The sequence below is a fragment of the Bordetella genomosp. 9 genome (genome assembly GCF_002119725.1).
Lineage (GTDB): Bacteria > Pseudomonadota > Gammaproteobacteria > Burkholderiales > Burkholderiaceae_B > Bordetella_C.
In genome coordinates, this window is record NZ_CP021109.1 from 112281 (window position 1) to 169951 (window position 57671).

Consider the following 57671-nt stretch of genomic DNA (forward strand, 5'->3'; position numbering starts at 1 on the left):
TGGGGCGCGCCTGCCAGCCTTCGTAGAGCGCGACCAGGGTGACGGCAATGCCGAACACGATGCTTTTCAGCACGCCGTTGGCCACATCGTCCCATACGTCCACGCCGCTCTGCATTTGCGACCAGAAGGCGCCGGCATCCACGCCGATCATGACCACGCCGACCAGCCAGCCGCCCATGATGCCGACCATCGAGAACACCGCCGCCAGGATAGGCATGGCAATGATGCCGCCCCACAACCGGGGCACCAGGACGCGCCGCATGGGATCCACCGCCATGACTTCCATGGCGGCGAGTTGCTCGCCGGCCTTCATCAGCCCGATTTCGGCGGTGAGCGAGGTGCCCGCGCGTCCGGCGAAAAGCAATGCCGTCACCACCGGCCCCAATTCGCGCACGAGGGACAGCGCCACCAGCAGGCCCAGGGATTCTTCGGAGCCGTACCGCCGCAACGTGTAGTAGCCCTGCAGGCCCAGCACGAAGCCGACGAACATGCCCGAGACGGCGACGATCACCAGGGAATAGTTCCCGATGAAATGCACCTGTTGGGAAACCAGCCGCGGGCGGCGCAGCGCGATCCCGCTCTTGCCCAGCAGGACGCCGAAGAAACGGGTGAAGTAGCCGATGCCGCCGATGGTGTCGATGATCCAGCCGCCCAGGCGGCTGATGGGGCCGGAGGCGGAAGCGCTCATGATTTGCGTCCTTCTTGTGCGGCCAGCCAGCGGTCGAAGGCCGGCGTGTCGGGGTAGTGGAAGGCGACCGGACCGTCCGGTTCTCCGCGCAGGAACTGTCGCACATAGGGGTCGGTGGACGCCGACAGCTCGTCGGGCGTGCCCGCCGCCACCAGCCTTCCCTGCCCGACCAGGTAGACCTGGTCGGCGATGGCGAAGGACTCCTGCACGTCGTGCGTGATCAGCACCGAAGCGCACTTCAGCCGGTCGGACAGGTCGCGGATCAGCCTGGCCGTAATGCCCATGGATATGGGGTCCAGGCCGGCGAACGGCTCGTCGTACAGAATGAGTTCGGGCTCCAGTACCACGGCGCGGGCCAGGGCGACGCGCCGCGCCATCCCGCCGGAAATTTCCGAGACTTTCAAGTGCGCCGCGGCACGCAGCCCGACCGCCTGCAGCTTGTCGAGCACCCGTTCCAGGATTTCGGCTTCACCGTACGACGTATGCTCGCGCAGGGGAAAGGCGACGTTTTCGAATACGTCCAGGTCGGTGAAAAGCGCGCCTTGCTGAAAGAGCACGCCCATGCGCTTGCGCAGGTTTTCCAACTGCGCCGGCGAGACGGAGGCCATGTCCTGGCCGAACACGCAGACCTGGCCGGAGCGCGCCCGCAGCTGCCCCGTGGCCGCGCGCAGCATCGTGGTCTTTCCGGACCCGGAACCGCCCATGACAGCCACCACCTGGCCCGGCGCCACCGACATGGAGATGCCCTGCAATACGGTGAACTCGCCGTATCCCAGGGATACGGCGGAAAATTGGAGGGCGAGGCGGGATGGTTGGCTTTGGACAGTTGGCATCACGGGCATGATCGGGCGGGGAGTCTGTCCCCGCAGCCCGGCATTGTAGCTTGGCAGGCGTGGAGGACTGCGTCAGCCCAAGGCGACGAGGAAAACCAGCGCTCCGCCCGCGAGCAGGATGAAGGGGCTGATGCGCGTGCGCACGAGCAGCAGCGTGGAAACGGCCGCCACCGCCCATGCCCAGGCGCCGCCTTCCGCGGCGCGCAGGATGGTGCAGGAGGCGGCCAGTATCATGCCGGCAGCCACCGGCGCCAGCCCGGCTTCGATTGCCCGGATCCAGCGCCGCCCGTCGTAGCGCTGCCAGACTCGCGCAAGGGTGTAGATGACCACCGTGCTTGGGACGAAGATCGCGAAGGAAGCCACCAGCGCGCCCAGGAAACCTCGCACCTGCCAGCCGACCAGGGTAACGAGCAGCGACCCCGGCCCCGGCGTGATGCGAGACAGTGCGAACAGATCGAGGAATTGCCCATCGTTCATCCAGCCGTAGGCCTGGACTGCCTGCCGGTGGATGTCCGCCACCACGCTCTGGCCGCCGCCCACGGTCAGGAAGGAAAGCGGCGCGAACACCGCGAACAGGTCCCACAGCTGCGAGGCTTGCATCATGGCGGATTGCTTCCTGCGCCGCGGTCGGTTCCGGCGGCCTTTTCGGTCCGCTGCAGGCGCAGATAGGCAAGCGCGATGGACAGGGGCGCCATCGCGCCAACCACCCAGATCAGCGGCAGGCCCGCGACGAAGATCGCGCCGAAGGTCGTCACGATGATAAGGACGGGGATGACTCCGGTGGCGGCGCGATGGGCGGCGCGCAGGCCCATTTGCAACGAAAGTCCGACGGCGGCCGCCGCAACGCCAACCAGCACGCGATGCACGGCGGATGAGTACGCCAGCTCCGAGAAAAGCGCGGCGAGCAGAATGGCCACGATCATGGGCGGGACGATCATGCCCAGCGCCGCCAAGGCGGCGCCGCGACCGCCGCGCAGGCGAAAGCCGATCCAGATGGACAGGTTCACCACATTGACGCCGGGAAACGCCTGGGCCAGGGCCAGTCCGCTCAGGAATTCGGCCTCGGAAAGCCATTTCCGCGACTGCACGAATTCACGCAGCATCCACCCGCTGAGTCCGCCGCCGAAGCTGGTCAGGCCGATCTTGGCGAAGGCCAGGAAAATCTGGGCCAGCGTCGGCGCGCGGGCCGGCCCGGCGGCGGTGGGGGATGCGGCGGATGGGCGCACGATGAGCGGGTCGATGGCCGAATGACAGGATGGCGGGATATTAGCCGCGGACAGTTGTCGGCTGACTTAATGCGCGGGACACGGGAAAGTTAATGCGGGGAACACGGCAAAGCCGCCATGGGCGGGCCGGCGCGCGCGGGGCGTCGAGGAATGACGCGCCCATGAAAAACGACCGCCTGGGCGGTCGTCGCGATCGCTGGCCGAAGCCCGGATCAGGCGGCGGGGCCGGGTCGGCGCGCCCGCAGCCGCGGGGCCTCAACGCGGCAGGTCGCTGTCGCCCATCAGATAGGCATCCACGGCCCGCGCGCACTGGCGGCCTTCCCGAATCGCCCACACCACCAGGGACTGGCCGCGCCGCATATCGCCGGCGGCGAAGACCTTCTCGACGCTGGTGCGGTAGTCATCCGTATTGGCGCGCACGTTGCCGCGCGTGTCGCGGTCCACGCCGAAGGCCTCGAGCACCCGCTGTTGCGGCGACACGAACCCCATGGCGAGCAGGACCAGGTCGGCCTTGACCTCAAACTCCGAGCCTTCGATTTCGCGCATCTTCATCTGGCCGGTGGCTTCGTCCTTGAACCATTCGACGCGGGCGGCGATCAGCTTGCGCACGACGCCCTTTTCGCCGACGAAGGACTTGGTGGTAACGGCCCAGTCGCGCTCGCAGCCTTCCTCGTGCGAGGACGAGGTGCGCAGCTTGGCGGGCCAGTAGGGCCACGTCAGCGCCTTGTTCTCCGACTCGGGCGGCTGCGGCATCAGTTCGAACTGGGTCACCGAAACGGCGCCCTGGCGGTTGCTGGTGCCCACGCAGTCAGACCCGGTATCGCCGCCGCCGATGACGACAACGTGCTTGCCCTTGGCCAGCGTCTGCCCGCTCAGGCGGTCACCGGCCACGGCCTTGTTCTGCTGGCGCAGGAAGTCCATGGCGAAATACACGCCTTGCAGTTCACGGCCCGGCACGGGCAGGTCGCGCGGCGTTTCCGCTCCACCGGCCATGACGACGGCGTCGAATTCCTCGCGCAAGGATTCGGGCGTGCGTGCGCTGAGCCCGTCGGCCGCCGGATCACCCGGGTTGCCGATATAGGTGGATGGGCAGAATTCCACCCCTTCGGCCTCCATCTGGGCGATGCGGCGGTCGATCTGCGACTTTTCCAGCTTGAAGTCGGGAATGCCGTAGCGCAGCAGCCCGCCGATGCGGTCGCTCTTTTCGAAAACCGTCACCGCGTGTCCGGCGCGGGCGAGTTGCTGCGCGCAGGCGAGTCCCGCCGGGCCGGATCCGACCACGGCCACCTTCTTGCCCGTCTTGCGCGAAGGCGGCTGGGGAAGCACCCAGCCCTCTTCCCAGCCCTTGTCGATGATGGCGTGCTCGATGGACTTGATGCCCACCGCATCGTTGTTGATGTTCAGGGTACAGGCGGCCTCGCAGGGCGCCGGGCAAATGCGGCCCGTGAACTCCGGGAAGTTGTTGGTGGAGTGCAGCACGTCCAGCGCGCGGCGCCACTCCTGCCTGTACACCAGGTCGTTCCAGTCCGGGATGATGTTGTTGACCGGGCATCCGTTATTGCAGAACGGGATGCCGCAGTCCATGCAGCGCGCCGCCTGGATCTTGGAAGCGTTGTCGTCCAGACGCAGGACGAATTCGCGCCAGTTCTTCAGGCGGGCGGCGGGCGCCTCCTGGGCCTCGTGCAGGCGCTGGTATTCGAGAAAGCCGGTAATTTTGCCCATGGTATTTCCTGTGATTCCTCAGGCGGCCATCTTCTGCGGATTGGCCGCACGCCACATTTCGCCCAATGCGCGGCGGTAGTCGGTCGGCATGACCTTTACGAACTTGCCCCGCGCGGCTTCCCAGTCGCCCAGGATTTCACGCGCCCGGAAGCTGCCGGTGTAGCGGAAGTGATCTTCGATCAGGCGGCGCAGGATGGTTTCGTCGGTCTCGCGCGGGCCGCCGCGCTGCGCGCTGTGCCACACGTCGATGTTGTTCTGGTTCTGCTGTTCGCTGTGCGGCAGCACGTTTTCCAGCTCGACCATGGCAAGGTTGCAGCGTTCGCGGAAGGTCCGGTCGGGATCCCAGACGTAGGCCACGCCCCCCGACATGCCGGCCGCGAAGTTGCGGCCCGTGGCGCCCAGAACGACGACGGTGCCCCCGGTCATGTATTCGCAGCCGTGATCGCCCGTGCCTTCCACCACCGCGGCCGCGCCCGAATTGCGCACGGCGAAGCGCTCCCCGGCCACGCCGTTGAAGAAGGCCTCGCCGGCCAGGGCTCCGTACATCACCGTGTTGCCGGCGATGATGTGCTCGGGGCCGAAACCGCGGAAGTCGTTGGGCGAACGCACCACGATGCGGCCGCCGGACAGGCCCTTGCCCACGTAGTCGTTGGCTTCGCCCACCAGGTCCAGCGTGATGCCATGCGCCAGGAAGGCGCCAAAGCTCTGGCCAGCCGTGCCATTGCACTGGATGTGGATGGTATCGTCCGGCAGCCCTTCGTGGCCGTAGCGCGAGGCCACCGCGCCGGACAGCATGGCGCCGATGGTGCGGTTGCGGTTGCGCACGGGAACGATGAACGAAACCTTCTCGCCGCGTTCCAGGGCCGGCTTGCAGCGTTCGATCAATTGATGGTCGAGCGCCGCGGCCAGGCCATGGTCCTGCGACTCGGTATGGCGCATGGGGCCGTCGATCTGAGGCTGGTAGAACACGCGGCCGAAGTCCAGGCCGCGCGCCTTCCAGTGTTCGATGCCGATGCGCGTATCCAGCAGATCGGAGCGCCCGATGAGCTCATCGAACTTGCGGATACCCAGCTGCGCCATGATTTCGCGCACTTCCTCGGCGACGAAGAAGAAATAATTGACGACGTGTTCGGGCTTGCCCTGGAATTTCTTGCGGAGGACGGGATCCTGCGTTGCCACGCCCACCGGGCAGGTGTTCAGGTGGCACTTGCGCATCATGATGCAGCCTTCCACGACCAGAGGCGCCGTGGCGAAGCCGAACTCGTCGGCGCCCAGCAGCGCGCCGATCACGACGTCGCGGCCGGTCTTCATCTGGCCGTCGGCCTGCACGCGGATGCGCGAACGCAGGCGGTTCAGCACCAGCGTCTGCTGTGTTTCGGCGAGCCCCAGCTCCCACGGCGTGCCCACCTGCTTGATCGACGACACCGGCGATGCGCCCGTGCCGCCGTCATGGCCGGCGATCACCACGTGATCGGCCTTGGCCTTGGCCACGCCCGCGGCCACCGTGCCGACGCCCACCTCCGACACCAGCTTGACCGAGATCGACGCGCGCGGGTTCACGTTCTTCAGGTCGTGGATCAGCTGCGCCAGGTCCTCGATGGAATAGATGTCATGGTGCGGCGGCGGCGAAATCAGGCCCACGCCAGGAACGGAATAGCGCAGCTTCGCGATGTACTCGGATACCTTGTGGCCCGGCAGCTGCCCGCCTTCGCCCGGCTTGGCGCCCTGCGCCATCTTGATCTGGATCTGGTCGGCGCTGCTCAGGTACTCGGCGCTGACGCCGAAGCGGCCCGACGCCACCTGCTTGATCTTCGACCGCAGCGAATCGCCGCGCAGCAGCGGAACGTCGGCCTCGACGCGGTCCTGGCCCAGCACCGATGCCAGCGTGTCGCCGTCCTTGACCGGGCTCTTGCCATCACGCATTTCCGCGCGATACCGCAGCTCGTCCTCGCCGCCTTCGCCGGTGTTGGACTTGCCGCCGATGCGGTTCATCGCCACGGCCAGCACCGAGTGGGCTTCGGTTGAGATCGAACCCAGCGACATGGCGCCCGTGGCGAAGCGCTTGACGATTTCCTTGGCCGGTTCCACTTCTTCCAGCGGAATCGCGCGCGCCGGGTCGAAGCGGAATTCGAACAGGCCGCGCAGCGTCATGTGACGGCGGCTCTGGTCGTTGATGATCTGCGCGTACTCTTTGTACGTGCGGTAATTGTTGGCGCGGGTGGCGTGCTGCAGCTTGGCGATGGAGTCGGGCGTCCACATATGCTCTTCGCCGCGCACGCGGAAGGCATATTCGCCGCCCGCGTCCAGGTCGTTCGACAGCACGGGATCGTTGCCGAAGGCCGCGCGATGCAGACGCAGCGCCTCTTCCGCCACCTCGAAGATGCCGATGCCTTCGACGGTGCTCGACGTGCCGGTGAAGTACTTCTGCACCAGTTCGCTTTGCAGACCGACGGCCTCGAAGATCTGGGCGCCGGTATAGGACATATAGGTCGAGATGCCCATCTTGGACATGACCTTGTTCAGCCCCTTGCCGATCGCCTTGATGTAGTTCTTCACCGCCTTGTCGGGGTCGGGCATGCGCTCCAGCGATTCCAGCGCCAGATAGGGATGGATCGCCTCGGCGCCGTAGCCGCCCAGCAGCGCGAAGTGGTGCACCTCGCGCGCGGAGCCGGTCTCGACGACCAGGCCGGTGTTGGTGCGCAGGCCGGCGCGGATCAGATGCTGATGAATGGCCGACGTCGCCAGCAGCGCCGGGATGGCGACACGTTCGGCATCGACCAGGCGATCAGACACGATCAGGATGTTGTAGCCGCTGCGCACCGCATCGACCGCGCGCGCGCACAGCGCTGCCACGCGCGCCTCGATACCCTCGCGGCCCCAGGCGGCGGGGTAGGTGATGTCGAGTTCCAGGCTGCGGAACTTGCTGCCCGTCACCTGCTCGATGTCGCGGATCTGCGCCATGGCGGCAAAGTCCAGCACCGGCTGCGACACTTCCAGGCGCAGCGGCGGATTGACGTTGTTGATATCCAGCAGGTTCGGCTTGGGGCCGATGAAGGACACCAGCGACATCACGAGCTGTTCGCGGATCGGGTCGATCGGCGGGTTGGTCACCTGCGCGAACAACTGGCGGAAATAGTTGTAGAACGGCTTGGGCCGGTTCGACAGCACCGCCAGCGGGGCGTCGTTGCCCATGGAGCCGACGGCTTCCTCGCCGGTGGCTGCCATCGGTTCCAGGATGAACTTGTAGTCTTCCTGCGTCCAGCCGAATGCCTGCTGGCGGTCCAGCAGCGATGCCGCCGGCGCAGCCGGCGCGGCGGCCTGCTTGGGCGCGGGCAGGGATTCCAGCTTCACGCGCAGGCGCTCGATCCATTGGCGGTACGGGCGCGCGTTCGCAAGCTGCGACTTGATTTCGGCGTCGTCGATGATGCGGCCCTGCTCCAGGTCGATCAGGAACATCTTGCCCGGCTGCAGCCGCCACTTCTTGACGATGCGGTTTTCCGGGATGGGCAGCGTGCCGGCTTCCGAGGCCATGATGACCATGTCGTCGTCCGTGACCAGGTAGCGGGCGGGGCGCAGACCGTTGCGGTCCAGCGTGGCGCCGATCTGGCGGCCGTCCGTAAACGCTACGGCGGCGGGTCCGTCCCAGGGCTCCATCATCGCCGCGTGGTATTCATAGAACGCGCGGCGGCTTTCGTCCATCTGGGTGTGCTGTTCCCACGCCTCGGGGATCATCATCATCATGGCGTGGGCAAGGGAATAGCCGGAGTTCACCAGCAGTTCCAGGCAATTGTCGAAGGTGGCCGTGTCGGACTGCCCTTCGTACACGATGGGATACAGCTTGGGCAGGTCCTCGCCCAGGACGGCCGACTGCATCATGCCTTCGCGCGCGCGCAGCCAGTTGAAGTTCCCCTTGACGGTATTGATTTCGCCGTTGTGGGCGATCATGCGGTAAGGGTGCGCCAGCGGCCAGGCGGGGAAGGTGTTGGTCGAGAAGCGCTGGTGCACAAGCGCCAGCGCGGAAATCGTCCGCGTATCGGCCAGGTCGCGATAGTAGCGCCCGACCTGGTCGGCCAGCAGCAGGCCCTTGTACACCACGGTGCGCACCGACGCGGACGGCACGAAGTACTCCTTGCCGTGGGCAAGCCGCATGTTCTGAATGGCGTGGCTGGCCGTTTTGCGGATCACGTACAGCTTGCGTTCCAGCGCATCGGGCACCATCACGTCGGCGCCGCGTCCGATGAACAATTGCCGGATCACCGGCTCGCAGTCGCGGACCGCGGGCGACATGGGCATGTCCACATCCACAGGGACATCGCGCCAGCCCAGGACGATCTGGCCTTCGGCGCGCACCGCGCGCTCGAGTTCCTGCTCACAGGCCTGGCGCGATGCGGTTTCCTTGGGCAGGAACACCATTGCGACGCCGTATTCGCCCGGGGGCGGCAGCACCACGCCGCGCTGAGCCATTTCCTCGCGGTAGAGGGCGTCGGGAATCTGGATCAGGATGCCGGCGCCGTCGCCCATCAGCTTGTCGGCGCCCACCGCGCCGCGGTGGTCCAGGTTCTCCAGGATCTTCAGGCCCTGCTGGATGATGGCGTGGCTCTTGCGGCCCTTGATATGCGCGACGAAGCCGACGCCACAGGCATCGTGTTCGTGGCGGGGATCGTAGAGGCCCTGCGCGGAAGGCAGGCCGATGCGGGTGGCGTCGATCGGTTGCGCCGGCGCGGTGCGACAGGCGTCGGAGGAAGGCGGTACGGTCATGGAGCGCTCCAGGCTTGGGGCTGCTGAAAAGAAAGAACTGCCACACTTTGTTGCGGCGCAAGAGGCCACGATACCGTGGACCGGTTTGGCCCGCAAGCGAAACAATGGGGGTGCGTCCCTCATTTACGAGACTCCCGCCCGACGCCGAATTTAACGGGGACGCATCTATAACGAGGCGATTTATTGCTGCAGAACAAGGACTTAGGAGCCGTCCACGTTGTCAGCCTGCAAGTCATGCGCAGTCCCTGCGGCCAAGGTCAGGGATATTGCCATTTATGCGTCCCCGATATTTCGTGGCGATAGGGACGCACCGCGCGCCCGGCCGGGCCACGCTGATAAGGCGCGCCGAACGCGCTTCAGGCAAATAGGCTCAAGGGGATTCGGTCTCGGCCGCGGGCGGAGCGGGCTTTTTGCGGGGCCGTCCGCGCTGTCCCGGTGTGACGCGCCGGCTTGCGGTATGCGCCAGCATGGCGATGAAGTCCGGACCGCCCAGCGCCCACTGGCCCTGCACCGCCTGATCGATGCGCTGGATCTGCTCGCGGGTCAGGCCTTCCTGCAGCCGTCTCCGATAGTTCGCCTGGCGGTCGAACGGCGTGTTGCCGCACGACCAGTAATCGGCATGATCCGACATCCACCCTGCCTGAGGCTGGCCCGAGCCGGTATGGCCGGCCGCCGAGGACCATGGCCACAGTTCCGCGTCGTGCGTTGCGCCGCTGCGTACCGGATAAGTCTCCAGCCAGACCAGCGACGGCAGCACCCACGCGCCGGGTTCGACCAGGGCGGAACGGTAGCGTCCGGCGAAGACGCGGCCGCCGCGCAGGCGGGCCGCCAGGTTCCGCCCCAGCGTCTGCATGAGGCGCGGCAGGCCTTCGCCATCCACGGGCGTGGCGAGCAGCAGAATCCGGTCCGTTGCGAGCACCCAGCCATGCAGCGCAACCCGATTGCGGGTGGCTGTTTCGCCCAGCCATGCGGCCACCTGGTTCAACGTATCCGCCGGTGCGGGCTGCGAGGGCGCCGCGAGTGGATTGATGAAGTTGGCTTGCACGAGTTGCGGCAGTCCGGGAGCGTACAGTCGGGGCAGGCGAGCCATAGGGTGTCAGGACCGGGACGGGCTGGAACGGGACGTTCGCGCGGGAATAAATGGTACCGCGTAAACGGCGCGGCGCAACACTAAGATTACCCCGGGGCAGGAGGTAAGATGCGTTGGTTGACATCCGCTGTACCGCGCCGGGCGCAGCGCCTATCGGAACCCGGCCGGCAGCCATTCATTAGGAGCACCCATGAAGACCAAAGCCGCCATCGCCTGGAAAGCCGGCGCCCCCTTGACCATCGAAGATGTGGAGCTGGAAGGCCCGAAGGCGGGCGAGGTGCTGGTGGAGGTCAAGGCGACCGGAATCTGTCACACCGATTATTACACCTTGTCGGGCGCCGATCCGGAAGGCATTTTCCCCGCCATCCTGGGGCATGAGGGCGCCGGCGTGGTGATGGAGGTCGGCCCGGGCGTGACGAGCCTGAAGCCGGGCGACCACGTCATTCCGCTGTACACGCCGGAATGCCGCCAATGCAAGTTCTGTCTGTCGCGCAAGACCAATCTGTGCCAGGCCATTCGCGCAACGCAAGGCAAAGGGTTGATGCCGGACGGTACCTCGCGTTTTTCCCTGGACGGCAAGCCCATCCATCACTATATGGGTACGTCCACCTTTGCCAACCACATCGTGGTGCCGGAGATTGCGCTTGCCAGGATCCGTGACGATGCGCCCTTCGACAAGGTCTGCTATATCGGCTGCGGCGTGACGACCGGTGTCGGGGCCGTGGTGTTCACCGCGAAGGTGGAGGCCGGCGCCAACGTCGTCGTGTTCGGTCTGGGGGGCATCGGGCTGAACGTCATCCAGGGCGCCAGGATGGTGGGCGCCGACAAGATCATCGGGGTGGACATCAACCCCCGGCGGGAGGCCTTGGCCCGCAAGTTCGGCATGACGCACTTTGTGAACCCTTCCGAAGTCGAAAACGTGGTCGATCACCTGATCCAGCTTACCGACGGCGGCGCCGACTATTCGTTCGAATGCGTGGGGAACACCAAGCTGATGCGCCAGGCCCTGGAATGCTGCCACAAGGGCTGGGGCCAATCCATCATCATCGGCGTGGCCGCGGCGGGCGAAGAGATCGCCACCCGGCCGTTCCAGCTCGTGACGGGCCGGGAATGGAAAGGGTCCGCCTTCGGCGGCGCTCGCGGCCGTACGGACGTGCCCAAAATCGTTGACTGGTACATGGACGGCAAGCTCAACATCGACGACCTGATCACGCATACCCTGCCGCTGGACCGCATCAATGAGGGCTTCGACCTGATGAAGCGCGGCGAATCGATCCGATCCGTGGTGCTCTACTGATGGCGACGCTGGAAATTGTGGCGCAGCACCGCTGCTTCGATGGCTGGCAGCGGATCTATCGGCACGATTCGGCGGTCATCGGGCTGCCGATGCGCTTTTCGGTGTACACCCCGCCGCAGGCGGAATCGGGGCCCGTGCCCGCCCTTTTCTATCTGGCTGGGCTGGAGTGCAACGAGGAAACGTTCATGATCAAGGCGGGCGCCCAGCGCTGGGCTGCCCGGCACGGGCTGATGCTGATTGCGCCTGACACCAGTCCGCGCGGCGCGGGCGTTCCGGGCGAGGACCAGGACTGGGATCTGGGCACCGGCGCGGGCTTCTATCTGGACGCGACGCAGCCGCCCTGGTCCCGCCATTACCGCATGGAATCGTATGTGGTGGGGGAGCTGGCCGCGCTGGCGACGTCGGAGTTGGGCGCGGCGCCCGGCCGCCTGGGCATCTGCGGTCACTCGATGGGCGGCCATGGCGCGCTGGTCCTGGCCTTGCGCCACCCCGGCCGATTCCGCTCGGTGTCCGCCTTCGCGCCGATCGCGGCCCCGATCCGGGCCGCGTGGGGCCAGAAGGCCTTCGCCAACTATCTGGGGCCGGACCAGGGCGCGTGGGCCGGGTACGACGCGAGCGCGCTGATGGCGTCGCGGCGCGCGCCCTATCCCGATGGCATTCTGGTTGACCAGGGCCTGTCGGACCGTTTCCTGGATCAGCAGCTTTATCCGGATGCCTTCGAAGCTGCGTGCGCCCAGGCCGGCCAGCCGCTGGAGCTGCGCCGTCACGCCGGCTACGACCATGGCTATTACTTCATCGCGACGTTCATGGAAGACCATATCCGCTTCCATGCCCAGCGCTTGTCGTCCACGCCGGAGTCCCCTGCCTGAGCCGGCCTGTCGGACGGCCGGGGCTTGACGGCCTCTATATACTGAAAAGATAGCGGCGGCCTGTTAACGCTAGAAGGAGACAGGGCATTGACCGAAGACGTGGCTCCGTCCATGTGGATCGCCGTGGCGACCATCGTCGTACTGCTTGCCGGCTTCGGGCTGTTCCTGGGCAAGGGCGGACCGCGCGACGCCAGGGGCCGCCGCCATTTCCGGCTGCGGCCGGTACGTCGCCTGGTCGGCCTGCTTCTTCTGGCGCTGGCCTGCGTGTCGGGGATGTTCGCCGCGACCCTGTACCAGTTTTTCCGCCTGACGGCGGACGCCCCGATCGCACGCGTCGTGCTAAGGCAGGAAGGGCCACGGCAATTCATGGCGACGGCCGAACTGCCGGGCAGGGCGCCGGAAGATTTCGCGCTGCGAGGCGACGAATGGCAGATCGACGCCAGGGTGGTGCGATGGCGGCTGCCCGCGCTGCTCGCAGGATTACCGCCGCTGTACCGCCTGGAACGGCTGGCGGGACGGTATTCCGACCCCGCAGCGGAACTCTCGGCCCCGCGCACGGTATATGCGTTGGGACCGGCGGGCACGCCAGACCTGGGACGGCTGAAGCAGCGGTTCCCGAATTGGCTGCCCTTCGTGGACGTTCAGTACGGCAGCGCGGCTTATATGCCGATGTTCGATGGCGCGCGCTACCGCGTCTTCCTGGATGCGCGCGGCGCGCTGTTCATCCGTCCCGACGATCCGGCGACGGCGGACGGGCTGAAGCAGCGGGGCTGGTAGCCGCCAGGACGTCCCGGGCAGCGGAAAGACGACGGCCGAAACCCGGCAACCGATTGTTTTTCCGCGAAAATTTTTGAACTTCCTACACATGTTAGGGTCGAATTAGCACTCCCTTCTTTAGAGTGCTAACATCCTTTCATGCGTTCTCAAATCAGCGGTTTCCTGGAGCACAACACCATGAAACGACCCAGTTCCTCGTTGACCGTTTCCGGCAACGCGCTCGCCCTGGCCATTTCCAATCCGGGCGCGCTGGGGACGATCGACGCATACATTTCCGCAGTCAACCGCCTGCCGGTTCTGTCGGCCGAACAGGAAATCGACCTGGGCCGCCGGCTGCGCGACCACGGCGACCTGGATGCGGCCCGTCAACTGGTGCTGTCGCACTTGCGCCTGGTTGTCTCCGTTGCCCGCCAGTACCTGGGCTATGGCCTGCCGCACGCCGACCTGATCCAGGAAGGCAACGTGGGCCTGATGAAGGCCGTCAAGCGTTTCGACCCCGAACGCGGGGTCCGTCTGGTGTCCTTCGCCGTTCACTGGATCAAGGCGGAAATTCATGAGTACATCGTGCGCAACTGGCGGCTGGTGAAGGTCGCCACCACCAAGGCGCAGCGCAAGCTGTTCTTCAATCTGCGCAGCATGCGGCCAGATGGCAAGACGCTCGACTCCGAGCAGGTGGACGAAATCGCGCGCGAGTTGAACGTGCGCCGCGAGGATGTCAGCGAAATGGAAGTCCGGCTGTCCGGCCGCGACATGTCGCTGGAATCCCAGGACGACGACGAAGACGCCTACGCACCCATCGCGTATTTGTCCGACGAAGGCCGTCAGGAGCCCACGCGCGTCCTTGAACGCAAGGCCAACGACGCCATGCAGAGTGAAGGGCTGAGCAGTGCGCTCGAAGCCCTGGACCCGCGCTCGCGCCACATCATCGAAGCGCGCTGGCTGCAGGACGATGGCGGCGCTACGTTGCACGAGCTGGCGCAGGAATATGGCATCTCCGCCGAACGCGTCCGTCAGATCGAAGCCGCCGCTCTGAAGAAGATGCGAGGATCGCTCAGCGCCTGAAATCGCGGCGCGCGGCCGGTCGCCGCGCCGTACTGCCCCCGGTCTTCGGGAAAATTACATTCAGTGACAAGTCTCGGCAAAAATTGCACAAGGCCGAGGAAACTAATCCACCGCGGCGCAGCCTAATCCATGACCACGCGACGCGGCGCAATGCCCGGCGCGCGGTTGGTCGCCTGTCTCGGCTTCTCCTCTTTCCCCTCCCCTATGAGACAGGTGTTTGACGGGGCACCGCCGGTGCCCCGTTTTTTTATGCCCGTCTGCCCCCAGGAACGGCGTGCGCCGAAGAGGCGTGCGGCCGCATCTAAACGATCCTGCTTTCCTCCGGCTGCGCCCATTCGGCGAGCATGCCCTGCCATAGCGCGGGTTCCAAGCGGCGGACGCCGGTGGCGACCGAGCCGTCGGGATACAGCTTCAGCCAGCGGTAGCCGGGCGGTTGCGGGTCCAGGCGATGCCGGCCGTCGCGGATGGCGAACTGGAAGCAGGTGGAGGGTGTCGCCAGCATGCGCATGCTTCCTCGCCGGCGATCGAATTCCTGGTGTACGTGCCCCCAGAGCAAAAGCTTGGCATTGCGCCAGCGGGCCAGGTGGCGGAACAGTTCCGCGGCATTGTCCAGCATCATGGGATCGCGCCAATCGGCGCTGACCTGTACTGCATTGTGGTGCATGGCCACCAGCGCCGGGCGGCCGTTCGCCCCCGCCAGCGCGTCGTCGAGCAGATCGAATTGCGCGCGCTCGAGGTGTCCGGCGTTGGACGCGTCGGCGCGCGAGTCGAGCAGGATGACGCGCCATGCACCCACATCGGTCACCGGTTGGGTCCACGGTCCCAGATTGCGGCGCAGAGCCGCGACCGAGTCGTGGTTGCCGGGCAGACAGCGCACGGCCATGCCGAGCGGGCGCACGATGTCCGCGAAGCGCTGGTATGAGTGATCCGTCCCGTCGTGGGACAGGTCGCCGGTGGCCAGGAGCAGTTCCGCGTCCCCGTGCTGGCGCCGGATCGCATCGACCACGGCACGAAGGCTCGCTTCGGTGTCGACGCCGAGCATGACGCCAGGCTCGGCGAACAGATGGGGGTCGGTCAATTGAATCAATAGCGCCGGATGCGCGTCTTCATCCAGGGGCGCCGTATCGCGGCCGGCCAACGCCGACGGCTTGTAAGGTTGCTGCGGAAGGATCTGCAACGGCGGCTCCATGAGATACGCAGGCGAAGACGCGAGCCGTCAGGCTCGCGCTTCCCGCATGGGTCGCGGGCGCGACCAGGGAAGCTGCCTACCTTAGCGAAAATCCGATTACCCCGGCATCCACCAAATCGTGCGGGCCGTAACGAAACGTGCGGCCGTGCGCCATATCCGTGTCGTCCGCACGAAGGGCGTCGTAGGGCGCATGCCGAACGGGCTGCGGAAACCCGCTATCCTTTCGCGTAGACGGATATGGCAGCGGATAGAACAACATGGATGTGGGAATAATCGTTTTCGGCCTGGCGGCATTGCTGACGCTGGTTTGCTTCATGCCGCCGCTGGCCGGCCGGCTCCAGCTGCCCTATTCGGTGCTGCTGGCCATCGTCGGCTGCCTGCTCGGCATCGTGATTCATGTGCATGGATGGGCGCCGCCGGTCCTGTCGGGCATGCTGGACACGCTCGAGAGATTCGAGATCTCGTCGGAAACTTTCCTTACCGTTTTCCTTCCCGTACTGCTTTTCGAAACCGCGCTGTCCATGAATGTCCGCCGGCTCATGGACGATATCGGCCCCATCCTGATGATGGCCATCGTTGCCGTCTTTCTGTCCACGGTGGTGGTCGGGTTCTTCCTGAACGCGCTGTCGTCCTATGGCATCGTTGTCTGCCTGCTGCTGGGCGCCATCGTCGCCACCACGGACCCGGCGGCCGTGGTCGGCATCTTCCGCGAGGTCGGCGCGCCCAAGCGCCTGACCACCCTGGTGGAAGGCGAAAGCCTGTTCAACGACGCCGCGTCGATCGCCCTGTATTCCGTGCTGGTGGGCGTGCTGGCGGGCAGCGGCAAGATGTCGGCCGGGCAGGTCATGGGCGACTTCCTGGTGAGCTTTCTGGGAGGCGGGCTTGCCGGCTACGCCATGGGGCGGCTGGCTTGCATGCTCTTCGGACTGCTGCGCGGCTTTCCCGCGGCGGAAATCACGCTGACGCTGACGCTCGCCTACCTGACGTTCTACGTCTGCGATCACTACCTGCACGTTTCCGGTGTGGTGGCCACGGTCATCGCCGGTCTGGTGGTGGGCTCGACCGGGCGCACCCGCATGGCGCCGACAACCTTCGAGCACTTGACCAGCGCCTGGAGCCAGTTCGGCTTCTGGGCCAATTCGCTGATCTTCCTGTTCGCCGCCATGCTGATTCCGCGGCTGATGGCCAATGCGACGCTGGCCGACATCGGGCTGCTGCTGGCGCTGTTCGCCGCGGCCCTGGTGGCTCGCGCCGTGGCGGTCTTTGGCCTGGTGCCCTTGCTGGGCATGACGAAATTCGGCACCCGGGTGAACCGCGCGTACAAAACGGTGATGCTGTGGGGCGGCCTGCGGGGCGCCGTCTCGCTGGCCCTTGCGCTGGCGGTCACGGAACGCGATGACGTCCCTTACGAGGCGCGCCAGTTCATCGCCGTCGCCACTACCGGCTTCGTACTGATGACCCTGTTCATCAACGGCATCAGCCTGCGTCCGCTGATCCGCATGCTGCGTCTGAACGAGCTGTCGCAGCGCGAAGCCACCATCCGCGACCAGGCGGTGGCGGTTGCACTCAGCGATCTGCAGGAAAGGACCGACGAAGTCGCCGCCGCCGACAACATCGGCCCCGAGGTGCGCGAGCGCATCCATGCGGTCTTCGATCGCAGCCTGACCCAGTTGGCCGGCAGCGAAGTCCGTCACATGAGCGTCGAGGAACGCGTGGACATCGGGCTGGCAACCTTGGCGCGGCGCGAAGAGGAGATGTTTTTCGACATCCTGAAGGCGCAGATCGTCGATTGGCGCATGGCGGAATCCCTGCTGGCGCGCGCCGAGCGCCTGGAGGACGCCGTACGCGCCGGCGGGCTGGCGGGCTTCGAGAACGCCATCGCCGCGGACGTGCGCTATTCGCGGGCCTTCCGCCTGGCGCTGCGGGTGCACTACCTGTTCGGTTTCCAGCGCTGGCTGGCCAGTGAGCTGGGGCAGCGCTTCGAGGCGCTGATGAGCAAACGCTCGGTCGCGCAGCGCATCATCCTGTTCGCCGGGCAGCAATTGAAGCCCATGCTCGGCGAGGAGGCGACGCAGCGGATAATCACGGCCCATCAGCGCCGGCTCGATGCGGTCGACAATGCCTTGCAGGCGCTCAACCTGCAATATCCGACGTACGCGCTGTGGCTGCAGGAAAGCTATCTGGGCCGCACCGCGCGCCAGCTCGAACGCATGCGCTATCGCGACATGCTCGATCAATTCCTGATCAGCGGCGAGGTCTACGCCGACCTGATGCGCAAGCTGGAACATCGTTGGGCCCACATCGACCGCCACCCGCCCCTGGACATCGAGCTGAGCGCGTCCGAACTGATCAAGCGTGTACCGCTTTTCGAAAACCTCAGCGCCGACTCCTTGCGGGCCATTTCGCGCCTGCTCAAGCCGAGGCTGGCGCTGCCCGACCAGCATGTGCTGAAGGACCGCGCCGGCGCGGAAATGTTTTTTGTCGCGTCCGGCGCCGTCGCCGTCCATCTGCCGGACAACACCACGGCTGAATTGGGCAGCGGCGAATTCTTCGGCGAACTGGCCCTGCTCGGTGAAGAGGTGACCATGCCCGCCGTCACCTCGCTGGGCTACAGCAAGCTGTTGATGATGTCCGCGCGCGACTTTCATGCCTTGCTCGCTTACGACGCCGAGCTGCGCGAACGCATCGAGAAGGTCGCTCGCCAACGCATGCGCGCCATCGAAGTGTGGAAGCAGTTTTCCGCCGCGGCCCCGCCTGCCACGTCCTGATGCGGGGATCCGGCTGGCGCCGGGATGGCGGCGTCCGCTCATGCCGCGCCGCCTATCGAGCGCCCGACGGGTCCTTGCCATAGATCCCATTTATGTCGATATAAGAGACACCTGTCGGCGAATTCCGAGAATCTCCATTAAAGTCGGACGCCGATATTGCGACATAACAACGACACAAGGGAGCTGGCATGGCGCTTTCCATGCTTCACGGACGTGCCGCTGCGACGGCCCTGCCCGGGGGCGGCATCGATGGCTGAACGCAGCGTCCAGACCTATCCGGTCCAGATCGTCAAGGGGCTGCGCGTGCCGATGCGCGACGGCGTCGAGCTGAATGTCAGGATCACGCGCCCCGCTGTCGAAGGCCGCTTCCCCGCGGTGCTCGAATACAACCCATACCGCCGCCTGGACCACGCCCAGCCAAGCTTTCCGCCGGCCGTGCAATACCTGGCGCAGCACGGCTATGCGGTCGTGCAGTTCGACGTGCGCGGCACGGGCAGTTCATCGGGCGCCAGCTTGGACGCCTATTCGGACGACGAACAGCAGGACGGCCACGACATGGTGGAGTGGGCCGCTCGGCAGGCCTGGTGCACCGGCGCGGTAGGCATGATCGGCAAATCGTATGGCGCGACGGTGCAATGGCAGGTGGCCGGCAAGGCGCCGCCGCACCTGAAGGCCATCATCGTGCGTTCCGGCAGCAATGACATGTACGAGGACACCGCCTATCCGGGCGGCTGCCGGCGGCCGTGGCGCTTCGAGTTCTTCGCGCCCAATATGAACGCCTACAACTTCGCGCCGCCCGATCCGGCGCTCGTCGGCGCGCATTGGTCCCGCATCTGGGATGAACGCCTGGAAGGCAGCGCGCCGTGGAGCCTGGAGATATTCCGCCACGACACGGACGGCGATTATTGGCGGGGCAAGAGCATCAAGGACAACTTCGGCAAGGTAGGCTGCGCGGTTTATCTCATCGAGGGCTGGGCCGACTGGTACGCCAACGCCGAACTGGAGGCTTTTCGGCAATTGAAGGGCCCGAAGAAGGTCGTGATCGGCCCCTGGGGGCACTACTACCCGGAAGAAAAATTCGCTTTACCCGGCCCTCGCATCGATACCCGCGTCGAGTATCTGAGATGGTTCGATTACTGGCTCAAGGGCATCGACAACGGCATCATGGACGAGCCGCCGGTCACCGTATTCGTCCGTCAATGGCAGCAGCCCGCCTTGCTGTCGCTGAACGAGCCCGGGCACTGGCATGCCGATTCACAATGGCCGCCGGCAGCGACCCGTACCGAAACACGGTACCTGGAGCCGGGCGGCGGCCTCGGGCGCCAGGCGCCGGCCGACGGCCAGGTCAGCTACGACTACCGGCCCACAGTGGGCATGGCAAGCGGGCGCGTCGGCCTGGGCAGCACGTCGCCCTGGGGCATGCCCATCGACCAGCGCGTCGACGACGCGTATTCCGCCTGTTTCACCACGCCGCCTCTGGACCGGACAATGTCCCTGCTGGGACGGCCCGAAGCCGTACTGCACGTCTCGTCCTCGGCCGAAGTCGCTTACTTCCACGTCAGGATCTGCGACGTCGCGCCCGATGGCACCTCGCGCCTGATCAGCCATGGCGGCTGCCTGGCGACCCACCGGGAAACGCACGACAGGCCCACGCCGCTGGAGCCCGGCACAGTCTATGAGCTTCGCCTGAAACTCCGGGACCTGGCCTACGAGATCGCACCGTCCCATCGCCTGCGCATCGCCGTATCCAGCGCGGACTTCCAGAATGCCTGGCCGACGGGAATGCGTGCGCGCAACACGATCCATTGCGGGGCCGCGCATCCGTCGCGAATCGAACTGCCCATCATGGCGCCGCATGCCGCCGGGCTGCCGCCGCCGGCTTTCCAGGCGTCACCGCATCCTGTGCCGTCCGTGGCGGAAGTGCCCCGGGCAACCTATACGCTGACGCATGACCTGGTGCGGGACGCGGTCGTCTGCACGCTGGGCGCGGCCGACGGCGGCACGACGCGGCGCTCTGAATACACGGTGTCGAACCAGGATCCGGCCGGCGCATCGATCATTGCCGAGGTCCGGTACCGCGCGCCGCATCCGCACATGAACATCGAGGTGCAATCGAGCTGCCAGACAAGCAGCACTGCCACGGAGTTCACCCACGCCGTGCAGGTCTGTATCCGCATCGAAGACCGGCTGCATTTTCACAAACGCTGGATGGAAAGCGCGCCGCGGAACTGCGCATAACCAGGGGAGCATCAATGACGATGAATCGGCGCGATTTTCTTCTCGGCAGCGCGGGGACGTTCGCGGCGCTGACCGGGTCCCGTACCGCGTTCGCCCAAACGCGTAAGGACACGTTGATCATAGGCACCCGTTCCGCGGCAACGTCGGCCGACCCGCATTACGCGAATACCCAGCCGAACATCGACTACGCGTCGCACATCTTCGAGAAGCTGGTAGAGCGCGACCGGAACTCCAAGCCCGCCGCGCGCGGGCTGGCGCAATCCTGGCAGCTTATCTCCGATACGGTATGGGAATTCAAGCTGCGGCCGAACGTACGCTGGCACGATGGCAAGCCTTTCACCGCCGATGACGTGGCCTACACCATCAATCGCGTGATCGGCCTGCGCGATGTGCCGGGCGGCTTCGCCAGCTACATCAACGTCATATCCCAAGTCGAAATCATCGACCCGCTCACCGTGCGGCTGCATACGTCCAAGCCGTACGCCAACCTGCCGCGCGGCGTCGGCACGGTTTACATCGTCTCCAAACACGTGGGCGAGAACGCCACCAGCGACGACTACAACACCGGCAAGGCCGCGATCGGCACCGGCCCTTATCGCTATGAGTACTTCAGGCAGAACGAGGAAGCCGGCTTTGTGCGCAACGACGATTATTGGGGCGCGAAGCCGGCATGGGCGCGGGCGCGCCTGCGCGCCATCGCCAATGACAGCACGCGCATCGCCGCCCTGCTGGCTGGCGATATCGATATGGCGGATCAGATACCCACCGCGGACATCGCGCATCTGAAGTCGGCGGCGAACGTGGCGGTGGACCAGATTGCCGGCATGCGCTCCATCTTCCTGTTCCCCAACGTGTCGCGCGATGACGATATGCCGTTCATCAAGGCCGAGGACGGCAGCCCGCTGGCGCACAACCCGCTGCGCGACCTGCGGGTGCGGCAGGCGCTATCCCTCGCCATCGACCGCAAACTGCTGGTCGATCGTCTGATGAACGGCGGCGCCGCGGCGAACGGGCAATGGGTGCCGCCGGGCGCCTATTCATACAACCCCGATATACCGGTTCCCCAGGTGAATGTGCAGGAAGCCCGGCGGCTGCTGGCCCAGGCCGGTTTTCCCAAGGGATTCCGCATCACGCTGCACAGCACGAACGACCGCTATCCGAACGACTCTCGCGTGGCCCAGGCGATCGGCCAGATGTGGTCGCGCGCCGGCCTGGGGGTCGAGGTGGCGACCATGCCCTATGCGGTGTTCGCGCAACGCGCGCGCAAGCAGGAATTCGCCATCCACCTGATCGGCTGGGGCAATTCCGCCGGCGATGCATCGACGGGGCTGATGAACGTAGTGGGAACCTACAACGCCACGACGGGCTGGGGCGTGGCCAACGAGGGGCGCTACAGCAATCCCAGGCTGGATGCCATGACGGCGCAGGCGCTGGCCACGATGGACGACGCGTCGCGCGAAAGACAGATGCAGGATGCGGTCAGAGTCGCCATCGACGACCTGGCGATCATTCCGCTGTACCAGGTCAATCCCGTATGGGCCGTGCGCAAAGGGATGCGCCACGATGCGCGCGCGGACGAACGGACGTCGGCCATCGATATCTCGATCTGAGCGGGCGCACACCTTTACGCCATCCAATCGTGGCGCAAAGCGCCCTCCGGCCTTGGAGGGTCTTCAGGTGCTTTCCCGCTGAACCAGCCGGAACCCCAGGTCCATATGGCGCTGCGGGTTCGGGCGGCCTTCCAGGTGGTTCATCAGCAGCGTGGCTGCCGAGCGGCCGATCTCATAGCGGGGCGTGGCGATGGTGGACAGCGGCGGCGTGGTCCAGGCTGTGCCGCTCAGGTCGTGAAAACCGATCAAGCCCATGCGGCCGGGCACGTCGATGCCCAGGCGGCCGCACTGGAACACGGCGCCCTGCGCCAGGTCGTCGTTGCAGAAGAACAGCGCGTCGCATTCAGGGTGGTCGCGCAGCATGGCTTCCAGCAGCTCGGCGCCCAGGCTCAGCGACGATTTGCTCGGCGTCATGATTTCCCGCGCTGCGTCATACATGCCGGCGTCGCGCAACGCCTGACGGCAGCCCTCGCAGCGCCGCAGCGAACGGGGATCGAGCTGGGCGCCGATGATGCCGATGTGGCGGTAGCCGCGATCGATCAGGTGGCGGCCCGCCGCATAGCCAGAGTCGAATTGCGAAAAGCCGACGCTCAAGCCTTGTTCGCCATCCAGCGTTTCGATGGTGTGGACGGTCGGAATGTCGCGCGCCTCCAGCAGCTTCCATACGCCCGGGTTGTGGTCGATTCCCGTCAGGATCAGGCCATCCGGCGAATGCTGCAGGTAGTTGCGCAGCAGGGTCTCTTCCTCTTCCAAGGAATAGCCGGTCAGCCCGATGTGCATGTGATGGGCGTGTGCGTCCAGCACTTCCTTGATGCCCGTCAGGATATCGACGAACACCGCGTTGCTGAGCGACGGGATCAGCACGACGATGGTGCGCGAGCGGGCCGAAGCGAGCGAGCTGGCAGCGTGGTTCGGCACATAGCCCAGACGTTCGCAGGCTTCCCGGATGCGCTGGCGCACGGCCTCCTGCACCTTCTCCGGCGTGCGAAGCGCGCGCGACACCGTGATGGCGCTGACGCCGGCGTGGCGCGCGACGTCGGCCATCGTGACGCCGGCGCGGCGCGTACTGCGGGACTTGCGAACCGTCATGTCTCGGCAGGAAAAAGTCCGTAGTGTGACCCAGCGCCCGGGTTGGGACAAACCCGGAAGGGGGCTTGGCAAGCTGGATATGATAGCGCTAACATCGCGCTTTGCATCGACCCGGCGCCAATCAAAGTGCGCCCAGAACCCAGAAGAGGAGACAACGATGCAGAATGCTCCCAATGGCGTGGCGCCGCGATCCGGCGCCCGCGCACTGGACCTGATATTCCGCGCCCAAAGCTGGCTCATGGTGGCCTGTCTGGTCGTCATGGTCGTGCTGCTGTTCGGCAATGTGGCGCTGCGCTACCTTTTCAATTCAGGCATCAACGTCTCCGACGAGCTGTCGCGCCTGGCCTTCGTCTGGCTGATCTTCATCGGCTCGGTGCTGGCCATGCGCACCGGCACGCACATGGGCGTGACGATGCTCGTGGAGCGCTTCGGGCCTGGCGCCCGGCGCGTGTCCCACTTGTTCTGCCAGGTCCTGATCCTGGCCGTGCTGTGCATGTGGATCAAGGGCAGCTGGCAGCAGGCCGTCATCAACATGGGAACGACGCTTCCCGTGACCGGCTTGCCCGCCGCCGTGTTCGATGCCGCGTGCGTCTACGCCGCCGTTGCCATGGCCCTGCTTGTCGTGGCCGATATCGTCCTCACCCTGTCCGGCGCCGAGCTGCGCCAGGATGCCGCCGCCATCGATCCCCTGAGCTGAGCATCATGATTCTTTCCGTTTTTCTGGTCGTGCTGCTGGGCCTGATGGCGCTGGGGATGCCGATCGCATTCGCCTTGATGATCAGCGCCGTGCCGATGATGTTCCAGCTGGACTTCGTCGATCCGCAGATCATCGGCCAGAACATGCTGTCCGGCGCCAACAGCTTCACGCTGATGGCCGTTCCCCTGTTCATGCTGGCGGGAGAGCTGATGAACGAAGGCGGCATCTCGCGCCGCATCGTGAATCTGGCCTCGACCTTCGTGGGCCACATCCGCGGCGGCCTGGGCTATGTGGCGATATTCGCCAGCGTCCTGCTAGCCGCGCTTTCGGGGTCGGCGGTGGCGGACGCCGCGGCGCTGGGATCGCTGCTTATCCCCATGCTGCGCGACAAGGGCTACGAGGCGGGCGATTCCGCAGGCCTGATCGCGGCGGGCGGCATCATTGCCCCCATCATTCCGCCATCCATCTCCTTCATCATCTTCGGGGTGGCGACCAATGTGTCCATCACGAAGCTCTTCTTCGCCGGTATCGCTCCGGGGCTGCTGATGGCGCTGACCCTGATCGCGGTCTGGTCCTGGACGGCGCGCCGCAGCACCAACGTGCAACCGTCGCCGCGCCAGCCCTGGAGCGCCAGGTTGCGCGCGCTGCGGGAATCGATCTGGGCGCTGTTCCTGCCTGTCATCATCATTGGCGGCTTGCGCGGCGGCATCTTCACGCCCACCGAAGCGGCCGTGGTCGCAGCGGTGTACGCGCTGCTGATCAGCCTGTTCGTCTACCGGGAGATCCGCTTCAAGGATCTGGGCGCGCTCTTCATGCGTGCCGCGAGCACCACGGCCATCGTCATGTTCCTGGTCGCCGCTGCGATGGTTTCCTCGTACATGATCACGCTGGCCGACCTGCCGCAGGCGCTTGCCGGTCTGCTCGGTCCGTTCATGGACCACCCCAAGTGGCTGATGTTCGCGCTGCTGGTGCTGCTCACGCTGGTGGGCACCGCCATGGATTTGACGCCGACCATTTTGATCCTGGCGCCCGTCCTGATGCCGGTGATCACCAAGGCTGGCATCGACCCGGTCTATTTCGGCGTCATGTTCGTGATGGTGGGCTGCGTGGGCTTGCTGACCCCGCCCGTCGGCACTGTGCTGAACGTCGTCGCCGGTGTGGCGCGGATCCGCATGGAGACCATCATCCGAGGCGCGTGGCGGTACGTCGTCGCCTATACGGTGCTGCTTCTGCTGATGGTCATCTTTCCGCAGCTGATTACGGTGCCGGCGAAGTGGATCCACTAGCCCCGGCGCCCGCCGAGCCATTGACCTGAATACCGACAACCGCAAGAGGAGACCATGATGCTTATTACATTGAAGAAACTGGCCGTCGCGCTGGCCGCCGTGTCGGCATGCGCGGCCGTTGCGCCCGCGCATGCGCAGGAAATCAAGTCCCGCATCATCCGTTTCGGCTATGGCCTGAACGAGGAAAGCGTGCAGGGGCGCGCCGCCCGCTACCTTGCCGAGCAGGTGGGCAAGCTCAGCGGCGGCAAGATGAAAATGCGCACCTTCGGATCCGCGAATCTGGGTTCGGACGAACAGATGCAATCCGCCCTGGTAGGCGGCTCTCAGGAAATGATGGTCGGTTCGACGGCGCCCCTGGCCACCATGGTCAAGGAGTTCGGCGTGTTCGATCTGCCCTTCCTTTTCAACGACGAAAAGGAAGCCGACGCCGTGCTGGACGGCCCCTTCGGCGAGAAGCTGCTGAAGATGCTGGAATCCAAGGGACTGGTGGGCCTGGTGTATTGGGAGAACGGTTTCCGCAACGTGACGAACTCCAAGCATCCCATCGCCAAGGCCGAGGACCTGCAGGGCGTGAAGTTGCGCGTCATGCAGAACCAGATTGCGCTCGGCGTCTTCGGCGCGCTCGGGGCCAACGCGGTGCCGATGCCGTTCTCCGAACTGTTCACGGCGCTGGAAACGCGCACGGTGGACGGGCAGGAGAATCCCGTCACGACCATCCAGAGCAGCAAGTTCTACGAGGTCCAGCCGTATCTCAGCCTGACTCGCCACGTCTATACGCCGTGGGTCGTGCTGGCCTCCAAGAAGTGGTGGGACACGCTGTCGCCGGATGAACAGAAGGTGATCCGCGAGGCGGCCGCATCGTCGCGCGATTTCGAACGCAAGGACAGCCGCGCCGATTCCACCAAGGCGATGGAAACGCTGAAAGAGGCCGGCATGAAAATCAACACCGTGTCGCCGGAAGAGCTGCAACGCCTGCGCGCCAAGGCTCAGCCGGTGGTGGACAAGTACACGCAGGACCTCGGCCCCGAACTGGTCAAGCAACTGCAGGAAGAAATCAACAAGGTCCGCAAAGGCTAGGAAAGCCCCATGTCCAACGCACCCCGCCGCCTGCGCAGCCAGAAATGGTTCGACGATCCGTCCCATGCCGACATGACGGCGCTTTACGTCGAGCGCTACCTCAACTACGGGCTGACGCGGGCCGAGCTGCAATCCGGCCGGCCCATCATCGGTATTGCGCAAACAGGCAGCGACCTGGCCCCCTGCAACCGCCATCACCTGGCGCTTGCGCAGCGTACGAAAGAGGCCATCCGCGACGCCGGCGGCATCCCCATGGAGTTTCCCGTGCATCCGCTCGCGGAACAGGGGCGCCGGCCCACCGCGGCGCTGGACCGCAACCTGGCCTACCTTGGCCTGGTCGAGATCCTGCACGGCTATCCCATCGACGGCGTCGTCCTGACCACCGGTTGCGACAAGACCACGCCGGCCTGCCTGATGGCGGCCGCCACGGTTGATATTCCGGCCATCGTGCTGTCGGGCGGGCCCATGCTCGATGGCTGGCACGAAGGCAAGCGCGTGGGCTCCGGCACGGTCATCTGGCATGCGCGCAATCTGATGGCGGCGGGGAAGATCGACTATGAGGGCTTCATGACGCTGGCGACGGCGTCGTCGCCCTCGGTGGGGCATTGCAATACCATGGGCACGGCGCTGTCCATGAACTCGCTGGCAGAAGCGTTGGGCATGTCGCTGCCGGGCTGCGCCAGCATCCCGGCGCCGTATCGCGAACGCGGCCAGATGGCGTACGCCACCGGACTGCGCATCGTCGAGATGGTTCGGGAGGACCTGCGGCCGTCGCGCATCCTGACGCGCAAAGCCTTTGAAAACGCCATTGCCGTGGCATCGGCACTGGGCGCGTCCAGCAATTGCCCGCCGCACCTCATCGCCATCGCGCGCCACATGGGGGTCGATCTGTCGCTGGAGGATTGGCAGCGTTTCGGCGAGGACGTCCCGCTGATCGTCAACTGCGTGCCGGCCGGCGAATATCTGGGTGAAAACTTCCATCGCGCCGGCGGTGTTCCGGCGGTCCAGCATGAACTGTTGAAGGCGGGCCGGCTGCATGGCGACTGCCTGACCGTATCGGGCAAGACGGTGGCGCAGATCGCCGAAGGGGCCGCCACGACGGATCCCGACGTCATCCGCACGTGCGACGCGCCGTTGAAGCAGCGCGCCGGTTTCATCGTGCTGTCCGGCAATTTCTTCGACAGCGCCATCATGAAGATGTCGGTGGTGGGCGAAGACTTCCGCAAGGCCTACCTGTCCGAGCCGGGCGATGAAAACGCCTTCGAGGCGCGCGCCATCGTTTTCGACGGGCCCGAGGACTATCATGCCCGCATCGACGATCCCTCCCTGGAGATCGACGAACGCTGTATTTTGGTGATCCGCGGCGCGGGACCGATCGCCTATCCCGGCGGCGCAGAAGTCGTCAACATGGCGCCGCCCGCCCGGCTCATCCAGCAGGGCATCGAGTCGCTGCCTTGCATGGGCGATGGCCGCCAGAGCGGAACATCGGCCAGTCCATCCATCCTGAACATGTCGCCGGAAGCGGCGGCAGGCGGCGGCCTCGCGCTATTGCGCACGGGCGACCGTATCCGCGTGGATCTGAACGCGCGTACGGTGACGCTGCAGGTCGATTCCGACGTGCTCGAAGCGCGGCGGAGCGAGCAGACCTTCGACATTCCGCCGCCGCAGACGCCGTGGCAGGAGATCTTCCGCGGCATGGTCGGCCAGTTGTCCACCGGCATGTGCCTGGAGCCCGCCACGCTCTATCTGAAAGTGGTGGAAACACGCGGCGACCCGCGGCATTCCCACTAGCCGCTGACATGCGCCTCGCCCGGCGTCGGGCGGGGCGGCCCTGGGCGGCCGGCCTCGCGTCGTGGCAGGCGTTAGCCTTTGCCGGTCAACGCATTCCGGGCAATGTCGTCCACCAGCACCAAGGACGCTTCCAGCGTGAATTCGCCCGCCGCCACCATGGCCAGCGCCTGTTCCGGCGTGACCGTGTCGAAAGCCATGACTTCGCCATCGCGGTTGCCGGGACGCGCGTCGGCATCCATCACACAGCGGCTGACCAGCAGGTCCTCGACCTGGTAGCCCTCGGGCAAGCGGCGGTGCATGCGCAGGATCGTCCGCATGGGTTCGCGCTGCCGTATGTCGTGCGGGCTGAGCCCTGCCTCTTCTTCGCATTCCCGCAGCAGCGCCAGCTCCAGCGATTCGCCCGTGGCCACCAGCCCGCCCACCAGCGTGTCCCACATGCCGGGGTCCGTGGCCTTGTTCAGGGCGCGCCGGGCGATCCACAGGCGCCCGTCGGGCGTCCAGGCGTTCAGGTGCACCGCCCGCGTCAGGATGCCGAGAGGCCGCACCGCCGCCCGCTCGATGGCGCCCAGCCGGTGGCCGTCTTCGTCGTGCACGTCCAACAGTTCGCCGCGCCATCCGCGCAGGCAATCGGCCTGGCGCAGGGTCTGCGCGACGCTGGCCAGCAGGCGATCCAGGTCCGCGCCTTGCGACAGCGGCTCGCCCAGGTGCAGGCCGCCTGGTTCGACGCGGACGCCGGGATGGCCGCGCAAGGCGTCGCAGGCGGCCAGCGTCGCCTGGCCGCAGCGGCGGCCGGCGATGGACAGCGGGCGGGAAAGCGAAGGCGGCGGCTCCTGCGCACGGTCGCGCAAGAGGGCGAACAGGTCCGCGGGCATGGGTGGCGTGGTGAAGGACGAAGGCGATGACGGCATGGCCGGAATTCTATTCCAGGGATGTGCCGGCGGCGGTTCGGTGGACGGCCGCTTTCCGCCGCCGTTACCCCGGGGGGCCGCCTCCGCTATAATCCGGCGGTTTCTTTGTGATTCGAGCAGAACCGACAGGCATGTGTGGTTTGATGCCCGTATCGAAATCTGCCGTCCAACAATTGCGCGTTTTCGTGTAGGTTCCGGCAGCTTCCCTGCCACACCGGCACGGCCCCAAGCGCGCCATGATAGAGGGTCAGCATGAAGAAGTGGAGAGGGATACTGGGGGCCTGTGCACTGCTGTCAAGCGGCATGGCCAGCGCTCAGGTGAAGGACATGCCCGGAGGCCCCAAGGTCGACCAGCTCAACCTGCACGAGGGCGTCACGCGCATCGCCCAGGACGTGATGTGGTTGCACTGGATGATGCTGAGCATCTGCCTGGTGATTTTCATCGGCGTCTTCGGCGTCATGTTCTATTCGATCTGGGCCCACCGGAAATCGCGCGGGCATCAGCCCGCCACCTTCCACGAGCACGTTGGCGTGGAAGTCGCCTGGACCGTCATCCCCTTCATCATCGTGATCGCCATGGCCCTGCCCGCCACCAAGGCGGTGGTCGCCATGAAGGACACCTCAAGCCCCGATCTGACCGTCAAGGTCACGGGTTATCAGTGGAAGTGGGGCTACGAGTACGTCGATGGCCCCGCCACCGGCGTGAAGTTTCTTTCCACGCTTTCCACGCCGCGGGCCCAGATCGAGGGCCGTGAGCCCAAGGGGGATTTCTACCTGATGGAGGTGGACAATCCGCTCGTCGTCCCGGTGGATCAAAAGGTGCGCATCGTGCTGACCGCCGGTGACGTCATTCACTCGTGGATGGTGCCTGACTTCGGCGTGAAGCAGGACGCGATTCCGGGTTTCCTGCGCGACACCTGGTTCCGCGCGGAGAAGGTCGGCACCTATCGCGGCCAGTGTGCGGAACTTTGCGGGAAGGACCACGCCTTCATGCCCATCGTCGTGGACGTCAAGTCCAAGGAAGACTTCGCGAAGTGGGCCGACGATCAGAAGAAGAAAATGGCCGCGGCGGGCGACGATCCCAACAAGCAGTGGACCGAAGCCGATCTGGTCGCGCGTGGCGAAAAAGTCTACGGGGCCAACTGCGTGGTCTGCCACCAGGCCAACGGCAAGGGCGTGCCGGGTTCCTTCCCGGCGCTGGACGGCGACAAGGTCGTTCTCGGCCCTCAGGACGAACAGATCAAGACCGTCCTGCATGGGCGTCCCGGCACGCCGATGCCGGCGTTCATGAACCAGCTCAACGACGTCGAGATCGCCGCGGTCATCACCTATACCCGTCATGCCTGGGGCAATGCGGGCAAGGGTCAGGATCCGACCGTCCAGCCGTCCGCCGTCAAGTCGTCGCCGCACTAGCGCATCGTCCGGACATGCGTCCGGACCCGATCGCGTCCGCCATATACCGAATACCTCAGCCTGGCCGTGGAACGGTCCAGGCAATCCGCAGGAAGGAGTCGAGACTATGAGCAGCGTCACTGTAGACCACGTCTCGCCGGGCCACGGGCACGGCCACGGTCACGATGACCATCACCACGCCATACCCACCGGCTGGCGGCGCTGGCTGTTCGCCACCAACCACAAAGACATCGGGACGATGTATCTCATCTTCTCGTTCGTCATGCTGCTGGAAGGCGGGACGCTCGCGCTGTTGCTTCGCACCGAACTGTTCGAGCCGGGTCTGCAGTTCTTTCGTCCCGAACTGTTCAACCAGTTCACCACGATGCACGGCCTGGTGATGGTGTTCGGCGCCATCATGCCTGCCTTCGTAGGTTTCGCGAACTGGATGATCCCGCTGCAGATCGGCGCGTCGGACATGGCTTTCGCGCGCATGAACAACTTCAGCTTCTGGCTGCTGCCGGCTGCCGGGATCCTGCTGACGGCGTCGTTCTTCGTGCCGGGTGGCGCGACCGCGGCGGGCTGGACGCTGTATGCGCCGCTGTCGCTGCAGATGGGTCCGGGCATGGACATGGCCATCTTCGCGATGCACATCATGGGCGCCTCGTCCATCATGGGCGCGATCAACGTGATCGTGACCATCCTGAATATGCGCGCGCCCGGCATGACGCTGATGAAGATGCCGCTGTTCTGCTGGACGTGGCTGATCACGGCCTTCCTTCTGATCGCCGTCATGCCGGTGCTGGCCGCCGCCATTACGATGGTGCTGACCGACCGCCACTTCGGCACCGGGTTCTTCAACGCGGCCGCGGGCGGCGACCCGGTGCTGTACCAGCACGTGTTCTGGTTCTTTGGCCACCCCGAGGTCTACATCATGATCCTGCCGGCCTTCGGCATCGTGTCCGCGGTGGTTCCAGCGTTCTCCCGCAAGCAACTGTTCGGCTACGCGTCCATGGTGTACGCCACGGCCGCCATCGCGGTGCTGTCCTTCATCGTATGGGCGCATCACATGTTCACCACCGGCATGCCGGTCACCGGCCAGCTGTATTTCATGTACGCCACCATGCTGATCTCCATTCCCACCGGGGTGAAGGTGTTCAACTGGGTGGCGACGATGTGGCGCGGCGCAATGACGTTCGAAACGCCCATGCTGTTCGCCATCGGCTTCATCTTCGTATTCACGATGGGCGGTTTCACCGGTCTTATCCTGTCGATGGCGCCCATCGACATCCAGGTGCACGACACGTACTACGTGGTGGCGCACTTCCATTACGTGCTGGTGGCCGGCTCCCTGTTCGGTTTGTTCGCGGGCGCCTACTACTGGGTGCCGAAGTGGACGGGCCGCATGTACAGCGAAAAGCTCGGCAAGCTGCACTTCTGGTTCTCGTTGATTTCGTTCAACGTGACCTTCTTCCCCATGCACTTCCTGGGGCTGGCGGGCATGCCGCGGCGCTACGCGGACTATGCCGCGCAGTTCACGACCTTCCACCAGGTTGCCACCATCGGCGCGTTCTGGTTCGGTCTGTCGCAGCTTATCTTCCTGTGGGCCATGCTGCGCTGCTTCGCCGGCAAGGGTGAGGTGGCGTCCGCCAAGCCGTGGGACGGCGCCGAAGGGCTGGAGTGGTCGGTGCCCTCGCCCGCGCCTTTCCACACCTTCGAAACCCCGCCGGAAGTGAAGTAAGGCGTGCGCCGGGCACGCAGCAGGGAGCGCAGATGACGCCGGAACAACGCCGCCGCAACCGTATCGCCGGTGTCGTGCTGCTCGTCATTGTCGTGGCGGTCTTTGCTTGGACGATATTCAAGGGAGCCAGCCTGTTCACCGGTTTCCGCCCAGGCTGAGAAAGAACACGATGAGCGACGATCGCGGCCAGGGCCCGCAATCCAGGCCCACGTTTCTGCACACCATGAGGGCGGTGGCGTGGGGCATGCTGGGAATCCGCAAGGGCGCCGCCTATCGCGAGGACGCCACGCGGTTGAACCCCGTGCACCTGGTGATCGCCGGCGTGCTGGCGGGCGCGATTTTCGTCGCGGTCCTGGTGCTCATCGTGCGCTGGGTCGTGGCGAACGTGAGCTGAAATCTATTCGACGTACAAGTGGGAGAAGACCATGAGTGCAGGACACTCGGTGCAAGCGAAACAGGCGCCGTACTACTACGTGCCGGCCGACTCCGGCCATCCCGTCCGCATGGCGGTCGCCTTGCTGGTCACGGCGGTGGGCGCGTCGGCCTGGGTCAACAGCGTGCCGGCCGGCAAATGGCTCGTGCTGGTTGGCCTGTTGGCCGTGATCGCCGTGCTGTTCCGCTGGTTCGGCGACGCCATCGGCGAATCCGAAGGGGGGCTGAACAGCAGGCGCGTTGACGTTTCCTACCGATGGGGGATGAGCTGGTTCATCTTCTCGGAGGTCATGTTCTTCGGTGGGTTTTTCTTCGCCCTCGGCTATGTGCGGCTGATCACGACCCCCTGGCTCGGCGATCTGGACCACAAGCTGCTGTTGTGGCCGGACTTCACCGCCTCCTGGCCCAACTTCGGTCCCGCCGGCGTGGTGGAACACTTCCAGACGGTCGGCCCTTTCCCGCTCCCCACGATCAACACGGCGCTGCTGCTGACTTCCGGCGTCACCTTGACGATCTCGCACCACGCCCTGCGTGCGGCGCATCGCGGCAAGGCGATCTTCTGGCTGGCGGTGACCGTACTGCTGGGCGCGGCCTTCGTTGGCTGCCAGGCTTTCGAGTACCACCACGCGTACACCGAGCTGAACCTGAAGTTCAGCTCCGGCGCCTACGGCTCGCTGTTCTTCATGCTGACCGGCTTCCACGGCTTTCACGTCATCATGGGCGCCACCATGTTGACGGTCATCCTGTTCCGCCTGATCCGCGGCCACTTCACGCCGGACCACCATTTCGGCTTCGAGGGCGCCGCCTGGTATTGGCACTTCGTTGACGTCGTCTGGCTGGGCCTGTACCTGTTCGTGTACTGGTTCTGAGCCCGGTCTTATCCAGGACGCCGCGGATCCGGCTCCGCCGGTCCGCTGGCGTCGCCCCCTTGAGGGGGAAGCGCGTTAGCGCTTCGGGGGTGGGCTCCCCCTCCGGTCCGCAGGCGTGCCCCCTTGAGGGGGAGCGCGCAGCGCTTCGGGGGTGGGCCCTCCTTCACTTTATTCCGGTAGACTCGATCCAGCCGAGGTGATGCGCCAGCAGCACAAACAGAAACAACGCGACGGAAAGGCCGATACGTACCGTCAGGGCATTGACGGTTCTGTTCGTGGTGCCTTTATCCTTCATCAGGTAGATCAGGGCGGATCCAAGGCTGGCGAGGATCCCAATAAAGGCCAGGACGACTAGAACGCGCATGGCGGCCTCCGGGTGCAAAACGGAATTATTGCAGACATGACTCGAGGGCATCGCACGCTCGCCGCATTGGTGCTGCTCGGACTGATGTTCGCATTGTTCGTGTCTCTGGGCCGCTGGCAATTGCGACGCGCCGACGAGCGGCGCGCGCTTCTGGCCGCCATCGAAAACGGCCGCCGCGAACCGCCGCTGGCGCTGAGCGCCGCCACGCCGCCGGACGACCTCCGACCCTGGCGGCCGGTATCGGTGCACGGCCGTTGGCGCGAAGACATGACCGTCCTGCTGGACAACCGCAACCAGAACGGCCGGCCGGGCTATTGGGTGGCCACGCCGCTGATCCTGGAAGGCGGCGAAGGCGTGGCGGTGCTGGTGCTGCGCGGCTGGATGCCGCGCGCAATGCAAGGCGTGCCGGCCGCCGCCATACCGCGCGCGCCGGATGGCGAACCGATTGCCGGCGAACTGGTCCAACGCGTGCCGCGGCTCTTCGAACTGTGGAACCCGGGCGGCGCCCCGGCGGACGGCTTGCCCGCCGCGTGGCCCCTTCCGGGCGGGCCGCCCACCGTGCAGAACCTCGATCTGGACGCCTATGCCAAGGCCACCGCGCTGCGGCTGCTCCCCGCGGTGGTCGAGCAGCACGCGCCCACTGGAGACGGCCTGGTGCGCGAGTGGCCGCAGCCGTCCGTGGATTACCACCAGAATGCGGGCTACGCCATGCAATGGTTCGGCTTTGCCTGCATCGCGGGCATTGCATTCATCGTGGTGGCGGTACGGGCCGCGCGCACGCGCCGTGCGCTGCGCCGTGGACGGGGCCCATAGCGCGGCCATGCTGCGGGGCCGATATCCGGCTCCGTGTACATTCTCACCGTCCAACCTTCATCGAACAGCAGGAACGACACGTGGTTCGCCCCGCCATGCCTTTTGCCGCCGCGGCGCCTCCCGGCCGCCGCCCACGCTCCGCCGCGATCCTCATCGCGATCTTCGCGATCACGCTCGCGCCCATCCTTGCCGCGGTCGTGCTTTACCTGAATCCTCAATGGTGGCCCGACGACAGCAGCAACTACGGAAAACTCATCGAGCCGCAGCGCGACCTGCCGTCCGCCGCGGCGCTTCCGTTGGCAACGCTGGATGGGCAGCCTTTCGACCTGACCACCCTGAGAGGAAAGTGGCTGCTGATGACGGCCGATGGCGGCGCCTGCCCGGAATCCTGCGCGCGCAAGCTCTTCATCATCCGCAATACGCATGCAAGCCAGGGCAAGAACGTGGATCGTCTGGTGCGGGTCTGGTTCATTACGGACGAAGCTCCGGTGCCGCAAAAAGTGCTCGAAGCCTATCGCGGGACGATCATGGTGCGCGCGCGCCCTGAGCAGCTTGCTCCCTTCCTGCTGGGCGACGCCGCCGGCGCGGCGGGCGGGCCTTCCGCGGCCCTGGCTGGGCCGATGTGGATGGCGGACCCGCTGGGTCATCTGATGCTGCAGTTTCCCGTGGACGCCGACCCGCTGAAGGTCCGCAAGGACGTGAGCAAGCTGATCTATAACTCCCGAATTGGTTGAGCGCATGGACCCCGTCATCCAACGCTATCGCAAGCTGGTTTTCTTCATATGGTTTTTGACGCTGGACCTGATCATGTTCGGCGCTTTCGTCCGCCTGACGGATTCCGGGTTGGGGTGCCCCGATTGGCCCGGGTGCTACGGCAGCGCGTCGCCGCTGGGCTCGCTATCGGACATCCATGCCGCCAATCAGGCCATGCCGTTCGGGCCGGTGTCGCTGTCCAAAGCCTGGATCGAGATGATCCATCGCTACGCCGGGTCGATCCTGGGGCTGCTCATCATTGTCATGGTCTACATGGCGTGGCGCCATCGCGACCGGTTGGGCCGGTCGCCCGCCTTGGCGACGGCCGCCCTGGTCGTGGTTTGCGTGCAAGGCGCCTTCGGCGCGTGGACGGTCACGCACCAGCTGATGCCTGTCGTGGTGACGGCGCACCTGCTGTTCGGCATGGTGACCCTGGCCGTCATGACGTGGCTGGCGGCCCGTGAAAGGCCGTATCGTCCCCTGAGCGCGCAGGCGGCGCGGTGGCGCGGCTGGACCATGGGCGGGCTGGCGCTCTTGACGGTACAGATCGCCCTGGGCGGATGGGTCAGCACGAATTACGCGGCGCTGGCCTGCATGGATTTTCCGACGTGCCACGGACAGTGGCTGCCGCCCATGGATTTTGCCGGGGGTTTCTCGATCATCCGGGCCCTGGGCGAATTGCCATCCGGCGAGATGATCTCGCAGTACGCCCTCACGGCGATTCATTGGGTGCATCGGAATTTCGCATTCGTGGTCTTCATCTACATGGGGATCCTGGCAGCTCGGCTGCGTAGCGAACGGGGGTTGCGGGCGCCGGCGAATCTGGTGCTGGGCCTGCTGCTGGCCCAGTTGTTGACGGGGCTGACGACGATCTTCTTCGAATGGCCGCTGCTGATCGCCGTTTTGCACAATGGCGGCGCGGCGGGACTGGTGCTGGCGACGGTTACATTGCTGGTGCGGCTGTTCACGGCGGGACAGCCCGCCCTGCGGGCCCTGGCGCCGCAGCCGGTTTAAAATGACGGTCATGACCAGTTTCGTTGCTTCGGATTCCGGATTGCTGCGCCAGTACGTGGTGCTCACCAAACCGCGTGTGACACAACTCGCGGTTTTTTGCGCTGTGATCGGGATGTTCCTGGCGGCGCCCGGGATGCCGGACCTGAAGCGGGTTGCCTTCGCCACCCTGGGGATCTGGCTGCTTGCCGCCGCCGCGTTCGCCATCAATTGTCTGATCGAGCAGGAAGTCGACGCCCGCATGCTGCGCACCGCCCGGCGTCCCACTGCCCGCGGCAGCATCATGCCGCAGCAGGTGATCGCGCTGTCGGGCCTGCTCGGCGGCGCCGGCATGCTGGTGCTGTACAACCTGGTCAACCCGCTGACGATGTGGCTGACCTTTGCGACCTTCGTCGGCTACGCCGTCATCTATACGATCATCCTGAAGCCTCGCACCCCGCAGAATATCGTGATCGGCGGGCTGTCGGGCGCGATGCCGCCCGCGTTGGGTTGGGCCGCCATTGCGGACGCCGCGCCGGCGCAGGCCTGGGTGCTGGTGCTCATCATCTTTATCTGGACGCCGCCCCATTTCTGGGCGCTGGCGCTCTACCGCACCAACGACTACGTGAAGGCCGGGCTGCCGATGCTGCCGGTGACACACGGCCAGAAGTTCACGCGACTGCATATCCTGCTTTACAGCATCGCGCTGCTTGCGACGACGTTGCTGCCCTATGCGATCCAGATGAGCGGGCTGCTTTATCTGGCATGTGCGCTGGTGCTCGGCGGCGTGTTCGTCAAGTACGCCTGGCAGCTGTACCGGTCCTATTCGGATGCGCTGGCCCGGAAGCTGTTCCGCTATTCCATCGTTTACCTGGCGCTGCTGTTCGGGGCGCTTCTGATCGATCACTGGGCCCAGCTGCTGGGCTGACCCCGTCGCGAGAGCTTTCCATGCCTGTTTCGCCCGATTCGCGCCGCGCGGTTCTGCGCGCCCTGGCCGCCGCCCCGATCGCGGGATTCCTGACCGCATGCGGGCAGGGGTCGCCGGCTTTCAAGGGCAGCGATATCAGCGGTACGCACCTGGGGAAGGCTTTGTCGATGGTGGACCAGGACGGGCGGCCCCGCACGCTGGCGGATTATGCCGGCAAGGTGCTGGTGGTGTTCTTCGGCTACACGCAGTGCCCGGATGTATGCCCGACGTCGCTCGCGGAGATGGCGCAGGTGATGCAGGCGCTCGGCGAGGACGCGGCGCGGGTGCAGGTGATCATGGTAACCGTGGATCCGGAGCGCGATACGCCGGAGGTCCTGAAGCAATATGTGCAGACATTCAACCCGACGTTCGTCGGGTTGACGGGGACGCCCGAGCAGGTGCGGCAGGCGGCGCAGTCGTTCAAGGTGTATTACGCGAAGGTGCCGGCGAAGAACGGCGTCGACTACAGCATGGATCACAGCGCGGCGTTTTATCTGCTGGATGCGAAGGGTGAGGCCCGCGTGCTGGCGGGTAATGGCACCGACGTGGATTCGCTCGTGCACGATATCAAGGCCTTGCTGGCCTGAGGGCACTCGAAAAAGCGGGCTTCGGACATCGCGCCGGAGCGAGGCGCTCCGGCGCTTGCGAGACGTCAAGTGCCCGCCGGCTCCAGGCCGCTAAGGCTGCGTCTGCGAACCCGCTGGCTGCGTCGTGTCGGCAGTGAGCCACCGGTCATTGCCCGCAGAGGGGTTCCAGGCTTCGGCGGGAGGACCCGTCATCGGAAACAGCTTGGAGAGATACTCGTCCTGAATCCTGACGTAGTGTTCAATCCTTCGGAGGTTCTCTTTGTCCGGTTTCTCACTCCAGCCCGCGTAAGTCAACCGGCGCGCCTGCGTAACGCCGCTTTCCTGCAGTACGCGTTGCGCCAGATATTCCACTACGCCACGATCCAACGAGGAACCGTCGGGATCCCTCATCCGCGTCAGGAAGTGCATCATCTCATGGACGATGGTTGCCGGACTCGCGATGGGACCGACTGTCCCGCCGTCGTAGACGGCTCCAAAAAGCTTCGTTTCCCCGTTTACTGCCATTGGAGTCCAACAGGGCGGCGCCTGCACGTCAGGCACGACGATCTTTTTTGCATCGGGGTGGCGTACTGTAACGTGGTAGCGATGGGACGTCTGGGCTGTGCCGTTTGTCAGCGTATCGGGCGCGACGATATGCATGACCCATGCAAGGTCTTTCCGGAGAATGCCATTGTCCCTTGCATAATTGGCCAGGCCGCGGAATGTCTCGGATCGCGCATAAAGATCCTTTAGAAACCGGCGCATGTTCTCCACTATCCGGTCCTCCATACGGTCGGCATTGGACGGATCGGCCAGGCTTGGGTCGACTTTGGCGTAGGCGGAGGTTCGCAGATTGGCGACGTAGAAGTCGAGGTACTGGTCGAGCTCGTTGTCCCACCATGGGTAATGGGTGAGATCCGTGGCTTCTCCCAGAATCGTCTTCGCAAGCCGCACCGTTTCCGTATCCGCGATGCGCGTCGGCTTTATCGTGGCCGGATTGATGACGATGCGGTCCGCCATATCTTTCACGGCGTCCGCGTCGATTCTGCGCGTTACCGCACTCCCGGCGCCCGCCGTGCCCGGCTTGCCTCCTCCGCCCTGTAGTCGAGGGACGGTTTCCGCCTTGCGCCATGCGGCCTGGCCCTTGTCCCAGACCAGGCGCGGCCCGCCATCGCGCGTTCCGGGCAAGGGCGCGCCGGCGATGCGCCAGATGGGCCGTTCCCGTGTGCTGGTCGCGCGATCAGGCAGCACTTCCAGAAAGTCGCCGCCGATTTCGGCGTAGCGTTTGCCGCCGAGCATGATGGTGCCGTCTCCGGACCTTGCCGCGCTGGCGAGGGTCTGCCGCAGCGTGGCTTCGGAAATCCGATAGCGCGCCACGATGCCGTCAGGCAGCATGGTCCCGTCCCGGTGCCCGATGCGGTCTGCCTGGAATGACGAATGATGGGCCTGGCTCACCCAACCGCCCTGGCGGGCGTCATAAACGAGCAGTGTCGATATTTCGGCGGTGGACGGCGCCTGCGGTCCCGACCCGGTGGGCCGGGCAGGCACGGTGCGCCAAGGGACCGGACCGCCGGCGGCGAATGGCGTGGCCTTCTCGACCTGGACATAGTCGCCAGCGATGAAGGCAAATGTTTTGCCGTCAACCGCGATGGTGCCGTCGGCGGACACGGGCGTCCGGCGCAGCAGGTCGAGCATGGCGCGGCCGGCGACCGCGTTGCGCGTCAGTTCCGATATTTCCAGCGATGGGCTGAGACGTCCGTCGGACGCGCGCAAAAGCACGGGCCCGGCAGGTTGAAGCCGATAGGGGTCCAGGCGCACATAGGCGGTGCCGAAGCGTTGTAGCCATTGCGTACCGCCATTGTCCAAAACTGCCCTGACGAAGGGCGCTTGGACGCCGCCGGGCGCGGGTACGGCCGGCGCCGCCATGCGCGGCTTTGCCCAGAGCGGCGCCTTCATGCCTGATGTATTCAATAAGCCGGCGCGCCCGCGAAGCCGGGCGGCAAGGCCGGGAAACTTGCCGCGCAGGCCCGCGGCGGCCTTGCGCAGCGTTTCGGGGCGCAGATACTTATACGACCGCCGAAGCAGCGACGATGCGCCGGGGGCAAGGGCATCGATCGCAGTGCTGGCGGTATGCATCGCGTGCGCGCCGATCGACAACGCCCGGGCGTAGGCCCCCGCGTACTGCACGCCCAGCATTGCTCCTTTCAACAACCCGCGGCGCGCGAATGAACCGATCGCGACCTGGATTCCCAGAAAAAGGGCCTTCTTGCCGACGGCCATGAGCTTGCCGGCGGCAACCGCCGGAGGAATCAATGTGACTACGCCGGAGATGAACGATAGGTACGCCGTTACGTAGTCGCCTCTTTTGATGCCGGTATAAACGCCGTAGAACGGGACGACCGTCTCCAGGACGCGATCCGCTCTGCTGACCCCGTCCTGGACAGGCGCGCCTTGATCCTTGAGCGCCAGCAGCTTGGGGCGAAACTCGGCGTCGATGGCGTCGTCGAAGCGGCGCGCCTGCCCGCGTACCAGCTGATCGAAGGAACATTTGAAGTTCACCTCCGAACCCGATGCCGCTTCGATCTTTTTCAGGTCTTCCGCGGCCAGGGCGAGATGGCGGTTGCTTCTAAGCCAGTCCTCGCGGCCCATCGTGTCTGGAATTTTTCGACGATGCCGCTGGGAGAGAAGAAGTACCGATAGAGCGACTTGCCGTCGCTGTATCGGATGAAAAAGCCGTACGCCTGGATATCGCTGGGCGAGGTGATGGCGATGCGGTCGATGCGAATCGACGCATCGGGGTCGCCTTCCCTGAAGCCGTCTTGCCGCGCGATGTCCGTCATGACGCGGACGAGGCCCTTGTGGGCGTCGATGTAGTTCGAAATATAGGCGTCGAATTTGCGGTTGTAGACGTCCTTGTACCGGGGCGCGTTGTCGCCGATCTCAGCGATCAGGTCGTTGTTGTAGGGGCCGGGTTCGATTTCGGACAGGTCGTTGAATCTGACGTAGAAGTCATGCAGCTTGAAGCTGAGCCGCTTGCCCTTGGAAGAAACCGGTTCTTCGATGACGATGGCCCTGGGGTCCAGGCCCAGCTCCTTCAGGGCCTCTTCGGCGATGCCTTGCGCCGTCGGCGGGTCTCCAAGCGCCAACAGACGTGCGGTGACTTCCCCCAGCGCGATTTCGGATTTGAACTCCTGGGCCGCGAATGCCTGGATTTTTTCCGTGATTTCAGCCTGGTTATCTTCCCGCAGCTGGGCCAGGTCCGCCTTGCCGGCGGCGTGCGCCATGAGCAGTACCGCGGTCTGCGCGAGCTCGTGCCCGCGTTCCGCGCTTGACGTTGGCGCCATACTCATCGCCTGACCGAAGGCCGTGACTTCGTCGAAAGACAGGGCTGCCGGATTCAGGCCAGCGTCTTTGCAGGCTTCGATGCCGGCCCAGAGATTCATCCAGTCGCGGCTGCCGTAGCGTACGGTTTGCGGCAGCGGATGAAAGGAAAGCGTGGGGTCCCCGATCAGCGCGGTTCTCAGCTGCGGGATCATCGCACCAAGCCCTTTGGTGCCGGCCGCGGCGTCCAAGGCCTGCCCGATGCGCGCATCCATCGCGGCGGCCGCATCGCGAAGGGATAGGCGGGTGGCATTGCGCAGGGTGATGCCGTCATAGAACACCGTTGCCCCATCGGCGCCATCGGCCCCCAGCGCCGCCTTCCAATCGATGGCGCGCGTCAACGAAAGGACCAGCGCGTTGGCCAGCAGCCGGCGATGGCCGGCCTCGAGGCTGGCAGCGTCGACGTCGCCTTCGAACAGACCGGAGGCCTTGGCAAGGCCCAGCAGCAGCGACGTGTCGTCTTCCAGCCACCTGCCTGCCGTATCGGCGTCCCCTTTCGCATGCGGAGCGAAATAGGCGGCGATGACGTGCGACGCATCCGCCTCGGCGGGAAGATTGCGCGCGGCGCGCGCATGGGCCACGAAAGCGGCGACGATGCGGCGAGCCGTTGCTTCATGGTCGACGGAGCCATTCGCGTCGCGGCCGCCGCCCTCGTCCGCGGCTCGCGTATCGCCGGTCCTGCTGTTTCCTATGTCTGCGATCCGCGCTGCGAAAAGGTCTGCGTCGTCGTTATTTGCGGCGTTCGGATATTTCGCGCTCGCGGCATCGACCGTGAAGGGGGGTGGCGGGGCTTCGAATGATCGCGCATCCGCCGGGGGCGGGGAAAGGCTGTCTTTCGCGACAGGAGAGGGGCTGATGACTGACATTTGCAACGACTCCAAAACTGCCGGTCCCCTCGGCAGGGACACGACGAGGCACTTTTGGCACCGGCGCCGCTGCTCCGTTCCTCTCTCACCAGTCCGAATTCAGCCGTTGGCGTTTCCCGGTTGTCCCATCGCGGCGCGCCAGGACTCGAAGGCCGCGCCGGCGGGGCCATCCAGGTCTTGCAGGGTGAATTCCCGCTGGCGGGCGAAGATCATCATCGCGTAGGGCACAGCCAGTGCCGCGGCCTCCGGGCAGAGGCGGGACTCGTCGCCCGTGGAGGGCGAGCGGTTGCGCCAGTAGTTGATCGCGTCTTCGAGGCGGGAGATGGGAATCGTGTCCATGATGGCATTGTCACAGAATCCGCAGCGAAGCCGTGCGGCATCGTCGCGGATGTTGGAGGCCGGTTCGACGGCGGGACGCCGTCGGCGGCCGGCATAAAAATAGCGTAGCTGGACGAGCGTGCCAGTGGCCGGCAGCAGCGCGCGCGCCTGGCCGCAGCGTTTTCAAACGGTCACTTTGGCAATACGCCGAAAAGGGTGCCCGATGCTATACATCGGGCCGTCTTTCAAAGGAGGCCAAGATGAATACTCCAGCGTCTTCCCCAGCCGTCACGGCCCGTCGCGGCTTGCATCCCCTGGTCGCGATCGCGTCGGTCTGCGTGATCGCGCTGTGCGCGGTCGCCATTGCCGCCATCCTGGGTTGGCTGCCGACGCCGAAGGCACAGCAGGAAGCGGCTCAAAGCGCGACCGCGGCGGCGCCGCAAGCGGGGGCCGTTCAGGGCGCGGCGCCCGTGGCGCAGCCCGCGCCCGCACCCATGCCGGCGCGAGCGGATCAGGTTGCAGCAGAACAGGCCGCGACAGGTCAAGCCGCGACGGGCCAGGTTGGAACCAACCAGGTTGGGACGAACCAGGTTGGCACGGGCCAGGTTGGGCCCGGCCAAGCGCCCGGTGCCGGGAGCCAGGCGGCATGCCCGCATTGCGGCGTAGTGGTGTCGGTGAATACGGTCCAAGTGCCGGTGCAGAACCGCAGCGAGCCCATCCTCGGGACGGTGGCTGGCGGGGTTGTCGGTGGGGTGGTGGGAAACCAGTTCGGTGGCGGCAATGGCAGGACCGCGATGACCGTGCTGGGGGCGGTGGGCGGCGCTTTGGCAGGCCGTGAAATCGAGCGTAATATGAAACAGCAACAGACGGTGACACAGTATCGGCTGGTGGCGCGGACGAACGACGGGCGCACGCATACGTTCCGCAGCTCGACGCCGTTCCAGTACGCGCCTGGGCAAGCGATACGGGTAGAGAACAATCAATTGCTCCCGCAATAAAGGCGCGAAGACAGGGGGACGGCGGCCCCTGCGTATGGCCGCCATCGGATGCGCCTTACCCGGTGTGGCCGTGGGCGCGGCCGCGCAGAAGGGGGGCGCGAGAGGACACGATGACAGACCAGAACACGAATCCCTTCGTCCTGCCCGGCATGGGCCAAGGCGGCAGCGAGTCCGGCGGTAATCCGCTGATCGCCAGCATGGAGATGATGCGGCAGGCCTGGACGAACCTGATGGGCCCGAACGGGCTGGCGCAGACGCTGCCGATGACGCCGCCGATGAACATACAGGATCTGGAGCGCCGCATCGCCGAGCTGCGCACGGTGGAAAGCTGGCTGCGCATGAATCTGTCGATGTTGTCCAGCACGATACAAGGGCTGGAAGTGCAGCGATCCACGATTGCGACGCTGCGTTCATTCGTCGATACCCTGGGTTCCCAAGGACAGGGCGCTGGCGGCTGGGGCGAAGCCTCGCCGCTCGAAGTGGCGCTCGGCTTGAAGCCGGCGCATCGCCGGGACCAGGCCGAAGCCGGTGACCGCCGCGCCGCGGGCGGAAGCGGGGCCGAGCGGCCGTCCGCATCGGGGAGCGGGTCGGGGGGCGCAGGCTCGCCGGAAGCCGGCTCGCCCCAGCCTGCCGGCGCATCCGAGCCGGCGGATGCGGGAATGTGGCCGCCGGGCATGGCCGCCGCCGGCGCGGCGTCCAGCCGCGCTTCGACGGCCGGCAAGGAAGGCCGCGCGCAGGCGGCGTCGGGCGAGGCGGACGCCCCCGGCTCGTCCGCCGGGTCGGCGCAGGCGATCAGCCAGGCAGCCCAATCGGCATCCGAGGCGTGGTGGGGCATGCTGCAACAGCAGTTCAACCAGTTGGCCGCCGCCACGGCCGCCACGATGCCGGCCGGCGCCACACCGGCGCCATCGCCGGGCATGCCCGACCCAACGCAGGCCTCCGGGCAGAAGGCAACGCCGCAGGACGCGTCAGAAGCGGCCCAGCCGCCCAGCCGTTCCGGTTCGGCGAGCGCAACGCGGCGCGACACGGGCCGGGCCGCGTCCAAGCGGTCCCCATCCGGCGGCGCACAGACTGCCGCAGGCAAGTCCGCGTCAGCACGCAAGACGACGCCGCGTAAATCGGCCGTCAGGAAAAACAAAATACAATCGGACTCGGATCAGTCGTAAATCCCTTCCACCATGCGCCGCCCCAGAGGCGGCGCATTCTTGTCGAAATTCCATGCTGAACGTCGTCATACTCGCTGCAGGGCTGGGCAAGCGCATGCAATCCGACCTGCCCAAGGTGCTTCACACGCTGGCGGGCCGCCCCATGCTGGCCCACGTACTGGATAGCGCCCGGGCGCTGCATCCCGCCCGCATCGTCGTTGTGGTCGGGCACGGAGCCGAGCGGGTCAAGGCGGCTTTCCAGGGCGCCGCGGACGTGGCTTTCGCGCTTCAGCAGCCTCAGCAGGGTACGGGGCACGCCGTGGCGCAGGCCGTGCCTTTGCTGGCGGAAGGCGACGCCGACGACGCCACGCTGGTGCTGTATGGAGACGTGCCGCTGGTGCAGCCGGGTACGCTGGCGCGTCTGCTGGAGGCGCGCCAGGACGGCATGGCGGTCCTGACGGAAACACTGGGCGACCCGACAGGCTATGGGCGCATCGTGCGCGACGAGGCCGGCCGCATCCGTCGCATCGTGGAACACAAGGACGCCTCGGATGCGGAGCGCGCCATCGCCGAAGTGAACACCGGCATCCTGGTCGCCCCGACCCGTAAGCTGAAGGACTGGCTGACCCGCATCGATAACCGCAACGCCCAGGGCGAGTACTACCTGACCGACGTCGTGGGCCTGGCCGTGGCCGATGGCGTGCCGGTGGGCAGCGCCCAGCCGGCCGCCGGGTGGGAAACGCTGGGTGTGAACAGCCGGCTTCAGCAGGCGGAACTGGAACGCGTGTGGCAGCGCGAGCAGGCGCGACGGCTGTTGGAAGCCGGTGCGTCGATTGCCGACCCGGCCCGCTTCGATGTGCGCGGAGATCTCACCGTCGGCCGCGATGTCTTTATTGACGTCGGTTGCGTGTTCGAAGGCACGGTGGCGCTCGCGGACGGCGTGCGCATCGGGCCGCACTGCGTGCTGCGCAACGTGCGGGTTGGCGCCGGCACCGTCGTGGAGGCCTTCAGCCATCTCGAGGACGCCACGGTCGGCGCGGACGCGCGCATTGGTCCTTTCGCGCGCCTGCGGCCCGGCGCCGCGCTGGGCGACCGCACACACATCGGCAATTTCGTCGAAGTGAAGAACAGCGTGCTGGGCGAAGACAGCAAGGCCAACCATCTGGCCTACATCGGCGACGCCGACATCGGCGCGCGCGTGAACGTAGGCGCCGGCGCCATCACGTGCAATTACGATGGCGCCAACAAGCATCGGACCATCATCGAGGACGATGTGTTTATCGGGTCCGATTCGCAGTTGGTCGCGCCGGTGCGCGTCCAGCGCGGCGCCACCCTGGGCGCCGGCACCACGCTGACGCGTGACGCGCCGGCGGACAAGCTGACCATATCGCGGGTGCGCCAGACCACCATCGACAACTGGCAACGCCCGGTCAAGAAGAAGCCGTGAAGGATCAACGCAGCACGTCTCCGCAATCTCCCTCCGGCGCAAAGCCGGGCCCGAACCCGCAGGGCGGCGCCAAACCGGCGTATGACGGCTTGCCCGCGCCGCGCCGCTACTGGGCGGCGGGCGTGGTGCTGCTGGGTATCGGCCTGGCGGTGCTGGACAGCACGATTGCCAACGTGGCGCTGCCGACGATCGCCGCCGACCTGAACACCGACCCGGCCAGCGCCGTCTGGATCGTGAACGCCTACAGCGTGTCGGTGGTCATCATGCTGCTGCCACTGTCCGCTTTGGCCGAACGCGTGGGTTTCCGCCGCATGTTCGGCCTGGGTTTGGCGCTGTTCACCCTGGCTTCGCTCGGCTGTTCGATGGCCAATTCGCTGACGACTCTGACGCTGGCGCGCATGTTCCAGGGGGTTGGCGCGGCATCGCTGATGTGCATGTTCGGCGGGCTGGTGCGCAATATCTATCCGCTATCCAAGCTGGGCCGTGGCATCAGCATCAATGCCACCATGGTGGCGGTCATGTCCGTACTCGGGCCGACATTGGGCTCGGCGATCCTGTCCGTGGCGGACTGGCCCTGGATCTTCGCGGTGAACGTGCCCTTCGGGATTTTCGGCCTATTCCTGGTGCGCTTCCTGCCCGACGTGCCGCGCAACAACACGCGTTTCGATGTGATCAGCGCCCTGCTCTGCATGGTGGTGCTGGGCGTGTTCATCACCGGCATCGACAACCTGCATGCGGACTTCATCAGGGGAGCGGGCATGGTCGCGATTTCGGTGCTGGCGGGCATTCTGCTGGTGCGCCGGGCATCGCGGCAGACCGCGCCTTTGGTGCCGGTGGATCTGCTGCGCATTCAGCCCATCGCGTACGCCGTCGCGGCCTCCGCCGCCACCTTTGCCGCGCAGATGACCGCCTACGTCGCGCTGCCCTTTTACTTCCAGTCCGTGCTGGGCCGGCCCCATCTGGAAGTGGGCGTGCTGATGGCGGCATGGCCGGTCGCTACGGGGGTGGTCGCCCCATTCGCGGGGCGCATGTCCGACCGGTTTTCCGCCGCGTCGCTGAGCGGCATCGGCGCGGCTTGCATGGCGCTGGGGCTGATCTGGCTGGCGCTTTTGCCGCACACCGCTTCCAACGCCACGATAATCGCCGCCATGTTCGTTTGCGGACTTGGCTTCGGCTTCTTCCAGACGCCGAACAACCGGGCGATGATTTCCTCGGCGCCCCGCAACCGCAGCGGCGCCATCGGCGGCGTACAGGCCACCACGCGGGTCTTCGGCCAAAGCTTCGGCACGGCCCTGGTGGCCACGGCGTTCGGCATGGGCGGGCATCATGGCGCCCTGCTGGCCCTCGTCATGGGCGTGGTCTGCGCCATCGTGGCGGTGCTGGTCAATACGGTGCGTTTCTCCCGCCAGAAAACGTCCGCGTGACATCACGGCTCCGGCGCTGGCCGGTGGCGCGCCCGGGCCGGCTGGCGCCCCTCCTATAATGCCGCGGTACGCCGCGCGAGCCGCGCGGCCGACGCGTTAGGAAGGCGAGCAGCAATGAAAATTACCGTGGTCGGTACCGGCTATGTCGGTTTGGTGTCCGGCGCATGCCTGGCCGAGATGGGCAACAACGTCATGTGCCTGGACGTCGACGCCGCCAAGGTCGCCAGGCTGAAGCAGGGCGACATTCCCATCTATGAGCCCGGCCTGGAAGAACTGGTGCGCCGCAATGCGCAGGCCGGCCGCCTGCAGTTCACGGACGACGTGGCGCAAAGCGTGGCGCACGGCGACGTGCAATTCATCGCGGTCGGCACGCCGCCCGGTGAAGACGGGTCCGCCGACCTGCGCTACGTACTGGAAGCGGCCCGCAACATCGGCCGCCACATGACGTCGCGCAAGATCATCGTCGATAAATCGACCGTGCCGGTCGGCACCGCCGACAAAGTGCGCCAGGCGGTTGCCGAAGTGCTGGCCCAGCGCGGGGTGGATTTGCCCTTCAGTGTGGCGTCGAATCCCGAGTTCCTGAAGGAAGGCGCCGCCATCCAGGATTTCATGAGCCCGGACCGCGTCATCGTGGGCGCCGACGACGACTACACCATCGGCGTGATGCGCCGTATCTACGAGCCCTTCCAGCGCACGCACGACCGCCTGATGGTGATGGACGTGCGATCCGCCGAACTGACCAAATACGCCGCCAACGCGATGCTCGCCACGCGTATTTCCTTCATGAACGAGATGGCGAATCTGGCCGAAGTGCTGGGGGCGGACATCGAACAGGTGCGGCGCGGCATCGGCGCGGACCCTCGCATCGGTTATCAATTCCTGTATCCCGGCGCGGGGTATGGCGGGTCCTGCTTTCCCAAGGACGTGCAGGCGCTGATCCGCACCGCGGACGAACACGGACTGCCCATGCGCGTCATTCAAGCCGTCGAAAGCGCCAACGAGGCGCAGAAGTTCCGGCTGTCGGACAAGGTGGTCCGCCGCTTCGGCGAGGACCTGAGCGGACGCGTGTTCGCCTTGTGGGGCCTGGCCTTCAAGCCCAACACCGACGATATGCGCGAAGCGCCCAGCCTGACGCTGATCGCGGAATTGACGCGCCGCGGCGCGCGCGTGCGCGCCTATGATCCCGTTGCCATGCAGGAAGCGAAAAAAGTGCTGGCGGGCAATGCGCAGGTCGAGTTCGTGCCGGACATGTACAAGGCCGCCGAAGGCGCGGACGGACTGCTGCTGGTCACGGAATGGAAAGCCTTCCGTGCGCCGGACTTCGAACGGATCCGGGATCTGCTCAAGGCGCCCGTCATCCTGGACGGCCGCAACCAGTACAACGCGGGCGACCTGAAGGCGATGGGCTTCGATTACGAGGGCATCGGGCGCGCATGAGGATTCTGCAGCTCAACTTCGAAAAGGGCTGGCGCGGCGGCGAAAGGCAGACGCTGTACTGCATGCTGGCCTTTCGCGACGCCGGCCACGAGGTGGAACTCCTGGCGCGCGCCGGCGGCCCCCTGGCCCGGCGTGCTGCCGAGCAAGGATTCAAGGTTCACGCCGTCAGGCACGTGCCGGCGCAGATCGCCTTTCTGGCCGCCAGCGGGCGCCGCTACGACGTCATTCACGCGCAGACGGCAAACACGGTCACGTGGGCCGTACTGACCAAGGCGCTGCACGGGCGGCCGGTGGCCTTTTCGCGCCGCACGTCTTTCGTGGTGAAGCCGGACGAGGAATGGAAGACCGGCGGCAAGTGGCGCCGTGTGGACCTGTTCGTCGCCATCAGCGAGATGGCGGCGCGCGAGCCGCGCCGGCTGGGCATCGAGCCGGTGATCATCCGCAGCGCGGTGCTGCCCGCGCCCGTCGATACGGCGAATCTGGCCCGGCTGTCGTCGGAATTCAAGCGGCCCGGCAAGAAAATCATCGCTACCTCGGCGGCGCTGATCCATGACAAGGATCCGCTGACCATGATCCGGGCGGTGGCCGAGCTGGCGAAGACGCGCGTGGATTTCATCTTCGTGCATTTCGGCGCGGGCGGGAACAACGAAGCCCAGGCCCGCGCGCTGGTGACGGAACTCGGCCTGGAATCCATCTACCTGTTCGCGGGGTTTCGGCAGGGCGTCGAAGATTTCTACGCGGCGATGGACGTGTTCGCCATGAGTTCGCGCGAAGAAGCGCTGGGCAGCAGCGTGTTCGACGCCTTCCTGCATCGCGTGCCGGTGGTTTCCACGGACGCGGGCGGATTGAAGGAAAGCCTGGCCGATGGCCGCGGCATCCTGTGCCCCGTGGAAGATCACCACGCCCTGGCGCAGGGCATGGCGCGCCTGCTCGACGATGCGCCGCTGCGCGAAGCCGTAACGCAACGCGCCTACGACTACGTGCGGGCAGAGCACGACGTGCGCGCCATGGGCGACCGGTATCTCGCACAATTCGAGCGCTTGCTGCGCGAACGCGGCGAGATGCGCGGCCTCGGGGCCTGAGCCTGGGATGCGAGCGGCGGCCGCTCGCATGGGCCGGTCAATCGATGCGGATCCGCGTCTCGAACTTCGCCCGGTGTACCGAGAAGAACGTGCGCACGTTGCGTACGTTGGCCTGCGCTGTGAACGCGCGGTGCACCAAGGCGTGATAGGCCGGCATGTCCCTGACCTGCGCCACCAGCAGGAAATCGGGGCCGGGCGATACCCGGTAGCACTGCAGGATGGCGGGTTCTGCCTGCATCCGCGCCTCGAATTCGTCCAGCCGCTCGGCCGCCTGTACATCCAGCGTGATTTCGATCAGCGCCGTCAAGGCGCTGCCCAGCTTCGCCGCGTTCAGGATCGCCACCTGTTTCTCGATGACGCCCATTTCCGTGAGACGCCGCACGCGCCGCAGGCAGGTGGGCGGGGAGGCATGTACGCGCTGGGCAAGCTCCTGGTTCGTCAGCGCGGCGTCGGACTGGAGCTGGTCCAGGATGCGGCGGTCCAGGTCATCCAGCTCGGCCAATACGTCGGGCTCGGTTCGCATCGCAATATCCGTTCATTACAGTAGTCGTAGAGAAATATTACTTCAACAGGTCTTCTTGGTGGACTTTTGATTCACCAGCGGCCATAAAAAGAAATCCGATTTCTTTCCAGCCGCCGCACAATCCCCTCGTTCCCAGTCCATTTTGGAGCTTTCCCATGTGCGGCATTGTTGGCGCCGTCGCTCAGCGCGACATCACCCCCATCCTGGTCGAGGGCCTGCGGCGGCTGGAATACCGGGGCTACGACTCCTGCGGCGTGGCGGTTTACGCGGACGGCGAGCTGCGGCGCACCCGCAGCACCGAACGCGTGGCCGAGCTGTGCGAGCAAATCCAGCGCGACAAGCTGGCGGGCTTTACCGGCATTTCTCACACGCGCTGGGCGACCCATGGCGCGCCGGCCACGCATAACGCGCACCCCCATTTTTCCAGCTTCGGCAAGGACGCTCCGCGCATCGCGCTCGTCCACAACGGCATCATCGAAAACCATGATGAGCTGCGCGCCGAGCTGCAGGCCGCCGGCTACGTTTTCGAAAGCCAGACCGATACGGAAGTCATCGCGCATCTGGTCAATCACCTGTACGCCGGCGACCTCTTCGACGCCGTGCAACAGGCCGTGCGCCGGCTGACGGGCGCGTACGCCATCGCCGTTTTCTGCCGCGATGAACCGCATCGCGTCGTCGGCGCGCGGCAAGGTTCGCCGCTGGTCGTGGGCCTGGGGGAGAACGAAAACTTCCTGGCCTCGGACGCGCTCGCCCTGGCCGGGACCACCGATCGCATCATCTATCTGGAAGACGGCGACGTGGTCGACCTGCAATTGACGCGGGTGTGGATCGTGGATGAACAGGGCCGTGCCGTCGATCGCAAGGTCAATACCGTGCAGGTTCACACCGGCGCGGCCGAGCTGGGCCCGTACCGGCACTTCATGCAGAAGGAGATTTTCGAGCAGCCGCGCGCGGTGGGCGATACCTTGCAGGACATCGAGACGATCACGCCGGAACTGTTTGGCGATGGCGCGTATCGCGTCTTCAAGGATACGGAATCGGTGCTGATCCTGGCCTGCGGCACGAGCTACTACGCCGGCCTGACGGCGAAATACTGGATCGAGTCCCTGGCCAAGATACCGGTGGCCGTGGAGATCGCCAGCGAGTACCGGTATCGCGACAGCGTGCCGAATCCGCGCACGCTGGTGGTAACCATCTCGCAGTCGGGTGAAACCGCCGACACGCTTGCCGCGCTCAAGCATGCGCGCAGCCTGGGCATGGAAAACACGCTGACGATCTGCAACGTAGCGACCAGCGCGATGGTGCGCGAATGCAAGCTGGCCTTCATCACGCGCGCCGGCGTCGAAATCGGCGTGGCATCGACCAAGGCGTTCACGACGCAGCTCACGGCGCTGTTCATGCTGACGCTGGCGCTGGCGCAGACGCATGGCCGTCTGACGGACGAACAAGAGGCCGACCACATCAAGGCCTTGCGTCACCTGCCGGTGGCCATCGGCTCCGTGCTGGCGCTCGAACCGCAGATCATCGGCTGGGCGGAACGCTTCGCGAACAAGGAAAACGCGCTGTTCCTGGGGCGCGGTCTGCATTACCCGATTGCCCTGGAAGGCGCGTTGAAGCTGAAGGAGATCAGCTACATCCACGCCGAGGCGTACCCGGCCGGCGAGTTGAAGCACGGCCCGCTGGCCCTGGTGACCGAGCAGATGCCGGTGGTCACGATCGCGCCCAACGATACGCTGCTGGAGAAGCTGAAGTCCAACATGCAGGAAGTGCGCGCGCGCGGCGGCGAGCTGTATGTCTTCGCGGACGCCGACAGCCGCATCGCCAGCGGCAACGGCACGCACGTGATCCGGATGCCGGAACACTACGGGAAGCTGTCGCCCATCCTGCATACGGTGCCGCTGCAGCTGCTGGCCTATCACACGGCATGCGCACGCGGAACGGACGTGGACAAGCCGCGCAATCTGGCAAAGAGCGTGACGGTGGAATGACCGGTGTCAGGACGTCTGCTTGCGCCAGACGTCCAGCTGGAACAGTTCGTCTTGATGGCTGACCACCTTGGCGAGCCCGGGGATACGATCCACGTCGGCATGGATGTCCCGCGTGGATCGCGTCCGTTCCGGGAAGTCTTTGACGAAATGGCACATGACCCATTCCCCGCCCTGGTTCAGCGAAGCCGCGCATTGCGCCAGCAGCTGCGCGAGATCGTGCGGAGCCAGGTAGTAGGCCAGTTCCGATACGACGATCAGGTCCAGGCCGGCATCCTCTTGCGCCGGCCATTGCGCCGGCACTCGCGCCACGGCGACGCGCACGTTGGCCAAGCCTTCTTCCCGCACGGCCTGCTCCGTCAACAGCACGGCCGTGGGCGCCGCGTCGGCCGCTATCAGGTCGTCGCACCGCTGAGCCAGAACGCACGTCATGGCGCCGTTGCCGCATGCCAGCTCCAGGGCGCGGCCATAACGGGGTTGCGTCAGAGAACCGATGAGCAGGCCGCGCTTGCGCCGCTCGTACCAGTCCGTGCGCACCCGCCAGGGATCGGGACACTTGCGGTATATCGCTTCGCAATCGAGCATGGGGCGTCCCCTGGAAGTCGGCCGCCCGCATCGCAAGCGCTGTGCCCTTGCGCGCGGCTGCATGCATGGCGCAGCCTCATCGGCGTCTTGCGGCTTCCGGCATAATGTTCTGTCGTCCCTGGCGTGCATGCGGCCGGCCCGCGGCGCCGGGCCTGGCCTGTTTACCTGACGTTGGCGAAGCACTGATGGCACGTATGTCTTTTCACAAACGCGATGCGCAAATGCCGTCGTCGCAGCGGCGGCGCGAATCCGCCGACGGCCGTCCCGAGCGGCGTGCCGGTCCTGGCCGGCTTTCGGAAGGCCGGTGGCTGGCCGCTGTCCTGGCCGTTGCCGTGCTGGCGGGATGCTCGGGTTCGCGCAAGCCCGCCTATCCGGAATCGTTCAAGGAAACGGACACCTATTCCCGCAGCTTTCCGGCATCCGACGCCGCAACGTGCGAAGCGGCGCGGCGCGCGCTGCTGAGCCAGGGCTATACCATCGACAAGGCGCGCACGGATAGCGTCGATGGACAGAAGAACTTCCAGGACGAAGACGACAAGCACCAGGTCATTTCCTTTCACATCGTGTGCGCGTCCGACGGGCAGGAGGCGCCCACCACGACCGTGTTCGTCAATGCGGTGCAGGACCGCTATACGGTGAAGAAGGTCAGCAGTTCGGCTGGCGTGGGTCTGACTGTGCTGGGCTCGGTCTCGATGCCTTTCGGATCCTCGGACGATTCGCTGGCCAAGATCAGCAGCCAGACGATTGCCGACTCGGCGTTCTACGCCGGGTTTTTCGACCTGCTGCAGCGTTACCTGCCCAAGAGCGCGGAGGCGGCGCGCGAGGGCAAGACGCCGGCGCAGCAAGCCAAGGCTGACGGCAGATCACCGGCGGCCGGCGCCGCGCCGGAAAAGCCCGGCGCAGGCCCGGCACAGTCGGGCGCCGCACCGGCAGCGGAGGCGGCGACAGGCGCCAGCCCCGGCAGCAGCGCGAATGCTGGCGGCGGCGCGAATGCCGGCAGTGGGGCGAATCCTGGCAGTGGCGCCAGTCGCGGCACTGGCGCCGGCGCCGCCGCACCCGCTGCCGAGAGCACTGCGCCGGCGCCCAACGCCCCCGCCGCTGCGGCGCCCGATGGCGGAACGAACAATCCCCCGGCGCAAGACAGCCCAGGCGCCGTTCCCGTTTCGCAGTAACCGGCGCCGTCCCTGCCGCCGCTGCGCTTTTCCACAGATTCCGTCCCTGGCGACACCGGGGACTGGACGACACGACAGGAGGACCCGGCATGGCGACCCAGATCACCCCATTTCTGATGTTCCAGAACGGCGAGGCGGAAGCGGCGATGAACTTCTATGTCTCGCTGTTTCCCGATGGCGAGGTCGAGCAGATCAAGCACTACGAAGCCGGACAGGCCGGCCCGGAAGGTTCCGTGATGACCGCGGTGCTGCGCATCGCGGGACAGCGGATCGTCTGCTTCAACAGCCCGGTGCGCCACGACTTCGATTTCACGCCGGCCATTTCGCTTTTCGTGGAGTGCGCGTCGGAAAGCGAATTCGAGCGGCTGGCCGCTGCGCTGAGCGAAGACGGCCACATCCTGATGGCGCCCGACAATTACGGCTTCAGCCGCCGCTTCACCTGGGTGAACGACCGCTACAAGGTGTCGTGGCAGCTGAACCTGCCCTGACGGCGGCCGGCGGTTTTCAGGCCGCGGCGTGATCGAACGGCCGCGGGCCGCCGCGCCGGGCCTGGATGCCCATCGCCAGCAGCAGCACGCCGGTGACGATGGCGTAAAAGCTGATCAGCCAGACCAGCGCCATTGCGCCCGCGCCGGGGACCGCGATGGCGACCACGCCGAACAGGATGGAGACGATGCCGGCGAGCACCATGAGCCAGGTGTTGCGCACGACCGTACGGTGCCGGACCGCCAGCGCGATGTCCAGGACGCCTGCGACGATGGCATTCACGCCCATGATGAGGATCAAGGCCAACGCAGTAATCGCCGGCCAGACAATCGCGATCACGCCCGACGCGATGGCGACAAGGCCCAGCAGCACGATCAGCCACCCGTCGCGCATGGGTTGTCCGCCCCTTCGGGCGCGCCACGCGCCGGCGATTGCGGCGATACCGCTGAGCAGCGCATACGCGGCGAACAGCGAGACCAGAAGCAGAAGCGTCAGGGCCGGCCACATCAGGGCCAGCACGCCGAACAGAATGCCCACGATTCCGCGGATGACCAATACCCACCATGCTTGGCCCATCAGGTGGGGGTGGTCCGTTGGATGCGACATGGCTGTCTCCCAGGAGAAGTGGCGCCCGCGGGATCTCCGCTGGCGCGTTGGACGCGATCGCGCGGTTCCGGCATGCGCATCTTCCGCATGCTGAGCGCGCGAAGCCCCGCTTCCGCCTAATGGTATAGCCGTGGCCGGATGGGGAACAGCAGGCCGGATGGCACCCTATGGCTTGGCCGATACCTGCCCCGCCTGCTCGGAAGTGCCACGCGGTGTCGTGAATCGGGGCGGCGGCTTGCCGCCGCGCGCGTCACATCAATCGCCGCCGGCTTCCTGCGCGTCCATGCGCCGCAGCTCCTGCAGGGATGCGCGCGTGCCTGGAATTTTCGAACCGCGCAGCGAATGCCCGGCCGTTTCCACTACGTGCCGCAGGGCCCACGCGCCCACCAGGCACGCCGCCATCATGTAGTACGCCGGCACCATGCTGCTGCCGGTGCGCGCGATCAGCCATTCGTTGACGGCCGGCGCCGTGCCGCCGAAAAGCGACGTGGAAACGTTGTACGCGATGGCGAAACCGGCAAACCGCACGTGCGTGGGGAACATGGCGGGGAACGTGGCCGAGATCGTCGCCAGCTGCGGCACGTAGAGCAATCCCAGCACGGCGTAGCCCACGATGGCCCCGGCCAGGCCGGTCGCCATCAGGTGGAACATGGGGATGGCAAGCACGAAAAGCCCGATCAGCGATGCCCACCATACGGGCTTGCGGCCCACGCGGTCAGACAGACGCCCGATGAAGGGCAGGAAAACCATCATGAACAGCATGCCGATGATGGGAACGATCAGCGCCTCCTGCGTGCTCAGGCCCAGCTGGTTGGCGAAGTACGTCGGCGCGAAACTGAGCAGCGTGTAGTTCACCACGTTCAGCGCCACCACCAATCCGCCCAGCGACAGGACCTGGCGCTTGTAATCGGTGACCACGTCTTTGACGCTGCCCTTGTGCTCCTGTTCTTCGGCGTCGTTCAGGGCCGCCTCCGCTTCCTGGAAGACGGGCGTCTCTTTCAAGCGCGAGCGCAGGTAAAGGCCGATCATGCCCATGGGCAGGGCAAGAAAGAACGGGATGCGCCACCCCCACGCATGCATGGCGGCATCGTCCAGGCCGATGGAGAATCCAAGCATCAGCAGCGCGCCCAGCGAGAAGCCGCCCAAGGTCCCCAGTTCAAGGAAGCTGCCGCAGAAACCGCGCTGCTTGTCCGGCGCGTACTCCGCCATGAATGTGGCCGCACCGCCGTATTCGCCGCCGGTGGAGAAGCCCTGGACCATGCGCAGCAGGACCAGCAGCAGCGGCGCCCAGAATCCGATGTGCTCGTAGGGTGGAATCAAGCCGATCGCGACGGTGGCGCCCGACATGAGCAGGATGGTCAGCGCAAGAATCGTCTTGCGGCCCAGCTTGTCGCCCAGAGGACCCCAGAACAGGCCGCCGAAAGGCCGCACCAGGAACGAGATGGCGAACGTGGCCAGTGCGAACAACGTGGCCTGTTGCGTATCGCCGGGAAAGAAGGCCGCGGAAATATAGGACACGCCGTAAGCGTAGATGCCGTAGTCGAACCATTCCGTGGCGTTGCCGATCGCGGAGGCGGCGATGGCGCGGTTCAGTACGTGCTTGGGGGGCTGAGGTGTGGCTTTTGATATTGCCATCGAATCTCCTGTTGTTGTCATGGAATTCGCCGCAGGAGGCGCCGGCCGGCCGTACGATGCACGCAGAACGCGCGTATAGGTCCGGCCTGGGAAGGACAGGGTATCCACATGAAACAGGCGGTACAACTGCATTGCGCTTAAATTGCAAGGCAATGTTTCGGCCCTGTGCCGCTCGTCCACCCCCGTACCGGCCGCGCCATCGCGCGCGCCTTCTCCGGCACGCTAAGATTTTTTTACGCTTAATCCGGGCGGGCAGTCGTCAAACTTCATGCAAACGACGCCGGCCTTCCATGCGTCCGCAACGGACCTCACCTTGCGCCAGGCGCCGCGATATCGCGGTCTGGCGACCGATGGGAGCGTTTATGAAACCGATCAAAGTCCCCGGCCCCGATCATCCCATTTCGATACAGGGCAACCCGAATCGCGTCGTCGTATCGATCGCGGGGCAGGTGATCGCGGATACGCGAGGCGCATTGACGTTGCGCGAGGCGAACTACCCGCCCGTGCAATACATTCCGCGCGAGGATGTCGATATGTCGCGATTGCAGCGCACCGGCCACGCGACCTATTGTCCCTACAAGGGCGATTGCGCCTACTACAGCATTCCGGAGGGCGGAGAGCGGTCCGTCAACGCGGCGTGGAGCTATGAGCAGCCGCACCCCGCGATGGCGCGAATCGCGGGTTATCTCGCTTTTTATCCGGACCGCGTCGACCTGATC

At 65.8% G+C, this 57671-nt stretch carries 49 protein-coding genes and 1 pseudogene (2 of these 50 cut by a window edge); 32 read left to right on the forward strand and 18 right to left on the reverse strand.

Going from position 1 to position 57671, the window contains the following annotated elements:
• From mlaE to CAL13_RS00580, 7 genes are all read right to left on the reverse strand, one after another.
• On the reverse strand, window positions 1-688 hold the 5' portion of the coding sequence (gene mlaE / locus CAL13_RS00550) for a lipid asymmetry maintenance ABC transporter permease subunit MlaE (RefSeq protein ID WP_086055766.1). It extends 101 nt beyond the left edge of the window; the window shows 688 of its 789 coding nt (coding positions 1-688); its start codon is at window positions 686-688; the stop codon falls past the left edge of the window.
• A complete protein-coding gene (locus CAL13_RS00555) occupies window positions 685-1521 on the reverse strand; it encodes an ABC transporter ATP-binding protein (protein ID WP_086073445.1) in 837 nt (278 codons plus the stop codon). Before CAL13_RS00555 ends, mlaE begins: the two co-directional genes overlap by 4 nt.
• A 72-nt stretch (window positions 1522-1593) precedes the next feature.
• The gene (locus CAL13_RS00560) at window positions 1594-2124 is read right to left on the reverse strand and encodes a chromate transporter (RefSeq protein ID WP_198297694.1); all 531 of its coding nucleotides are present in this window, start codon (window positions 2122-2124) and stop codon (window positions 1594-1596) included.
• The gene (locus CAL13_RS00565) at window positions 2121-2747 is read right to left on the reverse strand and encodes a chromate transporter (protein ID WP_086071192.1); all 627 of its coding nucleotides are present in this window, start codon (window positions 2745-2747) and stop codon (window positions 2121-2123) included. The genes CAL13_RS00560 and CAL13_RS00565 overlap by 4 nt, the downstream gene beginning before the upstream one ends.
• 255 nt (window positions 2748-3002) lie before the next feature.
• Window positions 3003-4469 (reverse strand): glutamate synthase subunit beta, encoded by a 1467-nt coding sequence (locus CAL13_RS00570; protein WP_086055768.1) that lies wholly within the window; start codon window positions 4467-4469, stop codon window positions 3003-3005.
• Between the two features lie 18 nt (window positions 4470-4487).
• Complete coding sequence (locus tag CAL13_RS00575) at window positions 4488-9227, reverse strand: glutamate synthase-related protein (protein ID WP_086055769.1); 4740 nt, start codon at window positions 9225-9227, stop codon at window positions 4488-4490.
• Window positions 9228-9597: 370 nt separating this feature from the next.
• On the reverse strand, window positions 9598-10317 hold the full coding sequence (locus CAL13_RS00580) for a hypothetical protein (RefSeq protein ID WP_086055770.1): 720 nt from the start codon (window positions 10315-10317) through the stop codon (window positions 9598-9600).
• A 190-nt stretch (window positions 10318-10507) separates the two neighbouring features.
• Here CAL13_RS00580 and CAL13_RS00585 point away from each other — a divergent pair, with 190 nt between their 5' ends.
• The 4 genes from CAL13_RS00585 (at window position 10508) to rpoH (ending at window position 14322) form a co-directional block, all read left to right on the forward strand.
• The gene (locus tag CAL13_RS00585; RefSeq protein WP_086055771.1) at window positions 10508-11614 is read left to right on the forward strand and encodes an S-(hydroxymethyl)glutathione dehydrogenase/class III alcohol dehydrogenase; all 1107 of its coding nucleotides are present in this window, start codon (window positions 10508-10510) and stop codon (window positions 11612-11614) included.
• The gene (fghA, locus tag CAL13_RS00590; RefSeq protein WP_086071193.1) at window positions 11614-12483 is read left to right on the forward strand and encodes an S-formylglutathione hydrolase; all 870 of its coding nucleotides are present in this window, start codon (window positions 11614-11616) and stop codon (window positions 12481-12483) included. Before CAL13_RS00585 ends, fghA begins: the two co-directional genes overlap by 1 nt.
• Before the next feature lie 87 nt (window positions 12484-12570).
• A complete protein-coding gene (locus CAL13_RS00595) occupies window positions 12571-13260 on the forward strand; it encodes a hypothetical protein (RefSeq protein ID WP_086071194.1) in 690 nt (229 codons plus the stop codon).
• Window positions 13261-13437: 177 nt separating this feature from the next.
• Window positions 13438-14322: an RNA polymerase sigma factor RpoH gene (rpoH, locus tag CAL13_RS00600; protein ID WP_086059142.1), complete on the forward strand. Its 885-nt coding sequence runs from the start codon at window positions 13438-13440 to the stop codon at window positions 14320-14322.
• Window positions 14323-14623: 301 nt separating this feature from the next.
• On the opposite strand, the gene CAL13_RS00605 is transcribed toward rpoH, so the two are convergent.
• Window positions 14624-15499, reverse strand: a complete 876-nt coding sequence (locus CAL13_RS00605; protein WP_232462466.1) for a phosphodiesterase — start codon at window positions 15497-15499, stop codon at window positions 14624-14626.
• A gap of 269 nt (window positions 15500-15768) precedes the next feature.
• On the opposite strand from CAL13_RS00605, the gene CAL13_RS00610 reads away from it, so the two are divergent.
• The 3 genes from CAL13_RS00610 (at window position 15769) to CAL13_RS00620 (ending at window position 22127) form a co-directional block, all read left to right on the forward strand.
• Window positions 15769-18279 (forward strand): cation:proton antiporter, encoded by a 2511-nt coding sequence (locus CAL13_RS00610; RefSeq protein WP_086071195.1) that lies wholly within the window; start codon window positions 15769-15771, stop codon window positions 18277-18279.
• Between the two features lie 249 nt (window positions 18280-18528).
• Window positions 18529-20517, forward strand: coding sequence for a CocE/NonD family hydrolase (locus CAL13_RS00615; RefSeq protein WP_086071196.1), 1989 nt, complete (start codon window positions 18529-18531; stop codon window positions 20515-20517).
• A 14-nt stretch (window positions 20518-20531) separates the two neighbouring features.
• Window positions 20532-22127 carry an ABC transporter substrate-binding protein gene (locus CAL13_RS00620; protein ID WP_198297881.1) on the forward strand — a complete coding sequence of 532 codons (1596 nt, stop codon included), beginning with the start codon at window positions 20532-20534 and terminating at the stop codon, window positions 22125-22127.
• A 63-nt stretch (window positions 22128-22190) separates the two neighbouring features.
• Here CAL13_RS00620 and CAL13_RS00625 read toward each other — a convergent pair whose 3' ends face one another.
• On the reverse strand, window positions 22191-23216 hold the full coding sequence (locus tag CAL13_RS00625; RefSeq protein ID WP_086055777.1) for a LacI family DNA-binding transcriptional regulator: 1026 nt from the start codon (window positions 23214-23216) through the stop codon (window positions 22191-22193).
• Between the two features lie 157 nt (window positions 23217-23373).
• Here CAL13_RS00625 and CAL13_RS00630 point away from each other — a divergent pair, with 157 nt between their 5' ends.
• From CAL13_RS00630 to CAL13_RS00645, 4 genes are read left to right on the forward strand one after another with little or no spacing between them, the layout of a single operon-like run.
• The gene (locus CAL13_RS00630; protein ID WP_086055778.1) at window positions 23374-23913 is read left to right on the forward strand and encodes a TRAP transporter small permease; all 540 of its coding nucleotides are present in this window, start codon (window positions 23374-23376) and stop codon (window positions 23911-23913) included.
• A 5-nt stretch (window positions 23914-23918) separates the two neighbouring features.
• Window positions 23919-25199 (forward strand): TRAP transporter large permease, encoded by a 1281-nt coding sequence (locus CAL13_RS00635; protein ID WP_086071197.1) that lies wholly within the window; start codon window positions 23919-23921, stop codon window positions 25197-25199.
• Window positions 25200-25256: 57 nt separating this feature from the next.
• Window positions 25257-26276, forward strand: coding sequence for a TRAP transporter substrate-binding protein (locus tag CAL13_RS00640; RefSeq protein ID WP_086059144.1), 1020 nt, complete (start codon window positions 25257-25259; stop codon window positions 26274-26276).
• A gap of 9 nt (window positions 26277-26285) precedes the next feature.
• On the forward strand, window positions 26286-28067 hold the full coding sequence (locus tag CAL13_RS00645) for an IlvD/Edd family dehydratase (RefSeq protein ID WP_086071198.1): 1782 nt from the start codon (window positions 26286-26288) through the stop codon (window positions 28065-28067).
• A 71-nt stretch (window positions 28068-28138) separates the two neighbouring features.
• Here CAL13_RS00645 and CAL13_RS00650 read toward each other — a convergent pair whose 3' ends face one another.
• Window positions 28139-28975, reverse strand: coding sequence for an NUDIX hydrolase (locus tag CAL13_RS00650; protein ID WP_232467723.1), 837 nt, complete (start codon window positions 28973-28975; stop codon window positions 28139-28141).
• Window positions 28976-29227: 252 nt separating this feature from the next.
• On the opposite strand from CAL13_RS00650, the gene coxB reads away from it, so the two are divergent.
• The 5 genes from coxB to CAL13_RS00670 all read left to right on the forward strand — a co-directional run bounded on the left by coxB (window position 29228) and on the right by CAL13_RS00670 (window position 33409).
• Complete coding sequence (gene coxB, locus CAL13_RS00655) at window positions 29228-30388, forward strand: cytochrome c oxidase subunit II (protein ID WP_086055782.1); 1161 nt, start codon at window positions 29228-29230, stop codon at window positions 30386-30388.
• 106 nt (window positions 30389-30494) lie between these two features.
• Window positions 30495-32108, forward strand: coding sequence for a cytochrome c oxidase subunit I (gene ctaD, locus CAL13_RS00660; RefSeq protein WP_086055783.1), 1614 nt, complete (start codon window positions 30495-30497; stop codon window positions 32106-32108).
• 32 nt (window positions 32109-32140) lie between these two features.
• Window positions 32141-32266, forward strand: a complete 126-nt coding sequence (locus CAL13_RS21395) for a cytochrome oxidase small assembly protein (RefSeq protein ID WP_232462469.1) — start codon at window positions 32141-32143, stop codon at window positions 32264-32266.
• A gap of 11 nt (window positions 32267-32277) precedes the next feature.
• Window positions 32278-32502, forward strand: coding sequence for a DUF2970 domain-containing protein (locus tag CAL13_RS00665; protein ID WP_086055784.1), 225 nt, complete (start codon window positions 32278-32280; stop codon window positions 32500-32502).
• A gap of 31 nt (window positions 32503-32533) precedes the next feature.
• Window positions 32534-33409, forward strand: coding sequence for a cytochrome c oxidase subunit 3 (locus CAL13_RS00670; protein WP_086055785.1), 876 nt, complete (start codon window positions 32534-32536; stop codon window positions 33407-33409).
• A gap of 163 nt (window positions 33410-33572) precedes the next feature.
• Here the strand turns inward: CAL13_RS00670 and CAL13_RS00675 are convergent, their stop codons facing one another.
• Window positions 33573-33773 carry a twin transmembrane helix small protein gene (locus tag CAL13_RS00675; protein WP_086055786.1) on the reverse strand — a complete coding sequence of 67 codons (201 nt, stop codon included), beginning with the start codon at window positions 33771-33773 and terminating at the stop codon, window positions 33573-33575.
• Window positions 33774-33809: 36 nt separating this feature from the next.
• Between CAL13_RS00675 and CAL13_RS00680 the strand changes: the two genes are divergently transcribed.
• From CAL13_RS00680 to CAL13_RS00700, 5 genes are all read left to right on the forward strand, one after another.
• The gene (locus tag CAL13_RS00680; protein WP_086071199.1) at window positions 33810-34586 is read left to right on the forward strand and encodes an SURF1 family protein; all 777 of its coding nucleotides are present in this window, start codon (window positions 33810-33812) and stop codon (window positions 34584-34586) included.
• A gap of 95 nt (window positions 34587-34681) precedes the next feature.
• Window positions 34682-35320, forward strand: coding sequence for an SCO family protein (locus tag CAL13_RS00685; RefSeq protein ID WP_086071200.1), 639 nt, complete (start codon window positions 34682-34684; stop codon window positions 35318-35320).
• 4 nt (window positions 35321-35324) lie between these two features.
• Window positions 35325-36353: a COX15/CtaA family protein gene (locus tag CAL13_RS00690; RefSeq protein ID WP_086055789.1), complete on the forward strand. Its 1029-nt coding sequence runs from the start codon at window positions 35325-35327 to the stop codon at window positions 36351-36353.
• 10 nt (window positions 36354-36363) lie between these two features.
• Window positions 36364-37257 (forward strand): heme o synthase, encoded by an 894-nt coding sequence (gene cyoE, locus CAL13_RS00695; RefSeq protein ID WP_086073448.1) that lies wholly within the window; start codon window positions 36364-36366, stop codon window positions 37255-37257.
• Between the two features lie 20 nt (window positions 37258-37277).
• Window positions 37278-37883 (forward strand): SCO family protein, encoded by a 606-nt coding sequence (locus CAL13_RS00700; RefSeq protein WP_086071201.1) that lies wholly within the window; start codon window positions 37278-37280, stop codon window positions 37881-37883.
• 90 nt (window positions 37884-37973) lie between these two features.
• Here the strand turns inward: CAL13_RS00700 and CAL13_RS00705 are convergent, their stop codons facing one another.
• Window positions 37974-40511 (reverse strand): hypothetical protein, encoded by a 2538-nt coding sequence (locus CAL13_RS00705; RefSeq protein ID WP_086071202.1) that lies wholly within the window; start codon window positions 40509-40511, stop codon window positions 37974-37976.
• The gene (locus CAL13_RS00710) at window positions 40451-41824 is read right to left on the reverse strand and encodes a hypothetical protein (RefSeq protein WP_157664765.1); all 1374 of its coding nucleotides are present in this window, start codon (window positions 41822-41824) and stop codon (window positions 40451-40453) included. Before CAL13_RS00710 ends, CAL13_RS00705 begins: the two co-directional genes overlap by 61 nt.
• On the opposite strand from CAL13_RS00710, the gene CAL13_RS21080 reads away from it, so the two are divergent.
• The gene (locus CAL13_RS21080) at window positions 41816-42043 is read left to right on the forward strand and encodes a hypothetical protein (RefSeq protein WP_157664766.1); all 228 of its coding nucleotides are present in this window, start codon (window positions 41816-41818) and stop codon (window positions 42041-42043) included. The two genes, CAL13_RS00710 and CAL13_RS21080, sit on opposite strands and share 9 nt — an antisense overlap.
• Window positions 42044-42208: 165 nt before the next feature.
• On the opposite strand, the gene CAL13_RS00715 is transcribed toward CAL13_RS21080, so the two are convergent.
• Window positions 42209-42448, reverse strand: a complete 240-nt coding sequence (locus CAL13_RS00715; protein WP_086059146.1) for a DUF3717 domain-containing protein — start codon at window positions 42446-42448, stop codon at window positions 42209-42211.
• Window positions 42449-42687: 239 nt separating this feature from the next.
• Between CAL13_RS00715 and CAL13_RS00720 the strand changes: the two genes are divergently transcribed.
• The 6 genes and pseudogenes from CAL13_RS00720 to CAL13_RS00745 all read left to right on the forward strand — a co-directional run bounded on the left by CAL13_RS00720 (window position 42688) and on the right by CAL13_RS00745 (window position 49960).
• Complete coding sequence (locus CAL13_RS00720) at window positions 42688-43425, forward strand: glycine zipper 2TM domain-containing protein (protein WP_086071204.1); 738 nt, start codon at window positions 42688-42690, stop codon at window positions 43423-43425.
• 110 nt (window positions 43426-43535) lie between these two features.
• A pseudogene (locus tag CAL13_RS21670) lies at window positions 43536-44027 on the forward strand (PhaM family polyhydroxyalkanoate granule multifunctional regulatory protein); the annotation flags it as partial.
• Window positions 44028-44643: 616 nt separating this feature from the next.
• The gene (glmU, locus tag CAL13_RS00730; protein WP_086071205.1) at window positions 44644-46017 is read left to right on the forward strand and encodes a bifunctional UDP-N-acetylglucosamine diphosphorylase/glucosamine-1-phosphate N-acetyltransferase GlmU; all 1374 of its coding nucleotides are present in this window, start codon (window positions 44644-44646) and stop codon (window positions 46015-46017) included.
• A gap of 89 nt (window positions 46018-46106) precedes the next feature.
• Window positions 46107-47441, forward strand: a complete 1335-nt coding sequence (locus tag CAL13_RS00735) for an MFS transporter (RefSeq protein WP_232467807.1) — start codon at window positions 46107-46109, stop codon at window positions 47439-47441.
• Window positions 47442-47555: 114 nt separating this feature from the next.
• Window positions 47556-48878 (forward strand): UDP-glucose dehydrogenase family protein, encoded by a 1323-nt coding sequence (locus tag CAL13_RS00740; RefSeq protein ID WP_086071207.1) that lies wholly within the window; start codon window positions 47556-47558, stop codon window positions 48876-48878.
• The gene (locus CAL13_RS00745) at window positions 48875-49960 is read left to right on the forward strand and encodes a glycosyltransferase family 4 protein (RefSeq protein WP_086055796.1); all 1086 of its coding nucleotides are present in this window, start codon (window positions 48875-48877) and stop codon (window positions 49958-49960) included. Before CAL13_RS00740 ends, CAL13_RS00745 begins: the two co-directional genes overlap by 4 nt.
• A gap of 37 nt (window positions 49961-49997) precedes the next feature.
• Here the strand turns inward: CAL13_RS00745 and CAL13_RS00750 are convergent, their stop codons facing one another.
• Entirely contained in the window at window positions 49998-50483 is a 486-nt protein-coding gene (locus CAL13_RS00750) for an Lrp/AsnC family transcriptional regulator (protein ID WP_086071208.1), read from the reverse strand.
• A gap of 155 nt (window positions 50484-50638) precedes the next feature.
• Here CAL13_RS00750 and glmS point away from each other — a divergent pair, with 155 nt between their 5' ends.
• A complete protein-coding gene (gene glmS, locus CAL13_RS00755; protein WP_086055798.1) occupies window positions 50639-52471 on the forward strand; it encodes a glutamine--fructose-6-phosphate transaminase (isomerizing) in 1833 nt (610 codons plus the stop codon).
• A 6-nt stretch (window positions 52472-52477) separates the two neighbouring features.
• Here glmS and CAL13_RS00760 read toward each other — a convergent pair whose 3' ends face one another.
• The gene (locus tag CAL13_RS00760) at window positions 52478-53053 is read right to left on the reverse strand and encodes a class I SAM-dependent methyltransferase (RefSeq protein ID WP_157664767.1); all 576 of its coding nucleotides are present in this window, start codon (window positions 53051-53053) and stop codon (window positions 52478-52480) included.
• A gap of 65 nt (window positions 53054-53118) precedes the next feature.
• On the opposite strand from CAL13_RS00760, the gene CAL13_RS00765 reads away from it, so the two are divergent.
• Together CAL13_RS00765 and CAL13_RS00770 are read left to right on the forward strand one after the other, a co-directional pair.
• A complete protein-coding gene (locus tag CAL13_RS00765; protein ID WP_232467724.1) occupies window positions 53119-54225 on the forward strand; it encodes a DUF2242 domain-containing protein in 1107 nt (368 codons plus the stop codon).
• An 89-nt stretch (window positions 54226-54314) separates the two neighbouring features.
• Window positions 54315-54713 (forward strand): VOC family protein, encoded by a 399-nt coding sequence (locus tag CAL13_RS00770; protein ID WP_086055800.1) that lies wholly within the window; start codon window positions 54315-54317, stop codon window positions 54711-54713.
• A gap of 16 nt (window positions 54714-54729) precedes the next feature.
• Here CAL13_RS00770 and CAL13_RS00775 read toward each other — a convergent pair whose 3' ends face one another.
• Complete coding sequence (locus tag CAL13_RS00775) at window positions 54730-55317, reverse strand: HdeD family acid-resistance protein (protein WP_086071210.1); 588 nt, start codon at window positions 55315-55317, stop codon at window positions 54730-54732.
• Window positions 55318-55572: 255 nt separating this feature from the next.
• The gene (locus CAL13_RS00780) at window positions 55573-56952 is read right to left on the reverse strand and encodes an MFS transporter (RefSeq protein WP_232467725.1); all 1380 of its coding nucleotides are present in this window, start codon (window positions 56950-56952) and stop codon (window positions 55573-55575) included.
• Window positions 56953-57314: 362 nt separating this feature from the next.
• Between CAL13_RS00780 and CAL13_RS00785 the strand changes: the two genes are divergently transcribed.
• Window positions 57315-57671, forward strand: partial view of a DUF427 domain-containing protein gene (locus CAL13_RS00785; protein WP_086071211.1) — the 5' portion only. 15 nt of this gene lie beyond the right edge of the window; 357 of the gene's 372 nt are visible here — the first part of the coding sequence; the start codon lies at window positions 57315-57317; the stop codon falls past the right edge of the window.

Bases quoted from the DNA above. Each gene is read 5' to 3' on its own strand.
- CAL13_RS00555 (WP_086073445.1), bottom strand. From the start codon at position 1,521: ATGCCAACTGTCCAAAGCCAACCATCCCGCCTCGCCCTCCAATTTTCC.
- CAL13_RS00560 (WP_198297694.1), bottom strand. From the start codon at position 2,124: ATGATGCAAGCCTCGCAGCTGTGGGACCTGTTCGCGGTGTTCGCGCCG.
- CAL13_RS00570 (WP_086055768.1), bottom strand. From the start codon at position 4,469: ATGGGCAAAATTACCGGCTTTCTCGAATACCAGCGCCTGCACGAGGCC.
- CAL13_RS00575 (WP_086055769.1), bottom strand. From the start codon at position 9,227: ATGACCGTACCGCCTTCCTCCGACGCCTGTCGCACCGCGCCGGCGCAA.
- CAL13_RS00580 (WP_086055770.1), bottom strand. From the start codon at position 10,317: ATGGCTCGCCTGCCCCGACTGTACGCTCCCGGACTGCCGCAACTCGTG.
- CAL13_RS00585 (WP_086055771.1), top strand. From the start codon at position 10,508: ATGAAGACCAAAGCCGCCATCGCCTGGAAAGCCGGCGCCCCCTTGACC.
- fghA (WP_086071193.1), top strand. From the start codon at position 11,614: ATGGCGACGCTGGAAATTGTGGCGCAGCACCGCTGCTTCGATGGCTGG.
- rpoH (WP_086059142.1), top strand. From the start codon at position 13,438: ATGAAACGACCCAGTTCCTCGTTGACCGTTTCCGGCAACGCGCTCGCC.
- CAL13_RS00610 (WP_086071195.1), top strand. From the start codon at position 15,769: ATGGATGTGGGAATAATCGTTTTCGGCCTGGCGGCATTGCTGACGCTG.
- CAL13_RS00615 (WP_086071196.1), top strand. From the start codon at position 18,529: ATGGCTGAACGCAGCGTCCAGACCTATCCGGTCCAGATCGTCAAGGGG.
- CAL13_RS00620 (WP_198297881.1), top strand. From the start codon at position 20,532: ATGACGATGAATCGGCGCGATTTTCTTCTCGGCAGCGCGGGGACGTTC.
- CAL13_RS00625 (WP_086055777.1), bottom strand. From the start codon at position 23,216: ATGACGGTTCGCAAGTCCCGCAGTACGCGCCGCGCCGGCGTCACGATG.
- CAL13_RS00630 (WP_086055778.1), top strand. From the start codon at position 23,374: ATGCAGAATGCTCCCAATGGCGTGGCGCCGCGATCCGGCGCCCGCGCA.
- CAL13_RS00635 (WP_086071197.1), top strand. From the start codon at position 23,919: ATGATTCTTTCCGTTTTTCTGGTCGTGCTGCTGGGCCTGATGGCGCTG.
- CAL13_RS00640 (WP_086059144.1), top strand. From the start codon at position 25,257: ATGCTTATTACATTGAAGAAACTGGCCGTCGCGCTGGCCGCCGTGTCG.
- CAL13_RS00645 (WP_086071198.1), top strand. From the start codon at position 26,286: ATGTCCAACGCACCCCGCCGCCTGCGCAGCCAGAAATGGTTCGACGAT.
- CAL13_RS00650 (WP_232467723.1), bottom strand. From the start codon at position 28,975: ATGCCGTCATCGCCTTCGTCCTTCACCACGCCACCCATGCCCGCGGAC.
- coxB (WP_086055782.1), top strand. From the start codon at position 29,228: ATGAAGAAGTGGAGAGGGATACTGGGGGCCTGTGCACTGCTGTCAAGC.
- ctaD (WP_086055783.1), top strand. From the start codon at position 30,495: ATGAGCAGCGTCACTGTAGACCACGTCTCGCCGGGCCACGGGCACGGC.
- CAL13_RS21395 (WP_232462469.1), top strand. From the start codon at position 32,141: ATGACGCCGGAACAACGCCGCCGCAACCGTATCGCCGGTGTCGTGCTG.
- CAL13_RS00665 (WP_086055784.1), top strand. From the start codon at position 32,278: ATGAGCGACGATCGCGGCCAGGGCCCGCAATCCAGGCCCACGTTTCTG.
- CAL13_RS00670 (WP_086055785.1), top strand. From the start codon at position 32,534: ATGAGTGCAGGACACTCGGTGCAAGCGAAACAGGCGCCGTACTACTAC.
- CAL13_RS00675 (WP_086055786.1), bottom strand. From the start codon at position 33,773: ATGCGCGTTCTAGTCGTCCTGGCCTTTATTGGGATCCTCGCCAGCCTT.
- CAL13_RS00680 (WP_086071199.1), top strand. From the start codon at position 33,810: ATGACTCGAGGGCATCGCACGCTCGCCGCATTGGTGCTGCTCGGACTG.
- CAL13_RS00685 (WP_086071200.1), top strand. From the start codon at position 34,682: ATGCCTTTTGCCGCCGCGGCGCCTCCCGGCCGCCGCCCACGCTCCGCC.
- CAL13_RS00690 (WP_086055789.1), top strand. From the start codon at position 35,325: ATGGACCCCGTCATCCAACGCTATCGCAAGCTGGTTTTCTTCATATGG.
- cyoE (WP_086073448.1), top strand. From the start codon at position 36,364: ATGACCAGTTTCGTTGCTTCGGATTCCGGATTGCTGCGCCAGTACGTG.
- CAL13_RS00700 (WP_086071201.1), top strand. From the start codon at position 37,278: ATGCCTGTTTCGCCCGATTCGCGCCGCGCGGTTCTGCGCGCCCTGGCC.
- CAL13_RS00705 (WP_086071202.1), bottom strand. From the start codon at position 40,511: ATGGGCCGCGAGGACTGGCTTAGAAGCAACCGCCATCTCGCCCTGGCC.
- CAL13_RS21080 (WP_157664766.1), top strand. From the start codon at position 41,816: ATGGGCCACGAAAGCGGCGACGATGCGGCGAGCCGTTGCTTCATGGTC.
- CAL13_RS00715 (WP_086059146.1), bottom strand. From the start codon at position 42,448: ATGGACACGATTCCCATCTCCCGCCTCGAAGACGCGATCAACTACTGG.
- CAL13_RS00720 (WP_086071204.1), top strand. From the start codon at position 42,688: ATGAATACTCCAGCGTCTTCCCCAGCCGTCACGGCCCGTCGCGGCTTG.
- glmU (WP_086071205.1), top strand. From the start codon at position 44,644: ATGCTGAACGTCGTCATACTCGCTGCAGGGCTGGGCAAGCGCATGCAA.
- CAL13_RS00740 (WP_086071207.1), top strand. From the start codon at position 47,556: ATGAAAATTACCGTGGTCGGTACCGGCTATGTCGGTTTGGTGTCCGGC.
- CAL13_RS00745 (WP_086055796.1), top strand. From the start codon at position 48,875: ATGAGGATTCTGCAGCTCAACTTCGAAAAGGGCTGGCGCGGCGGCGAA.
- CAL13_RS00750 (WP_086071208.1), bottom strand. From the start codon at position 50,483: ATGCGAACCGAGCCCGACGTATTGGCCGAGCTGGATGACCTGGACCGC.
- glmS (WP_086055798.1), top strand. From the start codon at position 50,639: ATGTGCGGCATTGTTGGCGCCGTCGCTCAGCGCGACATCACCCCCATC.
- CAL13_RS00760 (WP_157664767.1), bottom strand. From the start codon at position 53,053: ATGCTCGATTGCGAAGCGATATACCGCAAGTGTCCCGATCCCTGGCGG.
- CAL13_RS00765 (WP_232467724.1), top strand. From the start codon at position 53,119: ATGGCGCAGCCTCATCGGCGTCTTGCGGCTTCCGGCATAATGTTCTGT.
- CAL13_RS00770 (WP_086055800.1), top strand. From the start codon at position 54,315: ATGGCGACCCAGATCACCCCATTTCTGATGTTCCAGAACGGCGAGGCG.
- CAL13_RS00775 (WP_086071210.1), bottom strand. From the start codon at position 55,317: ATGTCGCATCCAACGGACCACCCCCACCTGATGGGCCAAGCATGGTGG.
- CAL13_RS00780 (WP_232467725.1), bottom strand. From the start codon at position 56,952: ATGGCAATATCAAAAGCCACACCTCAGCCCCCCAAGCACGTACTGAAC.